General features: G+C 34.6%; 48 protein-coding genes. 16 read left to right on the top strand and 32 right to left on the bottom strand.

Features of this window, described 5'->3' with window-relative positions; translation table 11 throughout:
- Positions 1-216: 216 nt before the first annotated feature.
- The 27 genes from ACIQXF_RS04740 to ACIQXF_RS04610 all read right to left on the bottom strand — a co-directional run bounded on the left by ACIQXF_RS04740 (position 217) and on the right by ACIQXF_RS04610 (position 25,399).
- On the bottom strand, positions 217-594 hold the full coding sequence (locus ACIQXF_RS04740; RefSeq protein WP_402779697.1) for a hypothetical protein: 378 nt from the start codon (positions 592-594) through the stop codon (positions 217-219).
- Between the two features lie 110 nt (positions 595-704).
- Positions 705-1,364 (bottom strand): M23 family metallopeptidase, encoded by a 660-nt coding sequence (locus ACIQXF_RS04735; protein ID WP_402779695.1) that lies wholly within the window; start codon positions 1,362-1,364, stop codon positions 705-707.
- Entirely contained in the window at positions 1,364-1,645 is a 282-nt protein-coding gene (locus tag ACIQXF_RS04730) for a phage holin (protein ID WP_402779693.1), read from the bottom strand. The genes ACIQXF_RS04735 and ACIQXF_RS04730 overlap by 1 nt, the downstream gene beginning before the upstream one ends.
- Before the next feature lie 17 nt (positions 1,646-1,662).
- Positions 1,663-2,076 carry a hypothetical protein gene (locus ACIQXF_RS04725; protein WP_402779691.1) on the bottom strand — a complete coding sequence of 138 codons (414 nt, stop codon included), beginning with the start codon at positions 2,074-2,076 and terminating at the stop codon, positions 1,663-1,665.
- A gap of 179 nt (positions 2,077-2,255) precedes the next feature.
- Positions 2,256-2,723 (bottom strand): hypothetical protein, encoded by a 468-nt coding sequence (locus ACIQXF_RS04720; protein ID WP_402779689.1) that lies wholly within the window; start codon positions 2,721-2,723, stop codon positions 2,256-2,258.
- A 35-nt stretch (positions 2,724-2,758) separates the two neighbouring features.
- A complete protein-coding gene (locus ACIQXF_RS04715; RefSeq protein WP_402779687.1) occupies positions 2,759-3,046 on the bottom strand; it encodes a hypothetical protein in 288 nt (95 codons plus the stop codon).
- Positions 3,047-3,081: 35 nt separating this feature from the next.
- Complete coding sequence (locus ACIQXF_RS04710) at positions 3,082-3,252, bottom strand: hypothetical protein (protein ID WP_402779685.1); 171 nt, start codon at positions 3,250-3,252, stop codon at positions 3,082-3,084.
- Between the two features lie 2 nt (positions 3,253-3,254).
- A complete protein-coding gene (locus ACIQXF_RS04705; RefSeq protein ID WP_402779683.1) occupies positions 3,255-3,536 on the bottom strand; it encodes a hypothetical protein in 282 nt (93 codons plus the stop codon).
- Between the two features lie 14 nt (positions 3,537-3,550).
- Entirely contained in the window at positions 3,551-4,477 is a 927-nt protein-coding gene (locus ACIQXF_RS04700; RefSeq protein WP_402779681.1) for a pyocin knob domain-containing protein, read from the bottom strand.
- 189 nt (positions 4,478-4,666) lie between these two features.
- On the bottom strand, positions 4,667-5,332 hold the full coding sequence (locus ACIQXF_RS04695; RefSeq protein WP_402779679.1) for a hypothetical protein: 666 nt from the start codon (positions 5,330-5,332) through the stop codon (positions 4,667-4,669).
- Between the two features lie 78 nt (positions 5,333-5,410).
- Complete coding sequence (locus ACIQXF_RS04690) at positions 5,411-5,722, bottom strand: winged helix-turn-helix domain-containing protein (protein ID WP_402779677.1); 312 nt, start codon at positions 5,720-5,722, stop codon at positions 5,411-5,413.
- A 135-nt stretch (positions 5,723-5,857) separates the two neighbouring features.
- The gene (locus ACIQXF_RS04685) at positions 5,858-6,061 is read right to left on the bottom strand and encodes a hypothetical protein (protein ID WP_402779675.1); all 204 of its coding nucleotides are present in this window, start codon (positions 6,059-6,061) and stop codon (positions 5,858-5,860) included.
- On the bottom strand, positions 6,058-6,372 hold the full coding sequence (locus tag ACIQXF_RS04680; protein WP_402779673.1) for a hypothetical protein: 315 nt from the start codon (positions 6,370-6,372) through the stop codon (positions 6,058-6,060). The genes ACIQXF_RS04685 and ACIQXF_RS04680 overlap by 4 nt, the downstream gene beginning before the upstream one ends.
- A gap of 16 nt (positions 6,373-6,388) precedes the next feature.
- Positions 6,389-7,498, bottom strand: coding sequence for a hypothetical protein (locus ACIQXF_RS04675; protein ID WP_402779671.1), 1,110 nt, complete (start codon positions 7,496-7,498; stop codon positions 6,389-6,391).
- A gap of 78 nt (positions 7,499-7,576) precedes the next feature.
- A complete protein-coding gene (locus ACIQXF_RS04670) occupies positions 7,577-7,723 on the bottom strand; it encodes an XkdX family protein (RefSeq protein WP_402779669.1) in 147 nt (48 codons plus the stop codon).
- 2 nt (positions 7,724-7,725) lie between these two features.
- Complete coding sequence (locus ACIQXF_RS04665; RefSeq protein WP_402779667.1) at positions 7,726-8,115, bottom strand: hypothetical protein; 390 nt, start codon at positions 8,113-8,115, stop codon at positions 7,726-7,728.
- 15 nt (positions 8,116-8,130) lie between these two features.
- Positions 8,131-11,367, bottom strand: a complete 3,237-nt coding sequence (locus ACIQXF_RS04660; protein WP_402779665.1) for a hypothetical protein — start codon at positions 11,365-11,367, stop codon at positions 8,131-8,133.
- A gap of 56 nt (positions 11,368-11,423) precedes the next feature.
- The gene (locus ACIQXF_RS04655) at positions 11,424-11,594 is read right to left on the bottom strand and encodes a hypothetical protein (protein WP_402779663.1); all 171 of its coding nucleotides are present in this window, start codon (positions 11,592-11,594) and stop codon (positions 11,424-11,426) included.
- Between the two features lie 43 nt (positions 11,595-11,637).
- A complete protein-coding gene (locus tag ACIQXF_RS04650; RefSeq protein ID WP_483869723.1) occupies positions 11,638-14,430 on the bottom strand; it encodes a phage tail protein in 2,793 nt (930 codons plus the stop codon).
- Positions 14,431-14,456: 26 nt separating this feature from the next.
- The gene (locus ACIQXF_RS04645; RefSeq protein WP_402779659.1) at positions 14,457-15,224 is read right to left on the bottom strand and encodes a phage tail domain-containing protein; all 768 of its coding nucleotides are present in this window, start codon (positions 15,222-15,224) and stop codon (positions 14,457-14,459) included.
- 27 nt (positions 15,225-15,251) lie between these two features.
- Positions 15,252-20,927: a peptidoglycan DD-metalloendopeptidase family protein gene (locus tag ACIQXF_RS04640; protein ID WP_402779657.1), complete on the bottom strand. Its 5,676-nt coding sequence runs from the start codon at positions 20,925-20,927 to the stop codon at positions 15,252-15,254.
- A gap of 22 nt (positions 20,928-20,949) precedes the next feature.
- The gene (locus ACIQXF_RS04635) at positions 20,950-21,444 is read right to left on the bottom strand and encodes a hypothetical protein (RefSeq protein WP_402779655.1); all 495 of its coding nucleotides are present in this window, start codon (positions 21,442-21,444) and stop codon (positions 20,950-20,952) included.
- 67 nt (positions 21,445-21,511) lie between these two features.
- The gene (locus ACIQXF_RS04630; RefSeq protein ID WP_402779653.1) at positions 21,512-22,510 is read right to left on the bottom strand and encodes a hypothetical protein; all 999 of its coding nucleotides are present in this window, start codon (positions 22,508-22,510) and stop codon (positions 21,512-21,514) included.
- A 17-nt stretch (positions 22,511-22,527) separates the two neighbouring features.
- Positions 22,528-23,301 carry a hypothetical protein gene (locus tag ACIQXF_RS04625; RefSeq protein ID WP_402779651.1) on the bottom strand — a complete coding sequence of 258 codons (774 nt, stop codon included), beginning with the start codon at positions 23,299-23,301 and terminating at the stop codon, positions 22,528-22,530.
- Positions 23,298-23,840 carry a hypothetical protein gene (locus ACIQXF_RS04620; protein ID WP_402779649.1) on the bottom strand — a complete coding sequence of 181 codons (543 nt, stop codon included), beginning with the start codon at positions 23,838-23,840 and terminating at the stop codon, positions 23,298-23,300. Before ACIQXF_RS04620 ends, ACIQXF_RS04625 begins: the two co-directional genes overlap by 4 nt.
- 502 nt (positions 23,841-24,342) lie before the next feature.
- Positions 24,343-24,819: a hypothetical protein gene (locus ACIQXF_RS04615; RefSeq protein WP_402779647.1), complete on the bottom strand. Its 477-nt coding sequence runs from the start codon at positions 24,817-24,819 to the stop codon at positions 24,343-24,345.
- 76 nt (positions 24,820-24,895) lie between these two features.
- Positions 24,896-25,399, bottom strand: a complete 504-nt coding sequence (locus tag ACIQXF_RS04610; RefSeq protein ID WP_402779645.1) for a sigma-70 RNA polymerase sigma factor region 4 domain-containing protein — start codon at positions 25,397-25,399, stop codon at positions 24,896-24,898.
- 216 nt (positions 25,400-25,615) lie between these two features.
- On the opposite strand from ACIQXF_RS04610, the gene ACIQXF_RS04605 reads away from it, so the two are divergent.
- From ACIQXF_RS04605 to ACIQXF_RS04570, 8 genes are all read left to right on the top strand, one after another.
- Complete coding sequence (locus tag ACIQXF_RS04605) at positions 25,616-26,932, top strand: ParB N-terminal domain-containing protein (RefSeq protein WP_402779643.1); 1,317 nt, start codon at positions 25,616-25,618, stop codon at positions 26,930-26,932.
- A 10-nt stretch (positions 26,933-26,942) separates the two neighbouring features.
- Positions 26,943-27,929, top strand: coding sequence for a phage lytic cycle repressor MrpR family protein (locus ACIQXF_RS04600; RefSeq protein ID WP_402779641.1), 987 nt, complete (start codon positions 26,943-26,945; stop codon positions 27,927-27,929).
- A gap of 192 nt (positions 27,930-28,121) precedes the next feature.
- On the top strand, positions 28,122-28,586 hold the full coding sequence (locus ACIQXF_RS04595) for a hypothetical protein (RefSeq protein ID WP_402779639.1): 465 nt from the start codon (positions 28,122-28,124) through the stop codon (positions 28,584-28,586).
- Between the two features lie 62 nt (positions 28,587-28,648).
- Positions 28,649-28,825 carry a hypothetical protein gene (locus ACIQXF_RS04590; RefSeq protein ID WP_402779637.1) on the top strand — a complete coding sequence of 59 codons (177 nt, stop codon included), beginning with the start codon at positions 28,649-28,651 and terminating at the stop codon, positions 28,823-28,825.
- 435 nt (positions 28,826-29,260) lie between these two features.
- Positions 29,261-29,452, top strand: coding sequence for a hypothetical protein (locus ACIQXF_RS04585; RefSeq protein WP_402779635.1), 192 nt, complete (start codon positions 29,261-29,263; stop codon positions 29,450-29,452).
- Between the two features lie 159 nt (positions 29,453-29,611).
- On the top strand, positions 29,612-30,028 hold the full coding sequence (locus ACIQXF_RS04580) for a 3D domain-containing protein (RefSeq protein ID WP_402779633.1): 417 nt from the start codon (positions 29,612-29,614) through the stop codon (positions 30,026-30,028).
- 239 nt (positions 30,029-30,267) lie between these two features.
- Entirely contained in the window at positions 30,268-30,798 is a 531-nt protein-coding gene (locus tag ACIQXF_RS04575) for an NfeD family membrane protein (RefSeq protein ID WP_402779631.1), read from the top strand.
- Positions 30,799-30,813: 15 nt separating this feature from the next.
- Entirely contained in the window at positions 30,814-32,379 is a 1,566-nt protein-coding gene (locus tag ACIQXF_RS04570) for a flotillin lipid rafts scaffold protein FloT (protein WP_402779629.1), read from the top strand.
- A gap of 50 nt (positions 32,380-32,429) precedes the next feature.
- On the opposite strand, the gene ACIQXF_RS04565 is transcribed toward ACIQXF_RS04570, so the two are convergent.
- Entirely contained in the window at positions 32,430-32,981 is a 552-nt protein-coding gene (locus ACIQXF_RS04565; RefSeq protein ID WP_402779627.1) for a GNAT family N-acetyltransferase, read from the bottom strand.
- A 16-nt stretch (positions 32,982-32,997) separates the two neighbouring features.
- Positions 32,998-33,822, bottom strand: coding sequence for a methyl-accepting chemotaxis protein (locus tag ACIQXF_RS04560; protein ID WP_402779625.1), 825 nt, complete (start codon positions 33,820-33,822; stop codon positions 32,998-33,000).
- 306 nt (positions 33,823-34,128) lie between these two features.
- Here ACIQXF_RS04560 and ACIQXF_RS04555 point away from each other — a divergent pair, with 306 nt between their 5' ends.
- Positions 34,129-35,340, top strand: a complete 1,212-nt coding sequence (locus ACIQXF_RS04555) for an MFS transporter (RefSeq protein WP_402779623.1) — start codon at positions 34,129-34,131, stop codon at positions 35,338-35,340.
- 79 nt (positions 35,341-35,419) lie between these two features.
- The gene (locus ACIQXF_RS04550; RefSeq protein WP_402779621.1) at positions 35,420-36,067 is read left to right on the top strand and encodes a peptidylprolyl isomerase; all 648 of its coding nucleotides are present in this window, start codon (positions 35,420-35,422) and stop codon (positions 36,065-36,067) included.
- A gap of 190 nt (positions 36,068-36,257) precedes the next feature.
- Here ACIQXF_RS04550 and ACIQXF_RS04545 read toward each other — a convergent pair whose 3' ends face one another.
- The 3 genes from ACIQXF_RS04545 to ACIQXF_RS04535 all read right to left on the bottom strand — a co-directional run bounded on the left by ACIQXF_RS04545 (position 36,258) and on the right by ACIQXF_RS04535 (position 38,084).
- On the bottom strand, positions 36,258-36,587 hold the full coding sequence (locus ACIQXF_RS04545; RefSeq protein ID WP_402779619.1) for a BRCT domain-containing protein: 330 nt from the start codon (positions 36,585-36,587) through the stop codon (positions 36,258-36,260).
- Positions 36,588-36,740: 153 nt separating this feature from the next.
- Complete coding sequence (locus tag ACIQXF_RS04540; protein ID WP_402779617.1) at positions 36,741-37,523, bottom strand: enoyl-ACP reductase FabI; 783 nt, start codon at positions 37,521-37,523, stop codon at positions 36,741-36,743.
- Between the two features lie 312 nt (positions 37,524-37,835).
- The gene (locus ACIQXF_RS04535; protein ID WP_402779615.1) at positions 37,836-38,084 is read right to left on the bottom strand and encodes a ferredoxin; all 249 of its coding nucleotides are present in this window, start codon (positions 38,082-38,084) and stop codon (positions 37,836-37,838) included.
- Between the two features lie 107 nt (positions 38,085-38,191).
- Here ACIQXF_RS04535 and ACIQXF_RS04530 point away from each other — a divergent pair, with 107 nt between their 5' ends.
- The 6 genes from ACIQXF_RS04530 to ACIQXF_RS04505 form a co-directional block, all read left to right on the top strand.
- Positions 38,192-39,220: a YpbB family protein gene (locus tag ACIQXF_RS04530; protein ID WP_402779613.1), complete on the top strand. Its 1,029-nt coding sequence runs from the start codon at positions 38,192-38,194 to the stop codon at positions 39,218-39,220.
- A complete protein-coding gene (locus ACIQXF_RS04525; protein WP_402779611.1) occupies positions 39,221-40,660 on the top strand; it encodes a RecQ family ATP-dependent DNA helicase in 1,440 nt (479 codons plus the stop codon).
- A gap of 309 nt (positions 40,661-40,969) precedes the next feature.
- A complete protein-coding gene (locus ACIQXF_RS04520; protein ID WP_402779609.1) occupies positions 40,970-41,653 on the top strand; it encodes a LysM peptidoglycan-binding domain-containing protein in 684 nt (227 codons plus the stop codon).
- A 159-nt stretch (positions 41,654-41,812) separates the two neighbouring features.
- Positions 41,813-42,568: a metallophosphoesterase gene (locus ACIQXF_RS04515; protein ID WP_402779607.1), complete on the top strand. Its 756-nt coding sequence runs from the start codon at positions 41,813-41,815 to the stop codon at positions 42,566-42,568.
- 113 nt (positions 42,569-42,681) lie between these two features.
- Positions 42,682-43,647, top strand: coding sequence for a YpdA family putative bacillithiol disulfide reductase (locus ACIQXF_RS04510; protein ID WP_402779605.1), 966 nt, complete (start codon positions 42,682-42,684; stop codon positions 43,645-43,647).
- Between the two features lie 143 nt (positions 43,648-43,790).
- Positions 43,791-44,080 (top strand): hypothetical protein (locus tag ACIQXF_RS04505; protein ID WP_402779603.1); only part of this gene is annotated, 290 nt, incomplete at its 3' end.

Genomic DNA, 44,080 nt, shown 5'->3' with positions numbered 1-44,080 from the left:
GTGACGGATAGGATCGTCAAACTGACGGATAGGATCAACGAACTGACGGATAGAACAATCGAAACGACAGATAGAACAGTCAAAGAGACGGATAGACCATCCAGTAACGGAAAAGGTCGTCGAACTGACGGATAGAACAGTCAAAGTGACGGATAGACCCGCGGAAATGACGGATAGGACCATCAAACTGACGGATAGAACCTGATTGCTAGGTTATTACTTTATCTTTTCCTCAGCTTGTTCGCTCTTTCCTTGGCGATAAATACGCAATAAATCAAGCCCAAGTAACAGCAAGATAATATAGAAAATAGGGCTGTTAAAGGATAAACCTATTTGTGACTCGCCACCGAGTAATATTAGAACAATCCAAAGCCCGACAGTATACAATGTTAAAGCAACATACGCTTTTTTAGATAGCTTTTTATATCTACCTTTGTCCGTTACTATTTGTACAATGACAAGAGCAATTAATAGGATAAGAATAATTTTTTTAGTTAAGAGCGCAGCAATTGTGGTATCGGGGAAAAAGTCATTGACGAATAGTAAGGTGAAAAATACAAGAATACAAAAGTTAAGAATAGTTGAAAGCCTCATGCCATATCTCCTTAGTTGCAATTTTCTTCACCATTGTAACATGATTCTGCTGGATAAGAATGAATTTATGTTATATTGAAAATTTTCAAGGATAAAATTATGTATCAAATTTATTTTTTGTTTAGTGAATCGTTATATCTTTTTAGCATCGTTGCAAATTGCTCGCGTGTTAAAAAATTTTGAGGGTTTGAGCCATCGGTAATGCTTTGGCATTTTAACCATTCCCATGCTGCATTATGCGTTTCAGAGGCTTTTCGAGGAGGGAAAATAGCTTGTTTTGTTTTTAAAGCCTCCTCAAGCTCTTTTATTTTATTTAGTAATTCAGTGTATTGTGACATCGTTAATTCTCCTTCATTCGTTAATGTAATATATTTCATAGGGTCAACAGCATTTGGTTGACCTTTATCCCAAAGTCCGTTATGAATTTCGAAATGTAAATGTACTCCAAATGCTCGTCCCGTATTACCCATAACACCAATTTGCTGTCCTTGCGCTACTCTTTGTCCTACCTGTACACAATAGGAATCTAAATGTGCATAATTCGTTTCATATGTTTTGCCGTTAACCGTATGCTTAATCATCACGATATTACCATAGCTGCTTAACACCTGTGCTCGACTAATGACTCCAGCTGCACTTGCATAAATGGGAACCTTTCCTGTTGATGCAAGATCGACACCTTGGTGCCATTCGTTTCCATAGCCAATATTTCTCCATCCAAATTTACTCGTTAATCTCGCATTCTTCACGGGACACATAAAATTTGCCATTATAGATCATCTCGTTTCGGTTTTTTATATGTCAATGCTCGTGACGAGTCGCTCAAGCTAGCAGTTGTAGGATCTAAAATTGCATTATATGTACTTACAGCCATCAAAGCTAATACGTATGGATTAGAAGCTGCATTTACGATTAAGCCCTTTACACTATACCAAGTCGTCAAATCGGCTCCTGTAATACCATAATAGGCGAATAGAGGGGTAATAATTGATAATCCTAACGTAATCCAAAATTGAGGATTATGGATGCGAACTTTCCAATTGATTTTCATAGCTATCAATTCCTTTCTTATAGTCCTAGTGATTTTAAAATTAAAGCGCCAATTATAGTTGTTGGAATGAGTATCCACCAATGAAGGTATTGCTTGATCATGTCACTGATGGAAATACTGTCCTTTGCGGATTCCTGCTTCAAATCATCTTCAATGCTGTCCACTCGTTTTCCAATACCTTTGACATCCTCTTGTAATTCCACCTGGGACATATTTAATTTCGTTAAATTCTGATTGATATTATTAAAAGTTTTATCCATTCTATTTAATTGTATTTGCTGATGTTTATTCATCTCCTGCTGTTGTTCAGATACTAATGTTAAGCGATACAATAATTCATGATTACCTTCTAATTTTGAAATTCGGTTTTCTTGATTCTTTATTTCAACTTCCACACTAGCCAATCTCTCACCAAATTTTTCATTTTGCATGTAATCACCGACTTTTATAAATTAAAAAGAGTAGGCGAGAATTAACTCACACCTACTCTAGTAAACTGTAGTATATTAATACGTAAATTACTTATTTATGCATTATTTATTAGGTTAATTTGTATTAATATACATTCATTTTTAAATAATAAATATGTGTCTTTTATTAAGAAGTTAAACTACCGAATATATTCACTCGTACCACTAAATTCATCTATATCTGATTTTAATTCATCAATTAATTTATCCATGCGTTCACGTAAAGTTATTTCATATAAGTTAGCCACTTCTTCTACATTTTCATGGTACTGATTTTTAGAGAATGATTTTGTAAATGGTAATTCTTTAGGGAAATACTTGAAAGAGTCACCGATATTCAATAAAACCTCTTCACGTTCAGTAGTAGTTGGTATTTCATTAAAAGTAGGATTTCCAGAATCATCTAATACAGGCTCTCCATTTTCATCGACAATTGGAACTTTAGTTACTCCGTTTTCGATAACCTTTTTAGTAAATTTACCTCCAACATTTAAAATCTTTTGTCCACGATCTGATACAGCTTCTAAAAATTCTGGTGATTGTTCAACAATTTCAAATGTAATAGAATAAACATTCTCTTTAATATCTTTAATTACACGATACTTCATAAATAAATTCCTCCGATAATTATGTATTTTATTGATTAGCACTTAGAATGACTTGAAATGTCTTCAACCATTATTTCTTTGACCATCCTTTGATAAAGACGAATTATTTCTAGCATTTCTTTTTGTGAATATCGTTTTGTAATAATATTACTTAGACGTTCATCGTGCAAAGCAATTTCAACATAACGCTCAATTTCTGTTTGATTGTTCGCTTCTACTTTCTTCACGATAGGGGTAATTACTTGATAAATATCTTTCTCAATTGGAAGTTTAGCTGATTGGATTGTTTCATTGTAATCTATGTATTCTACTTGTACTGACATTATTTCACCTCCATTTACTGAACAATATGGAACTACTAAGACATAGCATTGATTGTTCGATTAGCAATTTCAATTTCTACTTCACTTCTAATTGCATATTCACCAGAACCGATAGTTTTTGTTTCAGGCACTTCTTCAACTGGTATTCGTTCAGCCATTACAAGAGTTGCGTATGATTCTACTAATTTATTTTGAATAATATTCATACTTAAATAACCTCCAAATCAATTAATAAATTCACTATTTCTATTTCACGTTCAGCCTTTTTTACTTCGTCCTGTGATGGCTGCAGTGCTGATAAAAATCCATCTTCTAAAAATTCATCCTCTGTTTTTCCTTCGATCCAAGCACCATCAAACCATCTAGCTTTATACAGACCGTTAGGAGGACGTAAAGTTATAACGTTATCTTCTTGACTATCTTCACTATCAACGACGATTACTTTTTCAATAAATCCTTCTATATTAATAATTCTAGCTTCTACTAACATACTACTAACACCTCCTATGCTTGATAGCTAATAATTCCGCGCACCTTATTGCTTCGTATCAAAGATGTGCTTGGTAATCGTAGAAAATTTCCTGTGTTTGGCATATAGTCTATTATTAGATGTGAAATTTCTAGTTTATTAGTATCGAAATTTAGAATAGGTATCACTGACGATAAGCTTGACAGACCGTAATCCAAAGGTAGATTAGCTATTATACTTGTACTCGTATCACCTACTACAGCATCAATAGCTATTGTAACAATTCCAATATCGTTTTTAGTGTATTTAAGAGTTCCTGACCAACCATTAAGAAGTGTTCCATCTATCCAATGCACATTGTTACTAACTAATTTATCATACATTTGTTTATCAGGTACTCTAGTCCAAGCTCCCCAATTTCCACCATTCATACTACGTTCATATGTCGGGAGAGATGTGTCCGTAAACTGAATCACCCTCTGTACAATGTATTGATTATTATGAGCAATTACTTCTCCCATAAACCAATGTTCTGTAGGGGTTCCAGTAGGAGAATTAAAAGTATTAGAACCCATATACCACCCATTGATCAAACACTTATTCCAGTCTGATGTTTGAACACAGGTCTGCGCCAACCTACCATTATAAGTGGCATCAAAAGCATAGTTCCAGTTGCTTTTATGACCCTCCGTAACGTGTATTTGTTGGTTGTTCATGTGATTTTCTGTTGTCTGTTCAAGTTCTGCCAAATGTTCAGTAGTCGTATTTCGTAAAGATTCTAAGTCTTCACTATTTGCTTTTTCATCAACTTCATTTTTCAATCCTTTAACTGCTTCAGCAGAAATTGCCTTATCAACTCCACCAGTAGTTAAATCGTTTACGATAGGGGTCTTTAATTTTTCAAGTTCTTGCTTCATACTTTCACTTAAATTTTCATATGAAGTTTGATTACCAGTGTACATTTCATCAACTCCTTAAAAATACGCTACCCATTAAGAGTAGCGTTAATTAAAATGGAAATATTATTTAATTTATTAAAAGAAAAGCATCCTCAAAAAAGAGGATACCTTTATAAATATTTGATATTAAATTTTATATTACTTACTGAACAATATGGAACTAATATTTATTCGATTTCTAGATACGAGAGGTTATCTATTCGCAAATTTCATTTCGATTTTTTTTATTATTTCATATGCTTCATACATAGGTTTACCTAAAAACTCTATATCTTCAATTGTAGTCAATTCGATATTATTAGTTAGTTCGAAATATTCACAACTGTACAAGTCTGTAAACAGTTCTATGTCATCAGGATCTAAATAAGGAATTACTATGAATATATCTTTCACTGCGTTTTCAATTGAATTATTGGCTTCTAAGATTCGTTCATTCCATGTCATCGGCTGAAATGCTCCGTTGAAACTATTTGAATAAGTTGAAGGGGTTATAAATTTTAATACTTGCTCATAGTTATATGCGTTATCCATTTGAATTCCAGCAACCTGAAAAATAGGTAAATTTGCATCGAACATACTCTGTTTCAATGAGTTAAAATTTGACACGATTTTATTAGCTCTTGTAAAAACTAGTTTGTAAGCTTTTTTCTTGTGGATTTTTTCTGTTCTGTGAACAGTCAAATAATAAAACCAGTACGTTACAAAATAGCCAATGGATAAGTTAAATAACACCTCCCCTATTTCAGACCCCAAATAAAATCGTTCTGGTACACTCAGTAAAAGTTGTCTAGTTAAAATAACCAATACTGATATTATCAAACCTATTGAAAGCCAGAAAAATATATCTTTAATCTTCACACAAAAACCACCTATTTTTTAGATGATTTTAACATATTTATCTGCATTTTTTTCTATTAATGAAATAATCTATTATATTCAAATGAAACGCAATAATAAAATACTTAGAAGGTAACCTTTCCCTTCTTCTGTAATACCCCAGCACCCATGACTAACGTTATATACATACCCTTTCGAAACTAAGTTTCCTTTTGCTGATTGCACTCTGTTCTCCCAGTGATTTCGACCATCTCTCATTTTCAAATTCCATTGTTTATTGGATAACCGAAATCGATTCCCCAAAGCATTATACATTTCAGTGGTATAACAAGCTTGTTTAGATTTAAAATATAATTCACAGAGTAAAGGTGTATAAATTTCAGAACACGATGGCAATATTTTTTTTGACATTGCACATCCTCCTTTTCGTTTTATACACCTATAGTCCACCTCCTTTTCCAACTGGTTATATTTTTATTCTCTTACTCTTTTTTAATCATCTCCTTCAAATTATTTATCAAACTCATTCTATTTTGTCTTCCTCGACTATATTAAACTGTCAGATGGCTTATAATCTCCTGTAAGCGCAACAATTTCACGCTCTGCTATTTCTAACTCTACGTAGTTCTGTAGTTCTGTCGGTTTAACATCTGCAACCATCCTTACTTCACCCATAATACTTGTAGCATAGGCTTTTACCAAACGTTTTTGCACTAACGTCAATCCTTCAAGATGTTTTTCTTCTTTCATTGTATAACCCCCAATTCAGTAAGCGTGGTTAGTATCTTAATTTCTAGTTCTGCATCTGAGATTTCAGATGGAGTAGGCTTTAGAGATTCTATTAATAATTTAGATTCACGTTCAGCTCTTTCTTCTGCTGTTTCTCCTTCAACCCACTTGCTACCATCCCATTTACGTTTGTAGAACGATACGTCTATAGGTGGACGAACAACTATCACATTCCCATCTACGTATTCATCAACAGAGGATACTACGTATGAATCAATAACAAAGCCATTATCATCTACGATGTACGCAATTCTATCAATAGCTTCTTCCATTTTATACACTCCTTTATCATTCTACATAGAAAGTGATGTTACCATCAATGTCAGTATTCGCTGGAATTGCAACAGGGGGGGATTGCATTATAACAATACCATTAGTAATGGTTACAGGTATAAGTCTAGCTACACCACTAACAAAACAGAAACCATGACCAACAACAGTAGCCCTCAAATTTCTATAACCAACAGGTAGTATCTCACACAGTTGATATTGTGAACTAGTTGCGAGTTGCTGACTATTTTTTACTGCGAACGAAAGGACAGCCACGTTACCAACTTTGCCAACGGATAATTTACTTGTTGCTTCAGTAGTAAATGGGGCATTAGGTGTTAAGCCCATCGGTGTCGGTGCTATGTTATCGTTCACTTGTTTAAAATTCGACTGCTGGTTCGGAGTAGTATCAGGTGCTGTTGCAGTAGAATCTATTTCTAAAGTTATTTGGTCTAGAATGTCGAAAGGATTACCGTTATTAGTCAAGAACTCTAACTCATAATATAGAGGTATATTTCTAGATTTCTTAGTAATAGTGAAATAAGGAGTAGTATTATTCACGACTCTTACAGGAGAGTAGTTAAAGAGCTTCCCATTCTGGGTAGCCATATTAGGTATATTAAATTCCTGACTGATACCACCACTATCCTTATCACGTTGTACGTATATCTCAACAACACCGCCACCTGCAGCAGTAACAGCCGGTACATACGCGTGGTTTGTCCGTATAATTAGAGTGCCTGTAAGGACAACGTTAGGGAACTTGAATGTAAGTTTTTCAGCGTTAACATCATTAGTCCATGTTGTAGGATTGAAGTACCTAATTGCATGATTGTTACTTAGAGCAAGAACACCGTTAGCGTTAGGCTTTCCTATTTCTATTTCTGACCAATCAGCGCCATTATTGATTCCTAATTTATCGTTAAAGTAACGGATACCATGTGCACCATCTTCACTAACCACACTTTCTGCCAAATGTTCAGTAACTTCAGTTTTTAGATCATCAATCTTTTGATTGATTTCTGTTAAATCTACCACCTCTCCATTTTCTCCAATCATTGTTTCTAACTTGCGTTGCAATGAAGGTGCAAAATCATGCCATGTTGTTTGATTTCCTTTATAAGCCATTTATTATTTCACTCCTTTTTTCACAAATAAGTAAACGCTATTTTAATCATTAGCGTTTACTTAGCAATAGTGGAACTGCTATTCGACATCAGCATTGTATTCTTCATTAGTTATTTCTTTATATTGCTTTGGTGTTATGGCTTTTAATTGAACGTATTTCTGTAATTGATCCTTCCTACACCAATTTTTCTCATATCTTTCTTTCAACGAGTCTAATAACGTCATTATTAATTCGCTCCTTCTATGAGTAACATTCTCAATTCTAAGTCTGTGATTTGTTGTCCTTGTTCCATCGACTCAATTTCTCGTTCAGTCATCTGTTGACCTAAGATTTCTGTATCTGCAAGTTTAATGTATTGACTTTTAATATCAATTAACTCACTAGGTAAGACATCTCCACGGTTGTAGATGCTTCCTTTGGAGTCTATCAAATGTTTTTCTTGTTCATCCAAATTAATAATAAGAGTGTCAACAACCATGACACCTATTTCATCTTCATTCCAACCTTCTAAGTAGCCACCAACGAATTCAATTTTTTGTGATTTCACATCTGTTATATTGTCATAAAAATCATGTATGACACTATTACTCTTAAAATACAGTATAGCAACTGGCATGAACTATATCCTCCTTTATAATATTTGACCTCCACCTTCAATAGTTTGTGGTATCGTTCCAGTGATAGTATTGCCTGTACCGATCTTACGTACAGTAGATGCACGATTAAATATACCAGTAGCATTCCCTGTTCCAGTAATATTTGATATCAAGGCATTGGCACAATTATCGAAGTATACTCCGTACTGCGAAGCATTAGGAATTTCACAGTTACTTAATTGTACTATTCCACAGTTGAGGAAATAAGTCTTTATGTTCGCTGATGATGGTGTCATATCGAAGTTAAGTAATAACACATTTTGAGATTCTGATGCTGAGATTCCTGCGCTAGTTAATTTGGTTTTAGCCGACGGTAATGAGCCTTTAATCTCAACAAGGCTTGAACATTCTCTAACCCTAACCATCCCCACGCGATCATTATCGCCAAATATTACTGCAAGCCTCGATCCTGTTAAGCCGTTAACCTCTATGATGTCACCATGATCAAATCCTGAACTCATACAAATTATCACGCTAGCATACTCAATAACTTTACCCAAAGCCATAAGGGCGAATCGTATTGTTTTTAAAGGTTGTGTTTTTGTTCCGTCTCTAGAGATGTCGTCTTTACCATTCACAGGGTCTACATAGATACTAGATACTGACGTATTGCCTGCGAAAATGTGGAAACCGTTTGGTGTACTCCATCTTGACCACTTGTACTCTAATTCTTCTTTTCTAAACCTAGAGAGCACTAGTTGAATACTTAATGTCTCGAATTTAAGTGTCTGCAATGTCAATACTTGACCTGTTTCTCTTACTACTGTAGAAACAATGATAATACCTTTATCAGTCTTATCTATGTTATTAAAATATCCTGGTAGTGGTGGTGTAGGTAGTCCTGTACACTTATCCCATTGGAACATGTATGTGCCTGCTGTTGTAAGTGTATTTAAATCACCTTCGAAGTACTCAGCTTTATCACCTGCACCAGTCTCAACAACTTCCCACTGGTTTTCATCATTCTTTACAGCTAATTCATTATTAAAATAGCGTATTCCATGAGCACCTTCTTCAGACAGTACATCTTCTTCCAAATGTTCAGCGAGTTGTTTTTTTAATATCTTAACCGTTTCAGCCGATGCTACTTTATCATCTCCACCTGTTATGAGGTCATTGACAATTTCAACTTTTCCACTAGTATTATTAATAGCTTCCTGTACGTCCTGCCCAAGCTTATCTAGCCCAACTGAACTAGGTGTTAGCAATGTACCTGAAAAGCCGTTAGGAACTTCACTAGATGCATTTTTTAACACTATTATTAATACATTGTTATCTTCAATATCAGATATAGGATTATCAGGTATTTCAAGTGTATATCCTGAACCAGCGTCACCAGTGATATTCCATGACTCTTTATCTAAGATACCTCTATTATGGAAGACCAAAAGAGAGTCTGTTGCTCCGTCATAACTGTTTGTAGGTAATTCCCATGCCTTCTGGTTTTCAATTATTGCAGATAACGTATACGGAATGAAGAAACTATTACCACTAGCCTTTTTTATAGCGTCTTGAACATCTTGTCCTAATTTCTCTAGAGATACTGTACCATCTTCTAATAAACTACCACTAAAACTTTCTGTACCGTCAGTAGGGAGGTTCTTAAAAACCATAATTCTTACGTTATTGTCAATAACTTTCTTAATAGGATTATCAGGAATATTCAATGTGTATCCATTAAATGCATCACCAGAAATATCCCATGAGATAGTGGATAGGTTGCTACCATTATGAAAGACAATGATAGAATCATTATTTTTATCATATGAGTTTTTAGGTAATTCCCATGATTTTTGATTTTCCTGAGTGGTAGTCAAGTCATAAGTAATAGTACTGAATTTTCCACCACCTGAGCCACTTCCGAAGCCTCCACCTTCAATCCATTCAGAATCATTAATAATAGAATTTGAATTCTTGGAACGAGAGCGAGTATAAGTTTTACCTGTAGTTTTAGAGATAGCAAAATAAAACATTGTAGTCATATCATCATTTTTGTTAAATCCTACGTATGTATGGTAATCCTCCATTTCATCAGGCATTGTATTATCGCCTTGATGGTGAATAACATTATAAAATCCAGATTTACTCAGATTAAATAATTCGGATGGGGGAGTGATGTCTTTCGCATTAGTACTACCAATACCATGCTCAGTTACAAATGACGTTACTTTGTTTTCAGTATCATCTAGTTCTGATTGTGTTATTGCATCAATATCATATGCAGATAGTGGGACGTTTCCGTCAACATCTGGAGAAATTCCATTTACACTAACTACTGAACCATTTCCGTCAATACCTCTCTGAGCTACTAGTCTCCAATATGTATTTTCTCTAACTGGTAAGATAGGCAGTGGATTGTGTTGTGTATCTTGTAATGCAATCCAAGTCGAACCGTTATGTAGAACAGTGTTATTCTTCTTATACTGTTTAGATAAAACAAATTCACCAACAGATTTAGCTTCATCAATCAATAATTGTGCATTGTTAGTGGTTTGCACTGCTTCATTAATTACAGTGTTTATATTATCAATAGATTGATTAGCATTTTGTATAGTATGGTCTACTTCTAATAGAGCATCATCTACTTCTTTTAATTTAGTATCAGCAACAAGAAGCTTGTCATTTACCTCAACAATCTTATCATCCATTTCGTTAATCTTGGCAGTTGCATCAGCTATTACTTGTTCGCCTCTATCAATAACATCTCTTGCGTCATTAGTAGTGGTAATAGCGTCATTGGTTGCTTCTCTTGCATCGTCAGTAGCTTGCGTAACTTCATCTAATTTTTCATTTAAAGCTCCAAGTGCATCTAATGCATGTTTACCACCTTCAACAATATCTCCCAGTGTTTCAACTACTGTTTTATCTTCTAATTTCGTATAAATAGAGTGTGGGCTATAATAATGATTTCCTTCACCGACATACTTAAAATGTAACTGTTTTCCCACATGAATAGTGTTAAAAGTAACTAGTTTGTTAATGTAGTCCACTTTAAATGCATTTTCAGTGATTTGACCTTCCTTAATTTCATACCAAGTAGTATTATCATCAGAAGTAACTATAACTCGATTCAATTCATTAGGAATTTCAGATAATAAAACTTTGCCATCACCTGTGACAACAAGTGTTTCATTCATATTATTGAAAGGGGAGTCAGGAGTACCTTTGCGTCTCTCAATAACTACCGCAGGACTACCTTCGTATCTTTTCATAATTTACCTCCTTATAAAATAAAAAAGTACCTAGCTAAATGATAACTAGACACTCTCTATATTTTGTGAATACATTCAATATGATGCTTATTAATTATTAAATCTCCAATTGGCACAATAACATCATCTGATTCTTTGATTGTTTTTGATAATTCTGATGCATTATACGACTCTATTTCTGTTTCAAATTCTTTGTTATTTTGTAAAATAATTTTAATTTTATCCATTATTATTCCTCCGTTTAAATAATATTTATATTTTATGTAATCTTTATTCATGACCCATAAGTGCCTGAATGAATACTGTAGCATCTAATCTACCTAATTGACTGCTGTACAAATCTATTACATTCCATTGACCTCTAGTTAAGTAAGGAGTTATGTTTAAATTGTATTTATCAATGTTAAATTTACCGCCTAACTCTATATCTCTATTTACTCCGTTAATATGTATAGATATTTGCCTAGCTGAATAACCCTTATATATTCCATGTGAAATAGGGTGGGAGTGGGCAGGTACTGTAAATGAATGTTCATGTGAAGGTATATATATACTATGATCATGTGGAGGTATATAAACGCTATGAGTATGAGCATCTACTGTAAATAAGTGCTTATGAACAGGTAGGTCAATACTATGTTTATGACCAATTACATCTCGATAAGTGTGACTGTGACCTGCCGATGGATCAGTTTGACCAGTACCATATATAACATCAATACCGCTGTTTCCAGATGTAACAATGGCGTTACCTCCATTTTCAGTAGATTTGAACGTACCACCGCCACTTTCAGTAGAGCCGTAATTACCGCCTCCAGAACCAGTTGAACCGTAATTACCGCCTCCAGAGCTAGTGGTTGAATAAGTGCCACCGCCACTCTCAGTAGTTTGACTGTATGCTCTAAATTCTAGTATTTTAAACCTTAGCAATGCTTTTTTTATGGATAAAGTTTGTTCAGGAATATACACATATAGGGTAAGAGGGTGATAACCATCTACATTATCTGTTCTTCCTTCTTGCCATGTCTGTAACATCCCATCTTCATCTAGTACAACTTGATTTCCACTTTTACTATACATCTGTAATCCATATTTACCTGTTGTATATTCTCCCAATCGTACACGCACATTTTCATTATTATCTTTAATAGTAAGTAAATTACCATTGATAGTGAATGTTCCATTGTTATCACCAATTATTAGTTTTTCACCAAGTATTAATTTTCCGATAATCCTTTCACCGATGATTCCTTCTGGTGTTAGGGCGTGAAGGAATGTGTTACCGCCATCATTAGATAATCCAACTACTCCATGCTGCATTACCAATAAACGTTTTGGGTCGTTAGGATCGGTAATTACTATGCCTTTTCTGGAGATATCAACGCTCTCGTTTACTCCTGCTTTTATATCTCTTTCAATAGCAGACCACGTATCATTAAGTATTTGTCCAATCTCATGCGTATTTTTAGTTGTTTCATCCCATTTAAACTTAGACATGTCAAGCGTTGTAGAGCTTGATACAGTTCTATTAAATAACTCTTTTAGGGTCATAAAGCCATTCTTTATATCATGAGCATTAGCAATTTCAATACTTAAACTATTGGCATCTTCTGCATGTTTAATAGATATAATTTTAGCTAAAATATCTATACCAAAGTTAGGGTATTTGATTGTAACTAAATCACCTAAAACAAGTTTATCCCAATCACGTTGACAACTTACAACATTTAAAAAATCTACAACATCAATAGTATACGAAATACGAGGTTGACTAACTTTAAGTAATTCTTTTTTACCTTCTTCATATAAATCATCAACTTCAAAAATACTTGTATTTGACCATACTAATTCATTAGCAAACTTTTCACGTTCAATAATTTGTTCACGAGTGAAGTTATTTTCAATGGATATTGTATTTTTTAATACAGTAATTTCATTGTCAATACTCTTCAAAGAATTATTAACAACATCGATTTCAGCATTCTTACTTGCGATTTCAGCTAACTTGTTAATCTTATTTGTAATATGTACATCAGTAGGTAACATGGTTGCATTAGCTACTGCTAATTCATCTTCAATAGTATGTAATTGGGTTTGTAATACGAACAATTCATTTTGCTTACTTTGTAAATTTTCCAGAATAGGCTTTTTACGTTCAAGCAATTTTGTAAATTCACCTTGTTTACTTTCAAGTAAAGCATTGTAGTCAAGGATGGCATGACATAGTGAATCGGTCATATAGTTTGAATGTGTAATTATATTTCTTGTATTTTCATCACGTTCGAAAGGATACATGTAGAAATCAAATGACTCAATAAACGGAACACCTGTTGGATTTACACTAGCAAAGGAAATTCCTTCATTTCCGTAAACATATAACCTTGTAACTACTGAATCGAAGTCAGGATTTTCTTCTAATGACTTTAAATACTTACCATGCTCAATAGATAAGCCTTTATTTACGCCAATATTTTCGTTCTTATAAAAGTTTATTTTCTTATTAATGGTATCCCAAATGATAACAGCATCATATAAGTCTGATAATTCACCAATAAACTCAATTAATCCTTGTTCACTAACATCAAATGTCCGATGCTTTTGGGCGATATCTACATCAATGTAACCAACTGACCAATCTGATTTGACAAGTAAAGTTTCATTTAAAACTCCTTCTGAACCTACATCAGAATAAAGAGGTTTTGTCCCACTAAATTCTCTGATAATCTTTTTGTTTAATTCGTATGGAAGTAAAAAACATTGAACATTTTTAACTTCAATTCCATTATTGGTCGTATTCTTAGGATTAGTAATTATAAAGTATTCCTTATCATGTCCACGCTCATAGCGAATTAAATAGTGACCTCTAATCAAATCAACATTCTTATTTTGTACAGATTTATGATTACGATTTACCATAAACGGGATATCAAATGTCAATTCATGGATTCCATTATAATTTGTCATTAAATTTTTGTTGTATGCTTCAGATAATTCAGCAATAGTAGTTCTATCTGGTTTACATAAATATAGTCGAGACTTTTCAGGTTTTTTATATCTATCAATTATTCCTAACAGTATAGTTACCTCCTTTACCCTTTGATGTAGTTTTGATACCTAAATAACAAACTACAAGCACCTGTCACTTCTAAGCGATTTATACCTCTCACTAATTCAAGGTAATTATTGTTGAAATTATCGTAACGGTAGGTGAGGGTGATATCCGTTTCAATATGATGATGTTCATTGTCTACATAAATAGTTTCTGCATTGGCGATATTTATAAATTTAAAATCTTTACCACCATTAGACAGGTTTCTAATTTGAAAATTACCATCATACATATTGTAAATCCACATTTCAGGATAAATTACTTCGTCCCCGATATTTTCAAATTCAATGATGGTAGGGGATGTAATATTAGTTAATTCATATCGTCTTTCTTGTACTGGAGAACGAGCGTAAGGGGAATCATTTAACATAGTTACTTCTATATATCCCTCATCACCACCATTACGAGTCAATTCTACTAATCCTTGATACTGAAAATAATAGTATTTATCAGGCTCATCTTCTGTATAAAATTCTTCAAATGTAGAAATATCTAGCCATCTTGCAACTTCTCTACGTTTACTATCTGTCCACTGTTCGCCATCTATACACGCTAATACAAGTTTAAACTCTAATGGGTCATAGTCTGAACCGAATACATATGGAGTATTATTTCCAGCAATCTTTTCAGACAATATCTTCTTATTAGGCAAATAATTTGTCTGATGCATTCCACCGTTAAGACTTACCAAACTGACTCCGATTTCTGATGAATGTCTACCGTTGTAATAAAAGTTTAGAGAGTTCAAGTTATGTACTACACCTCCATTTTATTATCATAATTTAAACCCATAAGGCTTCATTTTATCAATTAGTCTATTCATGCCTTGGTCAAGTAATCTATCTATATCTAGATTTGCGTTCTGCGATACGTTTTCAATAGACAGTAAATTGTCAATGCGAATTGTACCGCCTTGAGGACGTTGTACTTTGAAATCAGGGATTGCAGCACGAATATTCGTAAACATATTAGATATATTATTTTCTGGAACAAATAATTCTCGTTTAAGGGCAAGAACAGTCTCTTCACTTGGTTTAGTATTGAATAGTTTGTTAGTAAGCTCAGTCAATTGATTGCCTTTACCGCCTACAATACCTCCACTATGGTATTTTTTGAGATTCTTTAATGCATCATAGGAACCGTCTTGGAATCCGTATTGCTTACGTAATTTTTCGTTTTCAGCATTTAAACGTGCTTTTTCCGTTGCCGATGCAGTTTCCCATGATTTCTTATTAGCTAAGTATTGTTGCCAAGCATTATCTCTAGCAGTATTAGTAGGCGTAGAACTATTAGAAGACGAATTATTAGTATTTGAACTAGAAATAATAGAACCACTATTTAAGTCAAAATTTTGATTTGGAATAGAGACGTTACCTAAGCTTCCTTGCAATTGAGTAATTTGGTATATCTTATTTTGTAATTCTTGCCAACTTAAACCCAAATCTTCAATTAAGTCTTTATTCATATTCTGAAAGTCGCCTAAGAAAGTGCTAAGTTTTTCACTCATTGCATCAACATTACCATTAATAATTTGAGAACGTAAATCAGCATAATATTTCTCATTATTAATTAATTCATCGTAATGATTTACAATTTCCTTACGTTCTTTATCCAATTGCTCTTTCGTAGCCTTATACTTATCTTCTTCTAACTTTTTCTTAGCCTCTAAGTCCTTATTGTATAACTCTAACTGATTATCTAACGCTTCTTTAGCGGTATTATAATTATTGTCCTCAAGTTCTTTCTTTGCGTCATGTTGAGATATATAAGTATCTAGTTCATCTTGTAGATTTTGTTCACGCAATTCGTACTGTCTATCATTTTGTTTTTCAGCAATTTGCTCACTTATATTTGCTAACTCTTCTTCTAGTTTTTTACGTTGTAATCTTGCTTCCCTAGAATCATCCATTGATAACTCATTGATTTTAGCAACAATAGTAGCTTCTTCTTTTTGAAGTTTGCCAATATCCTTGTCGAAACTTTCTTCTTCTCGTTGTTTTCTCATTAAATCTAGTTGACGTTTAATAGCATCTTCAAATGCTTTAGATTCTTCATCTAACTTCTTCAACTTGTCTTTATGAGCTTTATCGAGTACGTCCATTTGATCTTTTATAGATTCTTCGTATGCTTTAGCATCTAGGTCATAAGCTTTTATTGTATTTTCATACAATTCTTCCAATTTTTTAATTTGCTCGTCTTTTAATGCCAATTCATAATCACGTTGTTGACCATAGGCATCTTTCATTGTACTAATTAACTCATCTGCTATATCAGAATTAATACGTATGATTTCAGATTGAGTTTCTAGCCAAGTAGAAGATAGCTCTTTAAGTCGCTCTGTTTTTCGTTCAATTTCCTTAATCGATAATTTGTCAAGTTGGATAGATTTACGCAACGCTTCGGCTTCAGCTTCGTATGCTTTTTGTTTTTCATATAACTTAGAGATAATATTTTTCTGTTCATCGTTATATTCTTTTGTACCCTTAACATGCATATTCATCAGAGTAGTCGAAAGAGAAATAGAATCATTTAGTTTTTCTATTTTTTTATCAAATTCAGCAATCTTACTGTTTTCAATCTTTTCGTCTACACCTTCTATACTTTCAGCAACATCCCACCAAGTTAATGATAATTCGCTTAGTTGAGTAGTTAATTCATCTTTATAATCAGGTGATATGTCAGTACGTTTAAGCTGTTCACGAATGAAATCTGCCTCTTTATGCAATAAGTCTTGCTTATACTTTAAATGCTTAGTTTCTTTTTCTAGCTCATCACGATATTCTTGAGAATGTTCTAGTTGTTGACTAGAGAGAATATTAGATTTTTTAATAGAACGGTCTATACCTGCAATAAGATTAGTGTAGCGAGCTATGTCAGCATTAATTGATTCTTCATTCAACTTTTCAATCTTTTCTCTAGTAGCCATCGCATCTTTTTCTGCACTTATGCTATCCGATTTAGCTTGGTCATGTGCTTGTTGACTAGTATCAACTGTAGATACACCACCAGAAGTAGTGGAGACAGAAACTTTACCAGAACGAATCTGATTTACATACGAAGTTGGGTCGATTAACTTTCCGTTTAAACTTTGCTCATAATGTACGTGGGGACCCGATGAATTACCAGTAGAACCAATCGTACCAATTTGAGTACCTACTTGTACATAGTCACCAATTTTTGCAACGACATTATCCATATGAGCCATGAGATGTTGTACGCCAGAATCATCTTGAATAATAACTAGGTTTCCATAAGTCCCATTTTTACCATTAGCTAAAGCATCTCCTGCTTTAATCACTTTACCGCTAACAGGAGCATCTAATCTAGCTCCAAGGGAACCATCTAAATCTATACCACGATGGAACTCAGGTTCACCATTTAAAATTCTATTTCCATATCCACTATTGGTTTTTCCGCCAAACCCATTAATTTTTCCGTTCGATGTAGTAGAAGTAGAGGATGATGAATTGCTAGAAACATTACCAGTTTGCTGAATTTTACCTGACGCAATTTGAGCTTTAAGCGCTTTAACTTGATCTTCCTGTACAGCTAATTTTTGCTTTTCAAGTTTAATTTGTTCTTCTATTGCTTTTTTATATTCAGCAGAATGTTTAGGGAATCTAGATTGTATCTTTTGTTGTTTTTCAATTTCTAGATTTAGCTCTTCTAGTTTTTGTTTATACGTGTCAGTTATGTAGATTGATTCTTTAGTTGTTTTATTGGACTCTTTTTGTGCCTTATCTGATTTCCCAATTGAATTAACGATGCCCATAAGGGAGTCAGCATAATCTGATTGAGCGCCTGATAGAGTAGCTAATTCAGCTAGTTTTAATGTAGTTTTATCATACGCTTGCATAGACGCCTTTTCTTTTCGTAACAAGTCCATATCATTATAGACATCATACTTATCGTTAGCACTCATTTTATTGATAGTCGTATTGTATTCATTTTGAAGTTTATTTAGTGCTATAATTTCAGCGTTGATATTGTTAATGCGTTTATTTGTTTCCTCAAGGTGAACCATAGTAGCTTTACCTTCAGCAGTCATTTTACCTGCCGCAGCTAATTCATAAGCTTTAAGTAATGCTTGATTGGCTTTATTTTCAGCTTCAATAACTTTAATTTTTTCAGCATCTAATGACATTAATTTACCGTCTTGATCAAGAAGAGAGGGATAAAGTTTATTCAAGCTTTTCATGACAAGATCACGAGAATTCAAAATATTAACAAGGCGTTGTTCTTCAGCGGTTAAATTACCTTTTTGACTAAGGTTACGAATTTCTTCCTCGTTATAGCCTTGTAATTTATTAGTTAACATCTCATATTGGTATAGTAAATCTGAAGTATCATTTACTTTTTTCTGAGAGACTCCCGCTAGCTTTTCGTAAATTGTTGTAAGTTTTTCTACTTCATTTTTAGTGCCTTCAACTTTCTCTTTCGCTTCAGCGAATGTTAAGTTATTAACCTTCATTTCGTGCGATAACTCTTTTTGTTTCTGAGTAGTATCCTCATATCGCTGTTTTAACGCTGCCATAATGCTGTTTACTTCTTTTTCGCTTAAACCAAGCTTTAAAAGGTCGCCAGATATATCCCCCATCTTATCCTTAGCCTTATTTGCCATTGAGTCAAAAGTTTCAGAAGTAGCATTCTCCATGTTTTGGAAAGAACCTATTATATCATTAATTACTGTATCGGCATTTTTATTCGAAAATAATGATGTTAACGATTCCTGTAAATTGTCTAGTTCACCAATATCTGTAGCTTCAATTAAGTGAGCTGCAAATCCTTCAGCATTGTTTTTTAGACTATCGCTTAATTTGTCGTTTTCACTTATTACATGAGCAATGTTAGAAATATAATCCAATTTTTGCGCTGAAATATTTTGAGTAAGCTGTTCTTCGTTAGCGCTTATTTCATCCATATAATGCTTAACAGAAATGCTCATTTTTTGATAAAAATCTACTAAGCCACTATTACCACTTTTCACAGCATTAGACTGGAGTTTATCTAATTCTTCTAGTTTTTTTTCGAAATCTGCCACTGTTTTAAGTAGTGGTTCACCTTTTTCATCCGAAAATCTTAATGTATATTCTATGCTAGGAGCTGAATCAGAAAAATAATTTAATTTATCAGCTGCATCTATTACTAAAGATTTTTGGTCTTTTTGAAGATCAGAAATTGTTGATTTACGTGTTTCAATATTACCATTACGCTCTTCTTGTGCAGCCCGTTCAGCAATTTGTGCTTCTATAGCTTGCTGTTCTTTAAGGAGTCCAACTTTAACTTTCAAAGCTTCTGCTGAAACAACAATCTTATTACCGAGTTCATCCTCTCGATCAACAATATTTGGTAGGATTTCGCCAAGTTGATTTGAAATATCTCGGTATTCAGCAATGATAGTAGGGTCAGTATTTCCTAATGCCATAGCATTTTCTAATTGAGAGTATCTTTCTAGTTGACTATCAATTTCACTGGCATTCGAAGTATAGGAATCCAATATTTCTTGGTCTTTAGCTTTTAATTCTTCTATCTTCTGTTTTTTCTTTTCGTGGCTTTCAATAATTTTATTAATTACAAAATCTCCAACGGTTGCAATAGCGTTAAATTTAAGTAGATTTCTTGGGGAAAAAGTAAGTCCAGTAATATCTTCTCCAAGTGTTTTAAATGTAGAGGCTAGACCTATTCCATCCATAATTGAAGATGCAAATGACTTTGAGTTCTGTGCAGCTACTGTAGTATTTTTTCCAAACTCAGCAATACCTTGATTAATTTTTTCTAATTGGCCAGGTATTTCTGAGATGCCTGCTATATTTAAACCTTCTCCAAGCTGGATATTTGTAATTTGGGTATTTAATTCGGCAATTTGGGATGTTAATTGTTCGAAGGTGGTTGTGTCTGCATATGCTCTTTGTAGTTCATAGATGTTAGATAAATTGGTTTCTAAAACTTGCAGATTTTGTTGGGTTTCTTGAATGCCAACAAATTTAAATTGATTAGTAGCGACCGATTCCATTTCCGATTTCAGCTGTGAGACTATTTTTTTAAGGGATTGGAGGTCGCCAGTAGGGACTTTTGCTAGCTGTTTATAAAATGAGCTTACATTTATTTTTATATCTCCAAATGCTTTATTAAGAGTATCAACTGATTTTACAGAAGAAGTAACTTGTTGTTTAAAATCATCGAAAAATGAAAGGGAAGGGGATGCTCCGCTTCCAACATTTTTAAGTTTTAGATTAAAAGCTTCTAATTGTTGTTCTAATGCTTTAATTTGTTTGGCATACTCGTTAAAAATTTGAGTGTTTTGTCCTTTTACTTCTAAGTTAACGGTTAGATTTGGTATGTTTTTTAAATTTTTTATGTATGTATTAATATTTTTTTTCGAAATCTGATCATTGATACCTAGAGCAACTAATAGCTCCGTTGATTTTGTTTGTCCACCACCAGTACTCAAACGATTTTCCCTCCTAATTCTCTCACTTGCTTATGTCATCTACATTGGCTTGTAAATTGGTGAGCTCTTTCTCTAGTTCTAAATATTTGATGCTTAAATTTAGTCGCTTACTAATTTCCTCTAACACATTGGAAATCTCATGAATCGTAAACATGTCAGTTAAAAATAATTCATACCAGCCAATGTCGACTAGATGGTTCATCGTAGCAAAATGAGTTTCAATTGGTTTATCCTTTAATTCACTTTGTAAGTCAGTAAAATGTTTGATGATTAAAAATAGAATGTAATTATTTAATTCATGATCATTTTGAAAGAAATCCAATTTGTTTTGTTGAACATATTCAATTGTGTTGGCTAAATCACTTATCAAAATTGTAATTTTACGTTTGCTAAATTTTGGATAATAATAAATAAACTTTCCTTGGTCTTTATCAATGTAAAATTTTTGCTTCTTATTTAAGGCATCCGCATTTTTTTGAATATCAGCTAATGTTAATTTCGTTTCACGGTTTGTCATCTCTGAACTCCTTCAATAGAAATAGAAAAGGGTAGAGATAAACTCTACCCTTTTTATATTAATTCACTTAAATAATATCTACAGCAATTGTTTCACTAAATGTACCATCAGTTACTTCAATCATCGTTTGATCATTTGCTTGTGCAGAAGCGCCTAAAGCAACGACACCATCTGCACTAACGCTTGCGATTGATGGAGCTTTAGATGTCCAAGTTAAATCACTATTTTGTAAAAGTACATTACCATAGCCTGCACCTCGAATACCTAATACGGTAATGCGTTGAGAATCACCAGCAATAGAAGAATCGAGAACTAAACGAGATGGATTTGCAGCAAGTGTAGTGAATTGTACTTTTTCCTCAGATAAATTACGAAGTTTGATATATGCATAGTTTCCTTTTTTATCTGACAGTGCGCTACCAGCTAGAGAGGAAGATGCAACACCTTCATGTGTCATGGAAATTTCCACAGCTCCGTTAGGTTTGAAGTTTGGCACTTCAATAATGACTTCACCCGTTTTTCCGTTATTAGAACGAATGTCTACATTTAATTCCATACGAACAGCCTTAGGGAAGGAATCCGCAGAGATTTCAATTGTATCCATCATTTCCTGAACAGCATAGACAACCTGAACCTCTTTTCCAGCTAAAGCAGGTACAGAGATCTCTTTACCAGTAGGGGCATATTGAGTGAACATACCGTTTAACTGCTCCACATGTACCTTACCGATAGGTGTTTCAGCTAATGTTCCTTTACCATTTGCATCAAGTAAAATAATTTCGTCCGTGTAGTATTCAGCAAGTTGATGATTGATTTCTGTACCATTTTGTAAAGCGATATAGGCAGTATCAAAAGCAGCATCTTCAATGGAGAATGTTAATTCCTTTTGATAGTTGAGCTCGTAGACCTTTTTAGAGCCTTTACCAGCGTGAATTGCCTGTGTTTGAATGGCTTGTGTCATAGATGAATTAAGTAGTGTTTTACCATTTAAAATTAATTCATCCGTTAAGCGATCAAATAAGCGAACATTTGCTACTGAAGTTAAAAATTGTTGTTGTTGTGTCATAAAAAATTACCATCCTTTTAGTTATTATTTTTATTTGAACTAGGCTCAAGTCCTAGTTTTTTCATTTGTTGGTCAAATGCTGATTTCGTAATAATGACATCCTCATTTTTCTTCGGCTCTTCAATATGGCCTAACCAATAGGGGAGATCTTGTTCATTTTTAAATTCAATCATCCCAGAGTAGCGTGCATGAAGAATGGCATCACTACTTAAAATATAGTCCATGCGAATTAATCCTTTGTGGAATTGATATAGAGTTAAATGCTCAATTTCATGGTAGGGTAAGCCGGATTTACAATGATAGGCAATTATTTGTTGTTCTAAATCTGCTTGTCTTGTTTTTCTTTTAGCCATAAACGCACGAGCTTCTTGAATGGCCTTCTTAGTACCAGGATCGATAAATTCATCATCTAAATCAATAAGATTTTGTTCACTAATGATGGTCTTGATGTTATCAAAATCACGCTCATGCAAAGAGATGCCATTGACAAGCATTAAAGCCATACCTTTTTCATTCGTCGAAATTTGTATATCCTCAGTTTTGAAAACCAAACGATATAATGAAATAAGTTTATCTAGTATTTCATGGCCACCGTCGTTTTGAGCCATGACCAATAAAAATAAGAAGTAAGACATTCTTATTATTTCTGGTTGTTGAAAATCGTTTTTAGGTAAAAGTAAGCACTGCACAGCATCATAAAATTCATCTGCATCCTTCATTTTTACAGGATAAATATTTAATCCTTTATATAAAAGAGGTTTCCCAAATGCCTTTTTAGTGGTGATATTCATGATCTAAATCCCTTAGGCTGTTGTCCTGAAGGCATTATGTAAATCCAACGATAACCTACGAAGCCTTTAGGCACATTTGTAATGGGGAGTCCGCTATGGAATCTTAAATCCCCAAATTCCTCAACATCCTCTTGAAACAAAACTTCATTCAGCACTTCACCGAGCCAATCAAGGCGAAAATCAATATTATTAACAAAATCAGGTGTATAAATATCAAAAATATATTGCTGAGTGCTTGAATAAGGATTATCGGTAAATTGATTTAGGTTTTTAAGATAACTTTTTTGAGGCATACGAGGACCTGTGTATAAACAGATTCTACAAATGTTTGTTTCTAATGCTAAATCACTAGTTTTATCACCAATAACTATTAAACTGTCGAGTATACTATCTTTCTCAGGTAATTGAGATACATCCACTTTTAAGTCGTCAAGTGGATCATCTAATCGATCTTTTGGTATGTAGTACAGTAAACGAAGGAGTTTTTCATCATTTACCAATGAGTGATAAAATTCTGTTATGTTTTTTACTATTTTCATTCTCCTTTATCCTCCTAAAGAAGAGCGCAATTTTGAAGGTTTCATTATAAATTTAATTAGAAAAAGAGGTTATGTATTTTTACATTAATTCAAACATACAATGGTCATCACCTTCTTTCATTTAATAGAAGATAGCCTTTAAGATAATCATGCTAGGGCAAACTATTTTATTACATTTACTTTAGTTCAGATCCCTCTTTTATTAATATGAAACCTTCATGATAGGTCTGTAAGTAGGTTTAACTTCTTTCAGCAGAAATCTTCCATCTCTATAGGTGGTGAGATGAATGCAGGTTTAGATTACTTTTCAGCGGATGTCCAAACACCTGCTGAAAGAAGTTAAAGCCTCCGGCGGATGTCACGGAATCGGAAAGGAGTTCTTTGTGCAAGCACAAAGCCGATTCCGGACGCAATTATGCCAAGGCATAATTGATCCTAAATTACAGCCCTATTAGAAAGTTTCATTCATTTAATTAATATGTATTTTGAATTAATTTATGTATTAGATAGAATCTTCTTCTACATCTTCAATGCCAAAGGCGATAGCTTCGAAATAGGAAGTATTTGAAAATGTGTTATGTCTGCTGGAACCTTTTTTCATTTCTTTTTGCTTATAGTGAGAGAGTACGTAATTATCTTGTAATCGATGTTGTGAATTTTGGTTTTTAAGTAATTTTGTTATTTCTCTACGTCTTTTATTACGTTTTTTAGTTTCCTTAATATAATTTAGGTTTTCTTCTTCTAGTAACAGTTCTTCTCTAGTGAAATATCCTTTTGTCATATAATAGCCTAGCATATCTAATAAAATGATTGTATTATGAGTCTGAGAGGTTGAACTTAAATATATTTCTAGAGTGATCTCCTCACCTCGATAAACGATTTTCTCATTTTCTAGAATGGATTGTATGTATTGAACTCTATCCACTATTGGAAGCTCTAAATTCAACTCAATTATCGTATTAGGTAATTGTAATTTCATATGTATTCTCCTTCTACTTATTAAGGTGACTAGTGTATATGTAAATCCACTTTTTTCGCCCAAACGAGTGAAACGTTTATTTTTTGCATTTCTTACATTGTGAATGGAACAAATCTTTACTACTACTATTTAAGCTAAAAAATTCATCTGTTGCTGGAAGAATATCATTACATTTACTACATTTTTTTGTTTTTAAATGTAATGTATTTATATAGGTAACTTTTCTCCACTGTCTATCGTTCTCTTGTTTAATTCTAAGACAAATGGTATTAAATCTACTTCCGACTGTTTTAACAGGTATTCCTAAAATTTTTCCTATAGTATAATGAGAATAGTCTTTAGCAATATACTCCAACAGCAAAATCTGCTCCTCGTTTAAAGATTTTTTAATTAATTCATCTAAATCGGCAAATAAACTGATGACATCTGTGTTCATTTTTAAAGAATTTGTTGCGCAAATGCCTTGGTTGAAGTTTGTATCGTCAATTGAACCTCTAAAAGTTAGCAGTTCTTTAATGACTGTCGTATCTGATAATACTAGTTGCTTATATTTTGTATCTTTACTTGTTTGAAAAGCCATAACCTCATCTCCTTTTATTTTTCCATATTTATGTTTTTTTATTATAAACCTATTAATAAATAAATCAATATTTTAAATTAATTTATTTATTAAATTACATAAACTTCTAATATATATTTTAAATCAATTAATTTAAAAACATTACATTTTAAATTATCGTATGTTACTATTAAATTGATTATATTTAGAATTGGAAAAATGAGGGAGTGCAGAGAGTTGAAGGTTGGAAAAACTAAAGAACTATTAATTGAAAATATTAAAGCGAAGATACCCTTGTTAGTTCAAAATGATTTAATTTTAGATGAGATTTCAATACAGCTTCATAAACATAACATTAGTATAGGTAATATCCTTGAAATGATTAATGATGAGAATGTACTTAGAGAAGCGAATTTACAGGAACTATTATTGCTAGGAGAACAGCTTCATTTAAAATTTGCTGACACTGATGATGACTGGGGAGTAGAATGGCTTAATCCTTCAGAAATAAAAGAGTTAAGGTTGTACATAAAAGAATCACCATATGAAGAAATTCTCGCGTTACCATATACTTTTGAAAATGTTCTTAAAACTGGACACAATGAGTATGTCGCAGTAATTCCAAATGCAGTTATTGGTAAACTTTGGATGAGTGGAATTACAATGTATAACCCAAATATTCAACGGCAAGCAAGGAAGAAAAAAGTGAAAAATGGAATTATTGAGGTAATGAATTTAAATCCCAAATCTTTACGAGATATTGAAAAACAAACTTTAGAGGGAGATTTAATAACTTCTACTCTACGTTACAATGCAAAAGTAGGCTCTGGAACGGATGGGATAGAATTTATTTATGATGAAAAAGAAAAAGCACTTACATTGCTAGAAGGTGCTTTATTAGATGTTTTAGATGGGGCGCATCGAACTTTCTCAATCTATAATGCCTATATGAAGAAGGCTGATTTGGCAGGAAATATGATAGTCATTTTTTCTAATATGACAGAGGCTCAATGTAAACGGGTTCAGGTAGATATGGCAAAAGCCAATCCAATCCCTAAACCGAGATTACAAGAATTAGCTAAAGATAAATTATCAGACGAGGTTGTCATTGAATTAAAAGCTGATGGAGAATTAAAAGGGAGAATTACATCCAATTCTAATGTTAAATATTCATTTGGTGAAGTGGTTACTTTTTCTGAATTATCTAATGCCATCGATCAAAGCTTTCATTTAGAAAATCGTCTAGAAGTCATAAAAGTGGCAAAAGTGATAAATGACTATATGATGTATCTTTTTGCGTATTATAAGGCAAATTTATTTGCTAAAAATTCTTTAATGTTTAAGAGCAGAATGTTTATAGGTCACATTGAATTAGCGGCTAGAATGTTTGAGCATAATATTCCATTTGAAAGCTTAAAAAAGGTTTTAGACAAACTTGATTTTACAATCGATAATCCTTTATGGGAAGAAATTGGCGTGCTTAAATATGGTAGTTTCAGTTCACGGAGTAGAACAAAAATCCAAAATGTATTTCAACAATTAATTCAAGAATGAGGTGTAAAAAATGCTTAAAGAAAATGTTTTTAATAAAGATATTAAAGAATGGTATCTAAAATCATTAGATGTCCAAGAAAACAGCCTTACTACTTATTTATCGTTATTTAATAAAGCAACGTTGCTAGAACATCAAAAAAATAAAGATATATTTGATATGAATAAGGTAGAGCTGGAAGAGTTATTTTATAGTTTAAAGTCACCAAGCCCACAATCCATAAGCGCCTCTATCAATTTTATAGCAAGATATATAGACTGGGCAATTATGAACGGCTATACAAATAATCGTGCACAAAGGCTTCCTAGTAGTATTGATATGGAATACTGTAGTAAATTCGTCTATAAAGCGTCAATTGTACGATATACAAGAGAGCAATTATTAACGTATATGCATTTGTTTGATGATCAAAGACATGCCGTTTTTCTCCTATGTTTATTTGAGGGAATTAAGGGTGAGGGCTATAGTGAGATTTTGAATTTAAAGATGGAAGATTTGAAGAATGATAATGGAATCTTCCATGCTAAATTGACGAATAGTAAGGGGTACACTAGAACAATAGAAATCTCAGAAGATTTATATTGGAGGTTGGAGAGGTTAGATAAAGTATCTTCAACGAGTGTACAACCAAAGCAAGGCCAAAAATATTTTTCAGATAGTACTTATATATTCAAAAAAGCAAATACTAAGAGTGCGGATATTCAGCTTAGGGCATCATTTGGAAATAGAGCTTTGGATTTAGCAAAATCAATTTTTGACAACAGTAATTTGATAGCTAGTACAATGCAAGTATCCGGTATGATGTGGTATATATGGGAATTACTCAAACATAAAGAAGAAAAAGTTCTGGATAAAGAAATTCTCGATAAAGTTGCTAGTAAATATGATACTGGATATGTAAACAAAGATAGTAAGTATGTAAGTTATTCTATACTCCAGCATAAGCTAGATTTTGATTTTATGAAAAAAAATTATGGTTATTTTTATACTGAGTTATAGGACAAATAGTTTTTTATATTAAGTTATAGAACTGGTGAATACCAGTTTTTTTTATTTTAAAAAAATATGAAATTGTAAATATTCGCTAAAAAATAAACTTGAAAACGAACACTTGTTCGTGGTAATATGGAAACAAATATATATTTGGATTGTTACACTACTTGTTATAGCCAACATTAAGGAGGGATTTAAATGAATGATAAGGAGACAACGGCAATTTTAGAACTAGTAATTTATAAGGATAGAGATATTTCCTTGGAGTTAATGAATGATTTCTATGGCAGCATATCAAATGTGATTTTAAATGACGAAGGAGGTAATGCTCTTGTGTGTGAATGCATGGATAGCTCACTTTCTAGTTTAATTCTTATGGATAAATGGAATGATGATGAGGTAGAACTAATAAAGGGAATAGGTGATACCAAATTTATTTATAAAAAATCACAAGAATTGGTTATCCATTATGATAGTTTAGTGCAGTTGGATGACAATAAAGAAAATATTTATAGTGTTGTGGAATTCCAAAATATTATTTATTTATATAATGGATTCCAAAGAAAATCCATTATCGATAACACTATTACAAGTTTAAAAAGTCTCAAAGATTATTTAAATATTTACTATCCACGACATAAAATATTGGAAAGAATGAATTGAGTGCAACAGGGAGTGTCATAGATTTTTATAAATAAATTAATATAAAATAAGGAGTGTTTTACATGAAAAAATATTTAGTTAAGGATTTTGCATCTGAAATAGTTGAACAATCGAGAGGGAGAATCAGCATGATAGATGCTGAGGCACTTGCGATTGTATACCTTGCAAAAATGGAGAGTTTTAAACCAACAGAAAACATAAGGAGGATTGTTCAGGAAATGGTTAGGTGTAAACTTTAAAGTGTGATAAATACAAATCATGAAAGGAATGATAGGTGATATATACAGCATACGGAGTTAACGTATTAAAAGATAGTATGAGTAATAAATGGAGATTAGTTCATGAGGGGGATAATTCTATTTATTCTAATAAACCCCATTGTAGCAGCCTGAAAATATTTAGATAAATTAATTTAAAATATAATGAAAAGTGCTTACTGAATTGAAGCAAATGATAGGAAAGAGATTCTTTAGCACAATCAATTAGGTGAGCTATTTTAGGAAAAAATATCACAAAAAAAAGATTATGAACAATTATTAAATGAATTAATGGATAACTAATAGAATTAACTTTTATGGATATGCAAAAGAAGCAAAAATAAGCTTTTCTTTCATTAAGATAATGAAAAAGACAGGGTACGTGATTTGCACAATCAATTGAAAGGAAGGGGTTATATGATTATTAGAAAAAATGAAAAGGGATTAATGGTAGATTGTCATGCAATGGCATTAGCGTATGAAGAGATGGGGAATTTGAATTTAACTATTTCCAAAGAGATGGATCATTTGGAGTGGGAAGTAATGAAAGTGATAGAAGCTTTTTTAAAAAAAGAATGCACTAATGAATTAATTAATAATTATACATAAAACTATAAAAATACATATTTAAAAATGGTCCATAAGGGACTGTAATGGAGTTAATAGTATCATATGAATCAATATAAAATCATTTTATTCATATTCCTTATCTTACTTTTCTCCTTATTCATAAAAGATGATGTAAAGTGTGGGAATAATAACTTAGACTTGAAAAAAATATTACATAATACACCAAAGAATAGCTATGAAAATGCAATAACTTCAATCCATCGTAAGGCGGAGCAAATAAAAAAACAAAAATATCAAAGGCAACTAGAATTAAAGCAACAAATGCATGAACAGAAAGTTAGAAAAGAGCAGCAAAATTTAGAAAGGCAATATTCTAGTTTAAATGATCAGATTAATACAGAGTGGAAAAATTTTCACGCAACGTATTATGGTAATGATTGTAGAGGATGTAGTGGTATTACTGCTACAGGAATTAATGTCCAGGAAACAATATATTTTAAGAATTTAAGAATTGTAGCAGTTGATCCCACAATTATTCCATTAGGAACAATTGTTGAAATTAAAACCCCGAATGAAAGGTTCAGGGCGATTGCCGCTGATAAAGGGGGGCTATAAAAGGCTACAGGCTAGACATACTTGTAGAATCTGAAAAAATAGCAGCTCAATACGGTAGACATGATGTTCAAGTGCTCATCATCAAGTAAAGCTTAAATGAATAATAATTTTATACATATTAATTAGGGGCATAGTGTTTTAATGCTCCCCTTTCTTTATTCAAAAAATATCAAAAATTACGAAACTTTTTAAGGAGTGCATCCGTATAGTAGGTAATACAATGAAAAGGGGTGAGCAACTTGACGCTATTTGGCTATTCACTCGAGCAGATCTTTTTAGTGGTATTAATTTTCGCAGGCCTTGCAACGCTTTTATTTATGTTTTTTGGTGATGCTGTCGAGGGCATCGGAGAGGGTCTACCGATTTTTAATCCAAGTGTCATTCTATCTTTCATTACGTTGATGTCAGCAGCAGGATTTATTTTGGAGAAGTTAGCCTTCTTACCTAGCGTTTGGAATATTGTTGCGGCTGCTATCATCGGAGCTATTTTAAGTGCACTATTTTATTTATTCGTTTTAGTTCCGCTAAGATCAGCTGATGTTTCTTTAGCCTATACAGAAGAGTCGCTTGGTGGTCAGCTTGGGAAGGTCATCGTCCCAATCCCAAGAGACGGTTTTGGAGAGGTTGTTATTGAAACGACAAGTGGCATGATTTCGAAGCGAGCAACAGGTTTTGATAATGAGGCGATCGACTATGATTCGACGGTACTTGTTGTAGAAGTTAAGGAAGGAACACTTTTTGTAAGATCCTACGAGAAGAAATTTTTATAAAGGAGAGGTACTTATATGCCAATGGAGATTTTAATTGTTATCGGGATTGTAGCTTTTATTTTAATCGCACTTGTGGCACTTTATGTGACAAAATATCGTACAGCGGGTCCTGATGAAGCGCTGATTGTGACAGGTAGCTATCTTGGCTCAAAAAATGTACATAAGGATGAGTCAGGAAATCGTATTAAAATTATTCGTGGAGGCGGTACATTCGTCTTCCCAATTTTCCAGCAAGCACAGCCATTAAGCCTATTGTCTAGTAAGTTGGATGTGACAACACCTGAAGTATATACAGAACAAGGTGTTCCTGTTATGGCTGATGGAACAGCCATCATTAAAATTGGTGGTTCAATTTCTGAAATTGCGACGGCGGCAGAGCAGTTTTTAGGGAAGCACAAGGAGGAGCGTGAAAATGAGGCACGTGAAGTGTTAGAAGGTCATTTACGCTCAATCTTAGGATCAATGACGGTGGAGGAAATTTATAAAAATCGTGACAAGTTCTCTCAGGAAGTTCAACGTGTTGCCTCTCAGGACTTGGCGAAGATGGGTCTAACAATCGTGTCCTTTACAATTAAAGATGTACGCGATAAAAATGGCTACTTAGAATCTCTTGGTAAGCCACGTATTGCACAGGTTAAACGTGATGCAGATATTGCTACTGCAGATGCTGATAAAGAGACACGTATTAAGCGTGCTGAAGCTTCAAAAGAGGCACAAAAGGCGGAGCTTGAACGGGCAACAGAAATTGCAGAAGCAGAAAAAGAAAATCAATTAAAGGTGGCTGAATTCCGCCGCGAGCAAGATATTGCAAAAGCTCGTGCAGACCAAGCATATGAGCTAGAAACGGCGCGTGCTAAACAAGAAGTAACGGAACAAGAAATGCAAATCCGTATTATTGAGCGTCAAAAGCAAATTGAATTAGAAGAAAAAGAGATTTTACGTCGTGAGAAGCAATACGATTCAGAAGTGAAGAAAAAGGCTGACGCTGATCGTTACGCTGTCGAACAAAATGCAGCTGCGGAAAAAATGCGTGAGCTTGCGCAGGCGGATGCAGAGAAATATCGTATTGAATCATTGGCGAAAGCGGAAGCGGAGAAAATTCGCTTGGACGGTCTTGCGAAAGCGGATGCTGAGCGTGCAAAAGGGGAAACAGATGCAGAAATTATTCGTCTTCGTGGTTTAGCAGAAGCCGAGGCAAAACGTAAAATTGCCGAAGCCTTTGAATATTATGGTCAAGCAGCTGTCCTTGATATGGTTGTACGTATGATGCCAGAATATGCAAAAGAGCTAGCGAGCCCACTTGGTAATATCGATAAGATTACAGTTGTCGATACTGGTGGTGGTGAAGGAAGCGGTGGTGCCAATAAAGTAACAGCCTACGCAACGAATTTAATGTCAACTCTACAAGAATCATTGAAGGAAACTTCAGGCATTGACGTTAAGGAACTAATTGAAAGCTATGCAGGGAAGCATACATTGCGTCCTGAGCTAGAGCAAATAGCTGCAGGCTTAGAGAAAAAGCAAGCACCGGTTGTAGCCGATGACAAGCAAGAAGAGATTAAAGAAACAGTTGAACAATAAGAAAAATAGAGACCTGATGACAACAATCATCAGGTCTCTAACTGCTTTTTTCAGTTCTCGCTTTGTTGTTTCCACTCGCTAGCAAGCATACCGTAAACAACATGGTCTACATAATGATCGTAAAGCCATTCTGCTGCACGAATCGTCCCTTCGTTTATAAAGCCTAGTCGCTCAGGGATGGCACGGCTTTTTGAATTGCCCACAGCGGCACGAATTTCAACTTTATTGAGCTGTAGCTCTACAAAGGCATATTGTAATAATGCCTCTACAGTTTTTGACATAATACCATGTCCTTGAGCTCCTTCACTGAGCCAATAACCAATAGCAGCAACTTTATTGCTATGATTGATAGTATTAAAGCCAGCGATGCCTACTATTTCATCCCGAAAAATGATAACAAGAGAGAGGCTGCTATTTGCTTCGTGACCTTTTATACAGCCTTCTATATATGCTGTTGTATCGGCTACTTCCTTTGTAAAATCCAGCCACGGTAACCATTCGCGTAAATATGTTCGTGATGCATCTGTTAAGGCAAAAACAGCATTTGCATCTTCTAGTGCGACAGTACGTAACGATAATTCTTGATTGATGTTAATTTGCAATGGTTTTCACCTCTATTTATTTTAAGGCATCGTGCATAAAGCCCTTCATTTCACGACTTAAAACTGTTAACTCTTCAATAATTTCACTGAAATCTTGAACGAGCTGTGCCTGTTCGTTCGTTGCGTCGTTGATTTGCCCCATATTTTGTTTAAGATTATCAAGATTTCTATTAATATTTCGTAACGATGCTTCTATATTTTCAGTGGCGCTCGATGTTTCGAAGGAGAGTTTTCTAACCTCCTGTGCAACGATGTTAAAGCCAGCGCCATGTTGACCCGCACGAGCCGCCTCAATGGATGCATTTAAGCCAAGTAAATTCGTTTGACGAGAGATGCTTTTTATTAAATCTGTTACTTCATTTGTTTTCTCTGAATCTTCAAGAGCGTGCTGCGCTTGTTTGTTAATTTCCTCACTTGTAGCGGCTAATTCCTCTGAATGTGAGGCAATTGTATGTACTTTATCTTGTAGACTGTTCACAATGTTATCCATTGTACTCATATAATCTTCGAGTTTAAGCTCATTGTCGATGGGTAATCCAAATGCAAGAGCACCTATAACTTTACCATTTTCACGAATGGGGAATGAAAAAGCATTGATGGCAACCCCATACACATCCTCTGGTATAACGACATCGGCATTTTGACCATTAAAGGCAATGAAAACATTTTGGTCATTGGCATTCACTTTTTCTCCATTTTGATAGCCTGAATCAACTCGTTTGCCAGCTAAATATTTTACAACTGTTTCACTTTCTTTCTCGATAACAGCTACAATTGCTTCTTCTTTTAATGCAAGGTGGATATACGGTACTGAAAGAGCTAAAGCTTCAATAATTTTCATAGAAATTCCTCCAAGTCTGTGCAACGAAGATAGTCTAGTCATCAGAGCTCATTTTGACAATGATTGCTAGATGATTACTTTCACTGTAGCACAATAATTGCCAACTCAAAATAGAAAAAAATAAATTTTTTGAAGAAAAACGAGCCGAAGTTTTTAGAGTATTCATTGCAAATTTGTCAAATAATATTTAACGCAAAAAATAAAAACAGAGATAATTTTGTCTATTTTTTGACAATTTATCGTGTTTTTTGAAGAATAGTGTATTAGAATAATAGTAGTATTGAACGTACGTTAGGAGAGAGAGAAATGGACTTTATTCAAAAGGGGACTAAGACGTTTCGGAAAGCAAACTGGGCTTTATTCTTAGCAGGCTTTATTACCTTTGCCAACTTATATATCACACAGCCACTTCTGCCAACGTTTGCAAAGGAATTTCATGTATCACCAGCAGTTGCAAGTTTATCGTTATCTGTGACAACCTTTGCCCTATCCATCAGTATGATTATTGTTGGCTCATTATCAGAGGCTTGGGGAAGGAAATCATTAATGACGATGTCTATTTTTGCGGCATCTATTCTTACGCTTGCACTTGCCTTTTCTCCTAATTTTGAAACGATATTAGTGTTACGTGTACTACAGGGAGTTGTATTTGCAGGCTTGCCAGCAATTGCAATGGCTTATTTAGGGGAGGAGATTGATCCGTCTAGTTTAGGCATTGCCATGGGTTTATACATAAGCGGTAATTCGGTAGGAGGTCTTAGTGGACGAGTCATTATCGGAACGTTAACGGATCATTATAATTGGCAGGTGGGTATGCTTGTACTTGGCGTAATCAGTCTAATTATTAGTGTGTTATTTGTCTGGATGCTACCAAACTCCAAGCACTTCACAGCACGTCCTTTACAAATAAAAGCATTGACGAAATCCCTTCTACAACATTTAAAAGATCCTTCCATGCTTTGTCTTTTTGGTATTAGCTTTGTATTAATGGGAAGCTTTGTGACGCTTTATAACTATATTGGTTTTAAATTAATGGCACCCCCTTATAATTTAAGTGCCACAATTGTAGGTTGGATTTTTGTCATCTATTTGGTTGGTACTTTTAGCTCTGCTTGGTTCGGTAGTTTAGCTGATCAATATGGCCGCCAAAAAATGTTGTTATTGTCCATTGCTATTATGTTTACAGGGGCAATTCTTACTATAAATGGGCTACTTAGTTTGAAAATTATTGGGATTACAACATTTACATTTGGCTTCTTCGCTGCGCACTCGATTGCAAGTGGCTGGGTAAGTAAACGTGCCACTCATGATAAAGCACAAGCATCTTCTCTCTATTTATTTTTCTATTATTTCGGCTCTAGTGTTGGTGGAACAGTAGGGGGTATATTCTGGATGCATTACGGGTGGGTAGGCGTTGTTGCGATGATCGCCATATTTTTAATCATTGCATGTTTACTATCATTTTTGTTAAAAGGGATTATTGGAAAACAAAGCGTAGCAACGGGTCATTTGCTTTAAAGCATAAATAATAATTTGTCGTAATCTATTTGATAGTTTTATAATAGATAGATCGTTGATAAAGAGGAGTTGAAAGAATATGTTCGCGCGTTATAAAGGATTTTATGTCTTGTTTGCGCTGCTGACGATAGCCTTTGTTTTAACTGGCTGTGGAGCAGCTAAAGAAAGTGAACAATCAGAAACTGTTGATTATTCATCTAAAGTGAAGGAAAACCCAATTGTAACAATTACGATGAACAATGAAGAAAAAATCGTCATTGAATTAGAGCCCTCAACAGCGCCGAATACGGTTGCTAATTTTATTTCTCTAGTTAAAAAAGGGTTTTATGATGGTCTGATTTTTCATCGAGTTATCCCTGATTTTATGATTCAGGGTGGTGATCCTTCTGGTAATGGTACGGGTGGACCAGATTATTCGATAGAAGGAGAGTTTTCTTCAAATGGTTTTAAAAATGACTTAAAGCATGAACGCGGTGTCATTTCAATGGCTCGTTCAAATAATCCGAACTCTGCGGGATCACAGTTTTTCATTATGGTAGAAGCAGTGCCAGATCTTGATGGCCAATATGCTGCTTTCGGGAAAGTCATCGAAGGGATGGAAACAGTAGATGCTATTGTTGCTGCTGAACGAGATGGTGCCAATAAACCATTAAAAGATCAGCAAATGAAAAAGGTGGAAGTGGATACAAAGGGCTTTGATTATCCAGCACCAAAGGTACAAAAATAATAGATGTGACAAATTGAAACTGGACAACCTTATGGAGCTCCGTGTTAACAAATTATGTTCGCATTTAGGTGCTTTACGATGAATCGTGTCTTAAGTAAATGCGCTTTTTCATCAAAAGGTATGTGAAGAAAGTTGTTTTGCATACCTTTTTAGATGAAATGAGTGTAGATGTGAGACTGCCCAGACGATGTTAAGTATTATGCTGCATAGAAATAAGCCAAATAAAATCATCTTCCACAATAATTTGAATGTCCAGGCCGAGACTAATCAACTGCTCAGCTTTTAATTGTTTTGTACTGATTCCACGACGATTCTTCCCAAGAATAACGAAATCGGTCTCCTTTGTCACAGCCCCTTGTATAATCCCTCCACAAGCTCGCACTTTTTTCGCAGCTTCTGAACGTATCATAGTGGAAAGGGCTCCCGTAAAGACGATTTGTTTATTATAAAATGGATGCATCATGCATTCAGAGGGGTCAGAAAGGTAGATGACTTCAAAGTTGTCCTTATTTTTGTCCATATTGGTTCTCCTTGATTGGAAAGATTTCGAGATTAATGAATTCTAGAGGATTTCACTCCCAATCATCTCATTTTATCCAGCATCTATATTGTATGCAAATAAAGACAAAAGAAGCATGAAAGATCGATTATGATCTTCTATGCTTCTTTGTATTTAACCCATAATATTGTAGCCTGCGTCGATGTAAATTGTTTCGCCTGTAACACCGCGTGATAGGTGAGAAAGCATCACTATTGTCATATCTGCTACTTCGTCTTGCTGGACATTACGCTTTAATGGAGCTGTTTCTTCGATTTTGTGTAAAATTGTGTTGAAGGAAGGAACACCTTTTGCTGCAAGTGTACGAATTGCTCCTGCTGAAATTGCATTAACGCGAATATTATCTTGACCGATATCTGCAGCAAGATAGCGCATAGAAGCCTCTAGGGCAGCTTTCGCTACGCCCATTACATTGTAGCCATCTAGCACACGCTCTGCACCTAAATAACTCATTGTCACGATTGAACCGCCTTCAGTCATATAAGGATGTGCTGCTTTTGCTGCTGAGATAAGTGAGTAAGCACTAGTGTCTTGTGCAAATGCATAGCCGTCACGAGTTGTCTCTAAGAAGCGATTGTGTAAGTCTTCTGCATTGGCAAACGCTACGGAGTGTACAATACCATGAATAACGCCTACTTTTGCCCCGATTTCATCAAATGCTGCTTTTGTACTGTCGTCGCTATTAACGTCACATTGTACGATTAGCGAATCAGATTGTCCGATATTCTCTAATTGCTTTTGTAATTTTTTTAATGAACGCTCTTGACGGTATGTGAAAATAACATTTGCACCTACATCAAATAAACGTTTTGCGATGCCCCATGCAATACTACGATCGTTTGCCACACCCATAACGACAATATTCTTATCTTTTAATTGTAATAAATTATCCATCATCTATAAGAACCCCTTTATGAAATAATATCTGTTATTAGTACCAACTACTAAAATCTTATCATACATAAAAAATGGTTGCAATAACATAGGTGCAAAAAAATTGTATCTCTACTTAGCTAGTGGCGAATCCAATAGATGTTCTTATTATTTTATTGGCTTTGCGCTCTGTACAGTTATCCTAAAGTAATTTTTTGTTCAAAAAGCGCCCGAATGGTGAAGACTTATAATGGTGAAGGGGAACGAGGTTGCAGAAAAATATATAAAAAGGCATCCGATTTAGGATGCCTTTAGAGATACGCTTGGAGTATTAAATTATTCGAACTTTAATGAGTCGCCATCAAAAGATTCGTCTGCTACTTTGATTGAGTCAGTTGGGCAGCCTTCGAAAGCGTCTTGCATGTCTTCTAATAGATCTTCTGGAACTTCAGCTGTTCCCATGTTATCATCTAAAATAACGAAGGCAATACCTTCATCATCATAATCATAAATATCTGGTGCTGCGGCTCCGCATGCGCCACAAGCGATGCATGTATCTTTATCAACTATTGTGTATTTAGCCATTTTCTTTCTCTCCTTTTACGATGTTCCTATTAAGCTTCATACTCATTTTAAAGATGTTTATCTTACATTTCAACATAAATACTATTATATTGGAGGAATTTGCGTCTATGTTTCATCAAATTTTATTGCAAATCTTTCAAAAACTCAATAACGAACGTACCATTTCTGCTGCCTATCATGTATTAAAAGGAAAGCGCTCAGGTCAGACTATTCAAGACATTGGGCTATTTCAGTTACATAATTATTTCGGGCTATTACCTAAGCTACCACGGAAGACATTTGATGAGGCTGTATCTTTATTTGTGCAATATAGTTGGTTAAATTTGCAGGAATCTGGTCATTATTCCATGAAAAAGCTAGGTTTACAACGAGCAGAGCAAACGCCTGCTTTTTTATTTGACGGGTGGCACTATAGAGGAAATGAGCATATGTTTTTTGCAAGACTGTCCTTAATCGTGCAAAGTCTATCTTATCAAAGAGCTGAAGTTCGTACATTTTCTCCAATTAGTAGGGATATAAATGTTCAGTCGTGGGTTCGAACATTTTTACTTGATCATAGCTATCAAAATGGTCAAATACAGCAGCAATTATTAGAGGAGTTTGAAGCCGTGCTTGCTGTGTTGCCTTTATCTGATGCAAATAAGCAGCTTGTTCTTTATCGCTTAAGTGGCTTTGGTTTACCGGGGTGGACATGGCAACAGCTTGCTAGTGAGCGTAAGGAAACGGTTTTAGATTGTCAATTGGCTTATATAGAATTGCTACACACATTATTAAATGAAATACATCAGACAAACGAATTTTCGTTACTTGGTAAAATAGCCGAGGGGATTAGAGTTAAGGCATTACTAACCGATTCAACCCAGCAAACAGCCCATCTATATGAGCAGGGGTATTCAATTGAGCAGATTGTGCAAATTAGAAGGCTAAAACAAAGTACAATAGAGGACCATTTTGTAGAATTAGCCATGTATGAACCGAACTTTTCAATTGGTCCATTCGTCTCTTATGAAGAAGCGGAAAAAATTTGGCAGGCATCAAAACACTATCAAACCAAAAAATTAAAGACATTGCATGAAGTGGTGGAAGGTATGAGTTATTTCCAATTAAGACTTGTCCTAGCGAAAGGAGAAGTTTAAATGGAGCTTGAACAAACTTTGGAAAAGCATTTTGGTTATAAGGCATTTCGTCCTGGTCAAAAAGAGGTCATTGAAGCCATTCTTAAAGGAAGAGATGTAATTGCTTTATTGCCAACAGGCATGGGGAAGTCACTTTGTTATCAATTACCAGGGTATATCCTAGAGAAGCCAGTATTAATAGTTTCACCATTGCTTTCGTTAATGCAGGATCAGGTGGAGGAGTTAAAACGCTTTGGCGAAAAAAGAGTAGTTGCTTTAAATTCATTTTTAACTGTCAATGAAAAACGATATGTATTACATTTTTTAGAGCAGTATCGTTTTATTTTTACGTCTCCAGAAATGCTATTACAACAGCAAGTTCAGGACAAGCTTTCACAAATGAAGTTAGGTCTTATCGTAGTAGATGAGGCACATTGTATTTCTCAGTGGGGCTTTGATTTTCGCCCTGATTATTTACGAATTGGCCAATGGTTTTCTCAAGAAAATCGTCCGCCTGTTTTAGCATTATCAGCAACTGCTACAGACAAGGTAATCCATGAGATACGTGAAACATTGTCGTTAGATACACCCTTTGAATTTATGTACAATGTGGACCGTCCGAATATTCATCTTGGGCGTATTGTTTTTGAGGATCGGGCAGATAAAGCTCAATGGATTATGCAACATATAAAAGTAACAGCTGGACCGGGCATTTTATATATGTCCTCTCGTAAGCGTGCAGAACAATATAGCGAAGCACTTATCCAGTCTGGTATACGCGCTGCAGCATATCATGCTGGCTATGGGGCAGAGGATCGGCAATTTATTCAACAGCAGTTTATAGATGGTGAACTAGATTGGATTGTGGCAACTAATGCTTTTGGAATGGGTATCAATAAGCCAGATATTCGTCAAGTCATTCATGAAACGATGCCTGCTAATGTAGCTAATTACATGCAGGAAATTGGTCGTGCAGGCAGGGATGGTCATTCAGCGCTCGCAATTTTACTTTATAGTGATGGTGACGAGGAATTTGCGAAATTTATCGTAACAGGTGATTTACCAACGTCTAGTCATGTCGATCGCTATCAGGAACTACTAGCTCAACAAATACACCCTTCGCAAATGCTAAAAAACGGAGAGCTGAGTGAGACCGCTTATCGTGTGCTTGATTACTGGCTACAGCAAGAAACTGAGGAACAAGTTAAAGCACGTCTAAATCATTTGGCACTGGAAAAATATCATGCTGTTGATGAAATGCTAAAAATTACCCAGACAAAAGACTGTATTCGCTCACAGCTAGTCGGGTATTTTGGGCAAAAATTGCAGAAAAAAGCAGAAAACTGTTGTGAAAATTGTGGAATCCTTTATGATGAAATCAATAAAGTACGCTTGAAGGAAGAGAAAAAAATAGAAATGATTCCATGGAAAAGTCGGTTAAAGCAACTTTTAATGGGTTAACTTTTTTAGTAGCGAAAGTGAAACGTCAGCTATGAATACGGGTTTATGACACTTTTCAGCAGGTATCCAAGCATCCGCTGAAATAAAGGAACCTAGGCTAAGATGTTCCTATCCTGTGGAAAGGCCAGAGTGTTCGACATTGTGCCGCTGACGCTTCGCTTTTGCGCAAAAAACATTTGTTGACCTAAAGGCTCCGGGCTCAATTATGCTGGGAGATAATTGGTACTGTAACTGACGGTCATTTACTTTTTTCGCAAAATTCGTCATAATAGAATGATAGAAAGCGTAGCAAGGTTGGGGGAAAGACGAATGAGTAAAGAAGATTATCGCGATAAAATCGAAGAACATCGTCAATCATTTGAAGAAGAACAAGAAGAACAACAAACGTTATCGAGAGCTTCAAGAATGAATAAAAATGGAAGTAATAATAAAAAGCCAAAAGAAACAAAACGTAAAACGCCATTAATGACGATTCTATTTGTTATTTTTATCCTAATTCCATTATCAATATTAATCTATTTTGTGAAATTCTATGAACCAGGTAAAACAATTGAGGAGGCAGAAAAAGCTTCTACGGATACAGTTTTAGAAATCGACAACTCAGGGGATAAGGCAAATGGATCTGCATCAACTGACAAAAATAAAAAAGACGATAAAGCAAACAAAGAAGCAATGGATCAGGCTAAAAAAGACGCTGAAAAATTAGCAGCTGATCAAAAAGCTGAAGAGGCTAGAAAAGCAGAAGAAGCCAAAAAAGCTGAGCAGGCTAGATTAGCACAGCAACGAGAACAAGCAGAGGCAGCAAGAAAAGCCGAAGCAGAAAAACAAGCTGCAACAGCAAGTACTCATACAGTGAAGGAAAATGAAAATCTATTTCGTATTGCATTAAATCATTACGGTGATGGAAGTGAAGCAACGTTAGCAAAAATTCGTGCAGCTAATGGGATGAGTTCTAATACTGTAATGGTTGGGCAAGTTATTAAACTACCATAAGGAAAGAGTGTGTCATTCTTTGGCAATGATGTTTTTCTAGTATAAAATAATGGACAAGCGTTAACACCAAATAAGGTTGAGGCGTACGTCTGATTTAGTAAAAAGGCGATTCTTCATTAAACGAATCGTCTTTTTGCTTTCGTAAGGAGAAGTGAAGGAATGATTTATATTGGACTATTCGTTTTAGTAGTCATCGCGTTCCTACTCTATATGTGGAAGGTGGCACATGAAGACAATGTCTTACAACATCAACTGCTATTAAAGGGTGCACCGGAAAAGGTTCGACTATTTTTTATTTCGGATACACATCTACGCAAAATTAATCGCCGGATGATTGAGCAATTAGATGGACATTTTGATGCTGTAATTATTGGTGGAGATTTTGCCGATGGACGCACCCCTATCGAACGTATTCATGATAATTTGAAACTATTGACCTCATTAGGGCCAACTTATTTTGTATGGGGCAACAATGACAGGGAAGTGGGAGAAGAACGACTAAAAGGCATTTTACAGGAGCATGGTGTTCAAATAATAGTCAATGATGCTATTCTTTTACCGAAAAAAAATCGCTTTTGGCTAAGCGCTATCGAGGATACTACGATAAAGGAATATAGCTTTGATAAAGCATTTGCAAAAGTAGGAAAAAATGATTTAGTTGTCTTTATTGCACATAATCCTGGTGTTTTCGCAAAAGTTCGAGCAAAATTTCGAGCAGATTTAATGATGGGTGGACATTTGCACGGAGGTCAAATTAGAATTGGCCCATATGGTATGCATCCGAATGGTTCTTATCGAGAGCGTGAGGGTGTAATGACGTTGGTTAGTAATGGCTATGGTACGACATTACTCCCTTTACGCTTTGGTGCAAAACCACAATGTCATATTATTGACATTGAAATTTCAGGTAAATAAACAACCAAAACTAAATAGAAGGCGTATAATAAAAATTAATCGTATATTTTTTAATTGCGTGAAAGCAAAGGATTGGTCGTTTAGCCAATCGAATTTGATAGGAGTGTCAAAAAATGCAGCAAGCAGATGCAATTATTGTTGGAGGAGGCCCTTGTGGTTTAGCAGCAGCAATAGCCTTGCAAAATATTGGATTACAACCAATTGTGATTGAAAAAGGAAATATTGTAAATGCGATTTACAATTACCCTACGCATCAAACTTTTTTTAGTACGAGTGAACGTTTAGCGATCGGTGATGTGCCTTTTATTATTGAAGGACGTAAGCCAAAGCGCAATCAAGCATTAGTCTATTATCGAGAAGTTGTGCGTTTGAAAAATATTCAAGTGAACCGCTTCGAGAAAGTAAATAGTGTTGTGAAAAATGGAGCATTATTTACCGTAAAAACTGATAAAGAGGTTTATGAAACACCTTATGTTGTGATAGCAACAGGCTACTATGATCATCCTAATTACGTAAATGTTCCAGGTGAACAATTACCGAAAGTCTTCCATTATTTTAAAGAGGGACATGAATTTTTTGATACGGATGTTCTTGTTATTGGTGGGAAAAATTCAGCAGTGGATGCGGCGTTAGAGTTGAATAAGGCTGGGGCTCGCGTCACTGTTGTCTATCGAGGTAATGAATATTCACCTAGCATCAAGCCATGGGTTTTACCTGAGTTTGAAGGCTTAGTACGCAATGAGGAAGTTAAGATGCATTTTAATACAAATGTGTTAGAAATTCGAGAACACGAGGTCGTTGTAGAAATTGATGGTCGCGAAGAAGTTTTAAAAAATGATTTTGTTTTTGCAATGACTGGTTATCATCCGGATCATTCATTTATTCGAGCAATGGGTGTGTCCATTGACGATGAAACAGGTCGTCCTTTCGTTACACCGGAGACTATGGAAACAAATGTAGAGGGGCTGTTCATTGCTGGAGTTCTTGCAGCAGGAAATAATGCCAATGAAATCTTTATTGAAAATGGCCGTTTCCATGGTGACTGTATTGCAAAGACAATTGTAGCAAGAAAAAAATAACTATAAAAGCTGTATAGGCATGTGAGCTTATACAGCTTTTTTAAAGTGAAGAAAGGTCGAAGTGACGGATAGAAACTAGAATGTGACGGATAGTAAGATCGAAGTGACGGATAGAATCGAGAATATGACAGATAGAAAGGCGAATGACGGATAGAATCGACAAAATGATGAATAGAATTGCAAAAGCGACGGATAGAATCGCAAAAGTGGCGGATAGACCGGACAAAGTAACGGATAGCACGTCAAAAGTGGCGAAAGAAAAGCAAGCGACGGAAAGAATGGTCGAAGTGACGGAAAGAAGAATCAAAGCGACGGATAGAAACGTCAAAGTGATGGATAGCACGTCAAAAGTGGCGAAAGAAAAGCAAGCGACGGAAAGAATGGTCGAAGTGACGGAAAGAAGAATCAAAGCGACGGATAGAAACGTCAAAGT

It is taken from the genome of Lysinibacillus sp. NPDC097231 (genome assembly GCF_044761885.1).
Taxonomy (GTDB): Bacteria; Bacillota; Bacilli; order Bacillales_A; family Planococcaceae; genus Lysinibacillus.
The sequence above is the reverse complement of the archived record's forward strand: the minus strand, read 5'-3'. Positions and strand labels throughout refer to the sequence as shown.

What these genes read in the sequence shown, in the direction of transcription:
- ACIQXF_RS04740 (WP_402779697.1), bottom strand. Translation starts at nt 594, where the DNA reads ATGAGGCTTTCAACTATTCTTAACTTTTGTATTCTTGTATTTTTCACC.
- ACIQXF_RS04735 (WP_402779695.1), bottom strand. Translation starts at nt 1,364, where the DNA reads ATGGCAAATTTTATGTGTCCCGTGAAGAATGCGAGATTAACGAGTAAA.
- ACIQXF_RS04730 (WP_402779693.1), bottom strand. Translation starts at nt 1,645, where the DNA reads ATGAAAATCAATTGGAAAGTTCGCATCCATAATCCTCAATTTTGGATT.
- ACIQXF_RS04725 (WP_402779691.1), bottom strand. Translation starts at nt 2,076, where the DNA reads ATGCAAAATGAAAAATTTGGTGAGAGATTGGCTAGTGTGGAAGTTGAA.
- ACIQXF_RS04720 (WP_402779689.1), bottom strand. Translation starts at nt 2,723, where the DNA reads ATGAAGTATCGTGTAATTAAAGATATTAAAGAGAATGTTTATTCTATT.
- ACIQXF_RS04715 (WP_402779687.1), bottom strand. Translation starts at nt 3,046, where the DNA reads ATGTCAGTACAAGTAGAATACATAGATTACAATGAAACAATCCAATCA.
- ACIQXF_RS04710 (WP_402779685.1), bottom strand. Translation starts at nt 3,252, where the DNA reads ATGAATATTATTCAAAATAAATTAGTAGAATCATACGCAACTCTTGTA.
- ACIQXF_RS04705 (WP_402779683.1), bottom strand. Translation starts at nt 3,536, where the DNA reads ATGTTAGTAGAAGCTAGAATTATTAATATAGAAGGATTTATTGAAAAA.
- ACIQXF_RS04700 (WP_402779681.1), bottom strand. Translation starts at nt 4,477, where the DNA reads ATGTACACTGGTAATCAAACTTCATATGAAAATTTAAGTGAAAGTATG.
- ACIQXF_RS04690 (WP_402779677.1), bottom strand. Translation starts at nt 5,722, where the DNA reads ATGTCAAAAAAAATATTGCCATCGTGTTCTGAAATTTATACACCTTTA.
- ACIQXF_RS04685 (WP_402779675.1), bottom strand. Translation starts at nt 6,061, where the DNA reads ATGAAAGAAGAAAAACATCTTGAAGGATTGACGTTAGTGCAAAAACGT.
- ACIQXF_RS04680 (WP_402779673.1), bottom strand. Translation starts at nt 6,372, where the DNA reads ATGGAAGAAGCTATTGATAGAATTGCGTACATCGTAGATGATAATGGC.
- ACIQXF_RS04675 (WP_402779671.1), bottom strand. Translation starts at nt 7,498, where the DNA reads ATGGCTTATAAAGGAAATCAAACAACATGGCATGATTTTGCACCTTCA.
- ACIQXF_RS04670 (WP_402779669.1), bottom strand. Translation starts at nt 7,723, where the DNA reads ATGACGTTATTAGACTCGTTGAAAGAAAGATATGAGAAAAATTGGTGT.
- ACIQXF_RS04665 (WP_402779667.1), bottom strand. Translation starts at nt 8,115, where the DNA reads ATGCCAGTTGCTATACTGTATTTTAAGAGTAATAGTGTCATACATGAT.
- ACIQXF_RS04660 (WP_402779665.1), bottom strand. Translation starts at nt 11,367, where the DNA reads ATGAAAAGATACGAAGGTAGTCCTGCGGTAGTTATTGAGAGACGCAAA.
- ACIQXF_RS04655 (WP_402779663.1), bottom strand. Translation starts at nt 11,594, where the DNA reads ATGGATAAAATTAAAATTATTTTACAAAATAACAAAGAATTTGAAACA.
- ACIQXF_RS04635 (WP_402779655.1), bottom strand. Translation starts at nt 21,444, where the DNA reads ATGACAAACCGTGAAACGAAATTAACATTAGCTGATATTCAAAAAAAT.
- ACIQXF_RS04630 (WP_402779653.1), bottom strand. Translation starts at nt 22,510, where the DNA reads ATGACACAACAACAACAATTTTTAACTTCAGTAGCAAATGTTCGCTTA.
- ACIQXF_RS04625 (WP_402779651.1), bottom strand. Translation starts at nt 23,301, where the DNA reads ATGAATATCACCACTAAAAAGGCATTTGGGAAACCTCTTTTATATAAA.
- ACIQXF_RS04620 (WP_402779649.1), bottom strand. Translation starts at nt 23,840, where the DNA reads ATGAAAATAGTAAAAAACATAACAGAATTTTATCACTCATTGGTAAAT.
- ACIQXF_RS04615 (WP_402779647.1), bottom strand. Translation starts at nt 24,819, where the DNA reads ATGAAATTACAATTACCTAATACGATAATTGAGTTGAATTTAGAGCTT.
- ACIQXF_RS04610 (WP_402779645.1), bottom strand. Translation starts at nt 25,399, where the DNA reads ATGGCTTTTCAAACAAGTAAAGATACAAAATATAAGCAACTAGTATTA.
- ACIQXF_RS04600 (WP_402779641.1), top strand. Translation starts at nt 26,943, where the DNA reads ATGCTTAAAGAAAATGTTTTTAATAAAGATATTAAAGAATGGTATCTA.
- ACIQXF_RS04595 (WP_402779639.1), top strand. Translation starts at nt 28,122, where the DNA reads ATGAATGATAAGGAGACAACGGCAATTTTAGAACTAGTAATTTATAAG.
- ACIQXF_RS04590 (WP_402779637.1), top strand. Translation starts at nt 28,649, where the DNA reads ATGAAAAAATATTTAGTTAAGGATTTTGCATCTGAAATAGTTGAACAA.
- ACIQXF_RS04585 (WP_402779635.1), top strand. Translation starts at nt 29,261, where the DNA reads ATGATTATTAGAAAAAATGAAAAGGGATTAATGGTAGATTGTCATGCA.
- ACIQXF_RS04570 (WP_402779629.1), top strand. Translation starts at nt 30,814, where the DNA reads ATGCCAATGGAGATTTTAATTGTTATCGGGATTGTAGCTTTTATTTTA.
- ACIQXF_RS04560 (WP_402779625.1), bottom strand. Translation starts at nt 33,822, where the DNA reads ATGAAAATTATTGAAGCTTTAGCTCTTTCAGTACCGTATATCCACCTT.
- ACIQXF_RS04555 (WP_402779623.1), top strand. Translation starts at nt 34,129, where the DNA reads ATGGACTTTATTCAAAAGGGGACTAAGACGTTTCGGAAAGCAAACTGG.
- ACIQXF_RS04550 (WP_402779621.1), top strand. Translation starts at nt 35,420, where the DNA reads ATGTTCGCGCGTTATAAAGGATTTTATGTCTTGTTTGCGCTGCTGACG.
- ACIQXF_RS04545 (WP_402779619.1), bottom strand. Translation starts at nt 36,587, where the DNA reads ATGGACAAAAATAAGGACAACTTTGAAGTCATCTACCTTTCTGACCCC.
- ACIQXF_RS04540 (WP_402779617.1), bottom strand. Translation starts at nt 37,523, where the DNA reads ATGATGGATAATTTATTACAATTAAAAGATAAGAATATTGTCGTTATG.
- ACIQXF_RS04535 (WP_402779615.1), bottom strand. Translation starts at nt 38,084, where the DNA reads ATGGCTAAATACACAATAGTTGATAAAGATACATGCATCGCTTGTGGC.
- ACIQXF_RS04530 (WP_402779613.1), top strand. Translation starts at nt 38,192, where the DNA reads ATGTTTCATCAAATTTTATTGCAAATCTTTCAAAAACTCAATAACGAA.
- ACIQXF_RS04525 (WP_402779611.1), top strand. Translation starts at nt 39,221, where the DNA reads ATGGAGCTTGAACAAACTTTGGAAAAGCATTTTGGTTATAAGGCATTT.
- ACIQXF_RS04520 (WP_402779609.1), top strand. Translation starts at nt 40,970, where the DNA reads ATGAGTAAAGAAGATTATCGCGATAAAATCGAAGAACATCGTCAATCA.
- ACIQXF_RS04515 (WP_402779607.1), top strand. Translation starts at nt 41,813, where the DNA reads ATGATTTATATTGGACTATTCGTTTTAGTAGTCATCGCGTTCCTACTC.
- ACIQXF_RS04510 (WP_402779605.1), top strand. Translation starts at nt 42,682, where the DNA reads ATGCAGCAAGCAGATGCAATTATTGTTGGAGGAGGCCCTTGTGGTTTA.